Annotated in this window: 52 protein-coding genes and 1 tRNA gene (2 of these 53 only partly in view); 31 read left to right on the top strand and 22 right to left on the bottom strand. The window is 70.4% G+C overall.

The annotated features are described in order from the left end of the window. The 3 genes in view from ACQPWZ_RS07240 to ACQPWZ_RS07230 are tightly spaced (at most 40 nt apart) and all read left to right on the top strand, a layout consistent with a single transcriptional unit that may run on beyond the window. Positions 1–270, top strand: the 3' portion of a protein-coding gene (locus tag ACQPWZ_RS07240) for an SDR family oxidoreductase (RefSeq protein ID WP_356704923.1). The gene continues 495 nt to the left of window position 1, outside the view; 270 of the gene's 765 nt are visible here — the last part of the coding sequence; its start codon lies off the left edge, out of view; its stop codon occupies positions 268–270. Then, positions 267–1919 (top strand): class I adenylate-forming enzyme family protein, encoded by a 1653-nt coding sequence (locus ACQPWZ_RS07235; RefSeq protein WP_433570921.1) that lies wholly within the window; start codon positions 267–269, stop codon positions 1917–1919. The genes ACQPWZ_RS07240 and ACQPWZ_RS07235 overlap by 4 nt, the downstream gene beginning before the upstream one ends. A 40-nt stretch (positions 1920–1959) precedes the next feature. Continuing rightward, on the top strand, positions 1960–2553 hold the full coding sequence (locus ACQPWZ_RS07230) for a TetR/AcrR family transcriptional regulator (RefSeq protein WP_327685059.1): 594 nt from the start codon (positions 1960–1962) through the stop codon (positions 2551–2553). 357 nt (positions 2554–2910) lie between these two features. Here the strand turns inward: ACQPWZ_RS07230 and ACQPWZ_RS07225 are convergent, their stop codons facing one another. From ACQPWZ_RS07225 to ACQPWZ_RS07215, 3 genes are all read right to left on the bottom strand, one after another. Continuing rightward, positions 2911–4125, bottom strand: coding sequence for an acyl-CoA dehydrogenase family protein (locus ACQPWZ_RS07225; RefSeq protein WP_356704926.1), 1215 nt, complete (start codon positions 4123–4125; stop codon positions 2911–2913). An 8-nt stretch (positions 4126–4133) separates the two neighbouring features. Further along, the gene (locus ACQPWZ_RS07220) at positions 4134–5153 is read right to left on the bottom strand and encodes a phosphotransferase family protein (protein WP_433570920.1); all 1020 of its coding nucleotides are present in this window, start codon (positions 5151–5153) and stop codon (positions 4134–4136) included. A 263-nt stretch (positions 5154–5416) separates the two neighbouring features. Continuing rightward, positions 5417–5710, bottom strand: a complete 294-nt coding sequence (locus tag ACQPWZ_RS07215) for a hypothetical protein (RefSeq protein WP_313947273.1) — start codon at positions 5708–5710, stop codon at positions 5417–5419. 140 nt (positions 5711–5850) lie between these two features. Here ACQPWZ_RS07215 and ACQPWZ_RS07210 point away from each other — a divergent pair, with 140 nt between their 5' ends. Beyond that, the gene (locus ACQPWZ_RS07210) at positions 5851–6786 is read left to right on the top strand and encodes an NADP-dependent oxidoreductase (protein ID WP_433570919.1); all 936 of its coding nucleotides are present in this window, start codon (positions 5851–5853) and stop codon (positions 6784–6786) included. A gap of 166 nt (positions 6787–6952) precedes the next feature. Here the strand turns inward: ACQPWZ_RS07210 and ACQPWZ_RS07205 are convergent, their stop codons facing one another. The 3 genes from ACQPWZ_RS07205 to ACQPWZ_RS07195 form a co-directional block, all read right to left on the bottom strand. After that, positions 6953–7270, bottom strand: a complete 318-nt coding sequence (locus tag ACQPWZ_RS07205; protein ID WP_340472250.1) for a DUF202 domain-containing protein — start codon at positions 7268–7270, stop codon at positions 6953–6955. Continuing rightward, positions 7267–7665 carry a YidH family protein gene (locus ACQPWZ_RS07200; protein ID WP_313947276.1) on the bottom strand — a complete coding sequence of 133 codons (399 nt, stop codon included), beginning with the start codon at positions 7663–7665 and terminating at the stop codon, positions 7267–7269. Before ACQPWZ_RS07200 ends, ACQPWZ_RS07205 begins: the two co-directional genes overlap by 4 nt. A gap of 106 nt (positions 7666–7771) precedes the next feature. Further along, positions 7772–8281, bottom strand: coding sequence for an NUDIX hydrolase (locus tag ACQPWZ_RS07195; RefSeq protein WP_433570918.1), 510 nt, complete (start codon positions 8279–8281; stop codon positions 7772–7774). A gap of 113 nt (positions 8282–8394) precedes the next feature. Between ACQPWZ_RS07195 and ACQPWZ_RS07190 the strand changes: the two genes are divergently transcribed. The 3 genes from ACQPWZ_RS07190 to ACQPWZ_RS07180 all read left to right on the top strand — a co-directional run bounded on the left by ACQPWZ_RS07190 (position 8395) and on the right by ACQPWZ_RS07180 (position 11550). After that, positions 8395–10050, top strand: a complete 1656-nt coding sequence (locus ACQPWZ_RS07190; protein ID WP_356704929.1) for an FAD-binding dehydrogenase — start codon at positions 8395–8397, stop codon at positions 10048–10050. Positions 10051–10277: 227 nt separating this feature from the next. Further along, complete coding sequence (locus ACQPWZ_RS07185; RefSeq protein ID WP_340477764.1) at positions 10278–10943, top strand: molybdopterin-dependent oxidoreductase; 666 nt, start codon at positions 10278–10280, stop codon at positions 10941–10943. Then, a complete protein-coding gene (locus tag ACQPWZ_RS07180; protein WP_340472247.1) occupies positions 10885–11550 on the top strand; it encodes a cytochrome b/b6 domain-containing protein in 666 nt (221 codons plus the stop codon). Before ACQPWZ_RS07185 ends, ACQPWZ_RS07180 begins: the two co-directional genes overlap by 59 nt. Positions 11551–11586: 36 nt before the next feature. Here ACQPWZ_RS07180 and ACQPWZ_RS07175 read toward each other — a convergent pair whose 3' ends face one another. Both ACQPWZ_RS07175 and ACQPWZ_RS07170 read right to left on the bottom strand, forming a co-directional pair. After that, the gene (locus ACQPWZ_RS07175; protein WP_433570917.1) at positions 11587–12984 is read right to left on the bottom strand and encodes a gluconate:H+ symporter; all 1398 of its coding nucleotides are present in this window, start codon (positions 12982–12984) and stop codon (positions 11587–11589) included. A gap of 170 nt (positions 12985–13154) precedes the next feature. Then, entirely contained in the window at positions 13155–13664 is a 510-nt protein-coding gene (locus ACQPWZ_RS07170) for a gluconokinase (protein WP_327685067.1), read from the bottom strand. Between the two features lie 131 nt (positions 13665–13795). Between ACQPWZ_RS07170 and ACQPWZ_RS07165 the strand changes: the two genes are divergently transcribed. From ACQPWZ_RS07165 to ACQPWZ_RS07150, 4 genes are all read left to right on the top strand, one after another. Beyond that, complete coding sequence (locus ACQPWZ_RS07165) at positions 13796–14497, top strand: FadR/GntR family transcriptional regulator (RefSeq protein ID WP_433570916.1); 702 nt, start codon at positions 13796–13798, stop codon at positions 14495–14497. A gap of 221 nt (positions 14498–14718) precedes the next feature. Continuing rightward, complete coding sequence (locus ACQPWZ_RS07160; protein WP_433570915.1) at positions 14719–16179, top strand: amino acid permease; 1461 nt, start codon at positions 14719–14721, stop codon at positions 16177–16179. Between the two features lie 124 nt (positions 16180–16303). After that, on the top strand, positions 16304–17389 hold the full coding sequence (locus ACQPWZ_RS07155) for an S-(hydroxymethyl)mycothiol dehydrogenase (RefSeq protein WP_433570914.1): 1086 nt from the start codon (positions 16304–16306) through the stop codon (positions 17387–17389). Continuing rightward, the gene (locus ACQPWZ_RS07150) at positions 17389–18027 is read left to right on the top strand and encodes an MBL fold metallo-hydrolase (protein ID WP_356704932.1); all 639 of its coding nucleotides are present in this window, start codon (positions 17389–17391) and stop codon (positions 18025–18027) included. The genes ACQPWZ_RS07155 and ACQPWZ_RS07150 overlap by 1 nt, the downstream gene beginning before the upstream one ends. Here the strand turns inward: ACQPWZ_RS07150 and ACQPWZ_RS07145 are convergent. Continuing rightward, on the bottom strand, positions 18012–18941 hold the full coding sequence (locus ACQPWZ_RS07145) for a pseudouridine synthase (RefSeq protein WP_433570913.1): 930 nt from the start codon (positions 18939–18941) through the stop codon (positions 18012–18014). The genes ACQPWZ_RS07150 and ACQPWZ_RS07145 overlap by 16 nt on opposite strands. A gap of 94 nt (positions 18942–19035) precedes the next feature. Continuing rightward, positions 19036–19123 (bottom strand) — tRNA-Leu (locus ACQPWZ_RS07140). Between the two features lie 185 nt (positions 19124–19308). Here ACQPWZ_RS07140 and ACQPWZ_RS07135 point away from each other — a divergent pair. The 3 genes from ACQPWZ_RS07135 (at position 19309) to ACQPWZ_RS07125 (ending at position 21888) form a co-directional block, all read left to right on the top strand. Further along, a complete protein-coding gene (locus ACQPWZ_RS07135; RefSeq protein WP_340472240.1) occupies positions 19309–20634 on the top strand; it encodes a M20/M25/M40 family metallo-hydrolase in 1326 nt (441 codons plus the stop codon). A gap of 166 nt (positions 20635–20800) precedes the next feature. Further along, a complete protein-coding gene (gene chpH / locus ACQPWZ_RS07130) occupies positions 20801–21034 on the top strand; it encodes a chaplin ChpH (RefSeq protein ID WP_313947288.1) in 234 nt (77 codons plus the stop codon). Positions 21035–21174: 140 nt separating this feature from the next. Continuing rightward, positions 21175–21888, top strand: a complete 714-nt coding sequence (locus ACQPWZ_RS07125; protein WP_356704936.1) for a chaplin — start codon at positions 21175–21177, stop codon at positions 21886–21888. A gap of 96 nt (positions 21889–21984) precedes the next feature. Here the strand turns inward: ACQPWZ_RS07125 and ACQPWZ_RS07120 are convergent, their stop codons facing one another. Continuing rightward, complete coding sequence (locus tag ACQPWZ_RS07120) at positions 21985–22173, bottom strand: DUF5703 family protein (RefSeq protein ID WP_030354641.1); 189 nt, start codon at positions 22171–22173, stop codon at positions 21985–21987. 47 nt (positions 22174–22220) lie between these two features. On the opposite strand from ACQPWZ_RS07120, the gene ACQPWZ_RS07115 reads away from it, so the two are divergent. Then, a complete protein-coding gene (locus ACQPWZ_RS07115; RefSeq protein ID WP_340472238.1) occupies positions 22221–22880 on the top strand; it encodes a hypothetical protein in 660 nt (219 codons plus the stop codon). A gap of 78 nt (positions 22881–22958) precedes the next feature. On the opposite strand, the gene ACQPWZ_RS07110 is transcribed toward ACQPWZ_RS07115, so the two are convergent. Together ACQPWZ_RS07110 and ACQPWZ_RS07105 are read right to left on the bottom strand one after the other, a co-directional pair. Beyond that, a complete protein-coding gene (locus ACQPWZ_RS07110) occupies positions 22959–25208 on the bottom strand; it encodes a helix-hairpin-helix domain-containing protein (protein ID WP_433570912.1) in 2250 nt (749 codons plus the stop codon). Further along, positions 25205–26188, bottom strand: a complete 984-nt coding sequence (locus tag ACQPWZ_RS07105) for an aldo/keto reductase (protein ID WP_340472236.1) — start codon at positions 26186–26188, stop codon at positions 25205–25207. The genes ACQPWZ_RS07110 and ACQPWZ_RS07105 overlap by 4 nt, the downstream gene beginning before the upstream one ends. Positions 26189–26319: 131 nt before the next feature. Here ACQPWZ_RS07105 and ACQPWZ_RS07100 point away from each other — a divergent pair, with 131 nt between their 5' ends. Both ACQPWZ_RS07100 and ACQPWZ_RS07095 read left to right on the top strand, forming a co-directional pair. Next, positions 26320–27369: an LLM class F420-dependent oxidoreductase gene (locus ACQPWZ_RS07100; protein ID WP_340472235.1), complete on the top strand. Its 1050-nt coding sequence runs from the start codon at positions 26320–26322 to the stop codon at positions 27367–27369. Positions 27370–27620: 251 nt separating this feature from the next. Beyond that, positions 27621–28406: a ferritin-like domain-containing protein gene (locus ACQPWZ_RS07095; RefSeq protein ID WP_340472234.1), complete on the top strand. Its 786-nt coding sequence runs from the start codon at positions 27621–27623 to the stop codon at positions 28404–28406. 59 nt (positions 28407–28465) lie between these two features. Here the strand turns inward: ACQPWZ_RS07095 and corA are convergent, their stop codons facing one another. Then, a complete protein-coding gene (gene corA, locus ACQPWZ_RS07090; protein WP_340477763.1) occupies positions 28466–29494 on the bottom strand; it encodes a magnesium/cobalt transporter CorA in 1029 nt (342 codons plus the stop codon). A gap of 59 nt (positions 29495–29553) precedes the next feature. Between corA and ACQPWZ_RS07085 the strand changes: the two genes are divergently transcribed. The 5 genes from ACQPWZ_RS07085 to ACQPWZ_RS07065 all read left to right on the top strand — a co-directional run bounded on the left by ACQPWZ_RS07085 (position 29554) and on the right by ACQPWZ_RS07065 (position 34194). Further along, entirely contained in the window at positions 29554–30240 is a 687-nt protein-coding gene (locus ACQPWZ_RS07085) for a histidine phosphatase family protein (protein WP_356704940.1), read from the top strand. Between the two features lie 96 nt (positions 30241–30336). Further along, complete coding sequence (locus ACQPWZ_RS07080) at positions 30337–30927, top strand: DUF3090 domain-containing protein (RefSeq protein ID WP_340472232.1); 591 nt, start codon at positions 30337–30339, stop codon at positions 30925–30927. Then, on the top strand, positions 30891–31709 hold the full coding sequence (locus tag ACQPWZ_RS07075; RefSeq protein ID WP_433570911.1) for an SCO1664 family protein: 819 nt from the start codon (positions 30891–30893) through the stop codon (positions 31707–31709). The genes ACQPWZ_RS07080 and ACQPWZ_RS07075 overlap by 37 nt, the downstream gene beginning before the upstream one ends. A gap of 122 nt (positions 31710–31831) precedes the next feature. Next, on the top strand, positions 31832–33061 hold the full coding sequence (mshC, locus tag ACQPWZ_RS07070) for a cysteine--1-D-myo-inosityl 2-amino-2-deoxy-alpha-D-glucopyranoside ligase (RefSeq protein WP_383242039.1): 1230 nt from the start codon (positions 31832–31834) through the stop codon (positions 33059–33061). Positions 33062–33219: 158 nt separating this feature from the next. Continuing rightward, on the top strand, positions 33220–34194 hold the full coding sequence (locus ACQPWZ_RS07065) for a superoxide dismutase (RefSeq protein ID WP_433570910.1): 975 nt from the start codon (positions 33220–33222) through the stop codon (positions 34192–34194). A 130-nt stretch (positions 34195–34324) separates the two neighbouring features. On the opposite strand, the gene ACQPWZ_RS07060 is transcribed toward ACQPWZ_RS07065, so the two are convergent. Further along, on the bottom strand, positions 34325–35350 hold the full coding sequence (locus ACQPWZ_RS07060; RefSeq protein ID WP_340472227.1) for a PAC2 family protein: 1026 nt from the start codon (positions 35348–35350) through the stop codon (positions 34325–34327). Between the two features lie 255 nt (positions 35351–35605). On the opposite strand from ACQPWZ_RS07060, the gene ACQPWZ_RS07055 reads away from it, so the two are divergent. From ACQPWZ_RS07055 to ACQPWZ_RS07030, 6 genes are all read left to right on the top strand, one after another. Beyond that, on the top strand, positions 35606–36925 hold the full coding sequence (locus ACQPWZ_RS07055) for an enolase C-terminal domain-like protein (protein ID WP_340472226.1): 1320 nt from the start codon (positions 35606–35608) through the stop codon (positions 36923–36925). Beyond that, positions 36922–37698 carry an SDR family NAD(P)-dependent oxidoreductase gene (locus ACQPWZ_RS07050; protein ID WP_340472225.1) on the top strand — a complete coding sequence of 259 codons (777 nt, stop codon included), beginning with the start codon at positions 36922–36924 and terminating at the stop codon, positions 37696–37698. Before ACQPWZ_RS07055 ends, ACQPWZ_RS07050 begins: the two co-directional genes overlap by 4 nt. 82 nt (positions 37699–37780) lie before the next feature. Next, the gene (locus ACQPWZ_RS07045) at positions 37781–38818 is read left to right on the top strand and encodes a sugar ABC transporter substrate-binding protein (RefSeq protein WP_340472224.1); all 1038 of its coding nucleotides are present in this window, start codon (positions 37781–37783) and stop codon (positions 38816–38818) included. A 2-nt stretch (positions 38819–38820) separates the two neighbouring features. Further along, positions 38821–40347, top strand: coding sequence for a sugar ABC transporter ATP-binding protein (locus ACQPWZ_RS07040; protein WP_433570909.1), 1527 nt, complete (start codon positions 38821–38823; stop codon positions 40345–40347). Beyond that, on the top strand, positions 40344–41372 hold the full coding sequence (locus ACQPWZ_RS07035; RefSeq protein ID WP_383244929.1) for an ABC transporter permease: 1029 nt from the start codon (positions 40344–40346) through the stop codon (positions 41370–41372). The genes ACQPWZ_RS07040 and ACQPWZ_RS07035 overlap by 4 nt, the downstream gene beginning before the upstream one ends. Positions 41373–41492: 120 nt before the next feature. After that, a complete protein-coding gene (locus ACQPWZ_RS07030) occupies positions 41493–42026 on the top strand; it encodes a putative immunity protein (RefSeq protein ID WP_340472221.1) in 534 nt (177 codons plus the stop codon). A gap of 51 nt (positions 42027–42077) precedes the next feature. Here the strand turns inward: ACQPWZ_RS07030 and ACQPWZ_RS07025 are convergent, their stop codons facing one another. From ACQPWZ_RS07025 to ACQPWZ_RS07005, 5 genes are all read right to left on the bottom strand, one after another. Then, positions 42078–42749 carry a FadR/GntR family transcriptional regulator gene (locus ACQPWZ_RS07025; protein WP_433570908.1) on the bottom strand — a complete coding sequence of 224 codons (672 nt, stop codon included), beginning with the start codon at positions 42747–42749 and terminating at the stop codon, positions 42078–42080. Positions 42750–42843: 94 nt separating this feature from the next. Then, positions 42844–44463, bottom strand: coding sequence for an FAD-dependent oxidoreductase (locus ACQPWZ_RS07020; protein WP_433570907.1), 1620 nt, complete (start codon positions 44461–44463; stop codon positions 42844–42846). 6 nt (positions 44464–44469) lie between these two features. After that, positions 44470–45996, bottom strand: coding sequence for a glycerol kinase GlpK (gene glpK / locus ACQPWZ_RS07015; RefSeq protein WP_340472218.1), 1527 nt, complete (start codon positions 45994–45996; stop codon positions 44470–44472). 30 nt (positions 45997–46026) lie between these two features. Beyond that, complete coding sequence (locus tag ACQPWZ_RS07010) at positions 46027–46815, bottom strand: MIP/aquaporin family protein (protein ID WP_340472217.1); 789 nt, start codon at positions 46813–46815, stop codon at positions 46027–46029. Positions 46816–47047: 232 nt separating this feature from the next. After that, positions 47048–47812 carry an IclR family transcriptional regulator gene (locus ACQPWZ_RS07005; RefSeq protein ID WP_313947310.1) on the bottom strand — a complete coding sequence of 255 codons (765 nt, stop codon included), beginning with the start codon at positions 47810–47812 and terminating at the stop codon, positions 47048–47050. 244 nt (positions 47813–48056) lie between these two features. Between ACQPWZ_RS07005 and metH the strand changes: the two genes are divergently transcribed. From metH to ACQPWZ_RS06990, 3 genes are all read left to right on the top strand, one after another. After that, complete coding sequence (gene metH / locus ACQPWZ_RS07000; RefSeq protein ID WP_356706496.1) at positions 48057–51569, top strand: methionine synthase; 3513 nt, start codon at positions 48057–48059, stop codon at positions 51567–51569. A 160-nt stretch (positions 51570–51729) separates the two neighbouring features. Then, positions 51730–52431, top strand: coding sequence for an HAD family hydrolase (locus ACQPWZ_RS06995; protein WP_356706497.1), 702 nt, complete (start codon positions 51730–51732; stop codon positions 52429–52431). A gap of 527 nt (positions 52432–52958) precedes the next feature. Continuing rightward, positions 52959–54560 (top strand): ABC transporter substrate-binding protein, encoded by a 1602-nt coding sequence (locus ACQPWZ_RS06990; protein WP_433570906.1) that lies wholly within the window; start codon positions 52959–52961, stop codon positions 54558–54560. A gap of 112 nt (positions 54561–54672) precedes the next feature. Here ACQPWZ_RS06990 and ACQPWZ_RS06985 read toward each other — a convergent pair whose 3' ends face one another. Together ACQPWZ_RS06985 and ACQPWZ_RS06980 are read right to left on the bottom strand one after the other, a co-directional pair. Then, complete coding sequence (locus tag ACQPWZ_RS06985; protein ID WP_313947314.1) at positions 54673–55344, bottom strand: response regulator transcription factor; 672 nt, start codon at positions 55342–55344, stop codon at positions 54673–54675. Positions 55345–55354: 10 nt separating this feature from the next. Next, a protein-coding gene (locus ACQPWZ_RS06980) for a RecB family exonuclease (RefSeq protein WP_340472213.1) crosses the window boundary here: on the bottom strand, positions 55355–55585 show its final stretch. It continues 654 nt past the right edge of the window; only the last 231 of its 885 coding nucleotides appear in the window; its start codon lies off the right edge, out of view — the gene reads right to left on this strand; its stop codon occupies positions 55355–55357.

Here is a 55585-nt window from a genome sequence, read left to right as displayed (position 1 = left end):
GGACTGAAGGTGCACGCCATCTGCCCGCAGGGCGTACGGACGGACATGCTCACAGCGGCCGGATCGGCGGGCGAACTGGTGCTGGCCCCCAGCGCCATCGAACCCGAGGACGTCGCCGACGCGCTCTTCGACGGCATCGACAACGACCGCTTCCTGATCCTGCCGCACCCGGAGGTCGCCGAGTTCTACCAGGCCCGCGCCGCGACGCCCGAGCGCTGGCTCGGCGGGATGAACCACATCCAGCGGAAGTGGGAAGAGGCGGGCCGGTGACCTCTCTCTACGCCGCCAAGCCCTGGCTGGGCAGGCTCACCGAGGCCCAGCGCGCGAGCGTCACCCCGCCGGCGACCGTGGTGCACTCCTTCCGCGCCGCCGTCGAGCGGGCCCCCGAACACACCGCCCTCGCCTACTTCGACGGGCGGATCAGCTACCGCGAGACCGACGAGCTCTCGGACTCGGTGGCCGGTCATCTCGCCGCCCGCGGCGTCGGCCGCGGTGACCGTGTGGCGATCATGCTCCAGAACAGTCCGCAGTTCGTGATCGGACTTCTCGGCGCCTGGAAGGCGGGGGCCACCGTCGTCCCGCTCAACCCGATGTACAAGTCGGCCGAGGTCGGTCACGTTCTGAAGGACGCCGAGGTCGGCGCCCTGATCTGTTCGGACCGCGGCTGGGAGTCGTATCTGCGCGAGAGCGCCGCCGCCGCGTCCGTGGACGTCGTGCTCACCGCCTCGGAACTGGATCTCCAGACCCGCGACGACGAGCGCGTGCTCGGCTTCGCGCGGCTGGAGCGGCCGGCGGACACCGACGACCTGCTGGACGTCGCCCGGCAGGGCCTCGCGGCGCCCGAAGGCCGTGAACTCACCGCCGACGACACCGCGTTGATCAGCTACACCTCCGGCACCAGCGGCACCCCCAAGGGCGCCATGAACCTGCACGGGGGCATCACCTACAACGCCGAGCGCCAGCGCACCGGCCACCCCGTGCCCGAGGGCTCCTGCTACTTCGCGCTCGCGCCGCTGTTCCACATCACCGGCATGGTCTGCGAACTGGCCGCCTGCATCGCCAACGCGGGCACGCTCGCCCTCGCCTACCGCTTCGAGGCCGGTGTCGTGCTCGACGCCTTCGCCGAGCACCGTCCCGCGTACACCGTCGGACCCTCCACCGCCTTCATGGCCCTCGGCGCGCACCCCGCCGCGACCCGCGAGCACTTCGCGTCCTTCCAGGTGATCTCCTCCGGGGGCGCGCCGGTGCCGCCCGCGCTGGTGGAGAAGTTCCGCGCCGGCTTCGGCCCCTACATCCGCAACGGCTACGGCCTCACCGAGTGCACCGCGCCCTGTGCCTCGGTGCCGCCGGAGCGGGAGGCCCCCGTCGATCCTGCGTCCGGCACCCTGTCCGTCGGTGTGCCGGGACCGGACACCGTCGTCCGCATCCTCGACGACACGGGCGAGGAGGTGCCCTTCGGTGAGCAGGGCGAGATCGCGGTCAGCGGGCCCCAGGTGGTGCCGGGCTACTGGCGGCTGCCCGAGGCGTCCGCGGAGGCGTTCCCCGACGGCGAACTGCGCACCGGTGACATCGGCTTCATGGACGAGGACGGCTGGCTGTACGTCGTCGACCGCAAGAAGGACATGATCAACGCGTCCGGATTCAAGGTCTGGCCGCGCGAGGTCGAAGACGTGCTGTACACCCACCCGGCGGTGCGGGAGGCCGCGGTCGTCGGCATCCCCGACGAGTACCGGGGAGAAACGGTGAAGGCCTACGTCAGCCTGCGTCCGGGCGTCACCGTGAAGGGGGCGGAGATATCCGCCTACTGCGCCGAGCGGCTCGCCGCGTACAAATATCCACGCGAAGTGGAGATCCTGCCGGAGCTCCCGAAGACGACAAGTGGGAAGATCCTCCGGCGGGAGCTGCGTTTCCCCGGGTAAGTTACTGCTTGGTACTTGATCGAGAGGCGGGTGGCACCACATGGCCAGGACGACGGACGGGGACGACACCCCCGTACCGCAGCGGCTTCTGGCTGCCGCCACCCGTCTCTTCGCCGAGCGGGGCTACGACCGCACCTCGGTGCAGGAGATCGTCGAGGCGGCCGGCGTCACCAAGGGGGCGCTGTACCACTACTTCGGCTCCAAGGAGGACCTCCTCCAGGAGATCTACGCCCGGATGCTGCGCATCCAGCAGGAGCGCCTCGACGCCTACGCGGACGCGGACGAGCCGGTGGAGAAGCGACTGCGGGGCGCGGCGGCGGACGTGGTCGTCACGACCATCGACAACCTCGACGACGCGGACATCTTCTTCCGCTCGATGCACCATCTGAGCCCGGAGAAGCACAAGCAGGTGCGCGCGGAGCGCCGCCGCTACCACGAGCGGTTCCGGGCGCTGGTGGAGGAGGGGCAGCAGAGCGGTGTCTTCTCCTCGGCGACCCCGGCGGACCTGGTCGTGGACTACCACTTCGGCTCGGTCCACCATCTGTCGACGTGGTACCGCCCGGACGGCCCGCTGAGCCCGCACGAACTGGCGGACCATCTCGCGGACCTGCTGCTGCGGGCCCTGCGCCCCTAGGTCGGGTCCGCACAGTCTCGTCTGGTTCGCGACGCCCTGAACTCCCGCGTAGCCCTTCGGGCACGGGAGGTGCCCCCACGCTGCGTTGCCGATACGCCCGGGTAGCTCCGCTACGAGGGCGCACCGGCGCCTTGCGATCGCACGCACCGGACGCCGCGAACCCCGCCCTTCGGGCGGACGACGACACGTTCCGGACACTCCCTGGCCGCGGCGCCCGAGCAGACCACGATCCCGCTGCTCCGGCAGGCAGTCGCCGCCCTGCCGGAGCGTCACAGCCGGGTCATGGCAGGACCGCACCGACCGGCGACGGCACGCGGGTCCCGGGGCCGAAGCCCCGGGAAACCCGCGCCGGTCCGCCTACAGGTACTTCTTCAGCTCACGCCGCGCCAGCGACCGCTGGTGCACCTCGTCCGGACCGTCCGCCAGCTTCAGCGTCCGTGCCCCCGCCCACAGTTCGGCCAGCGGGAAGTCCTGGCTCACCCCGCCCGCGCCGTGCACCTGCACCGCCTTGTCGAGGATGTCCACCACCGCCCGAGGCGTCGCGATCTTGATCGCCTGGATCTCGGTGTGCGCCCCGCGGTTGCCGACCGTGTCCATCAGCCACGCGGTCTTCAGCACGAGCAGCCGCAGCTGCTCGACCGTCACCCGCGCGTCGGCGATCCAGTTCTGCACCACGCCCTGCTGCGCGATCGCCTTGCCGAAGGCCGTACGCGACACCGCACGCCGGCACATCAGCTCGATCGCCCGCTCGGCCATGCCGATCAGCCGCATGCAGTGGTGGATGCGGCCCGGGCCGAGCCGCGCCTGCGCGATCGCGAAGCCGCCGCCCTCCTCGCCGATGAGGTTGGTGGCGGGGACGCGGACGTCGTCGAAGACGACCTCGGCATGGCCACCGTGCGAGTGGTCCTCGTAGCCGTACACCTGCATGGCCCGGCGGATCTCCAGACCCGGGGTGTCACGCGGCACCAGGATCATCGACTGCTGGCGGCGGATGTCGTCGCCGTCCGGGTCGGTCTTGCCCATCACGATGAAGATCTTGCAGTCCGGGTTCATCGCCCCGGAGATGTACCACTTGCGGCCGTTCACGACGTAGTCGTCGCCGTCCCGGTCGATCCGCGTCTGGATGTTCGTGGCGTCCGACGAAGCGACCTCGGGCTCCGTCATCGCGAACGCCGAACGGATCTCACCGGCCAGCAGCGGGTCGAGCCACTGCTTCTTCTGCTGCTCGTTGCCGAACTGCGCGAGCACTTCCATGTTCCCGGTGTCGGGCGCGGCACAGTTCAGCGCCGTCGGGCCCAGGTGCGGGCTGCGGCCGGTGATCTCGGCGAGCGGGGCGTACTGGAGGTTCGTCAGCCCCGCGCCGTGCTCGGCGTCCGGCAGGAACAGATTCCACAGACCCTGCCTGCGGGCCTCGGCCTTCAGCTCCTCGACGATCGCCGGGGTGTCCCACGGCGACGCCAGCCGGTCGCGCTGCTCGTGCGCGACCGCCTCGGCCGGGTACACGTGCTCGTCCATGAAGGCGAGCAGCTGGGCCCGCAACTCCTCGGTGCGCGCGTCGAATGCGAAATCCATGGATGTACTCAGCCTTCCTGGAGGGTGGTGAGGCCGTGCTCGATGAAGACGGGAACGAGATCGCCGATCCGGTCGAAGCCGTCGCCGACGGTCTGCCCGAGGGTGTAGCGGTAGTGGATGCCCTCGAGGATCACGGCGAGCTTGAACCAGGCGAACGCCGTGTACCAGGAGATGGCGGAGGTGTCGCGCCCGGACCGGGTGGCGTACCGCTCGATCAGCTCGGACGTCGACGGGTGGCCGGCCGCGGCCGCGGTGGTGCTGATGGGGGCGTTCGGTACCTCGAGCTCGGCGCTGTACATGGCCAGCAGCCCGAGGTCGGTCAGCGGGTCGCCGAGGGTGGACATCTCCCAGTCCAGCACCGCCTTGATCCTGTCGTCCGCGCCGACGAGGACGTTGTCGAGGCGGTAGTCGCCGTGGATCACGGTGGGGGTGGGGGAGGCCGGCAGAGAGCGGCCGAGTGAGGCGTGCAGCTCGTCGATTCCGGCGAGGTCACGGTTGCGGGAGGCGTCGAGCTGCTTGCCCCAGCGCCGCAGCTGCCGGTCGAGGAAGCCTTCGGGGCGGCCGAAGTCGCCGAGGCCCACCGACTCCGGGTCCACGGCGTGCAGTTCGACGAGAGTGTCGAGCAGTCCGAGCACCGCGTTGCGGGTGCGCTCGGGCCCGATGGGGGCGAGCTGCTCGGCGGTGCGGTAGGGCGTGCCCTCCACGAACTCCATGACGTAGAACGGCGCACCGAGCACCGAGTCGTCCTCGCACAGCAGCACCGGCTCGGGCACCGGCACCGAGGTCGGGTGCAGTGCGCTGATCACCCGGTGCTCGCGCTTCATGTCGTGCGCCGTGGCCAGCACGTGCCCGAGCGGAGGCCTGCGCACCACCCACTGGCCGGTGCCGTCGGTGACGGAGTACGTGAGGTTGGAACGGCCGCCCTGGATCAGCCGTGCGCTGAGCGGTCCGTTCACCAGGCCCGGCCGCTCACGGTCGAGACAACCGCGCAGCTTCTCGGGATCGAGGCCTGGGGGGACTGAGCTCATCGGGGCACCTCCGGGGCACGGAACGGTCGCTGGAACGGGTCGCTCTTATGATGACCGACCAGTCGGTATGTCGTCCAGTGCGAGGGCGGACCGGGGCCGAGATCACACCCCCGGGAGGGCCCGGCGACGGCCACGGCCAGGAGGAATCCCGCGGCTTCCCGGCCTGGACGCGCGAAATCCCCGGGATCCGGCGGGTGTAGCGGCCGGATCCCGGGGATCGCTTCGTGCAGTCGTGGTTCCTGAGCTCGTACGAACGGCAGGCCCTAGTGGTCGTCCCAGTGCCCGTCGTGCGCCGCGTGCCGGTGTCCGTCGTGGACGTAGTCGACATGGTCGCCGTGCTCGACGGCCGGATGTCCGCAGGCGGGACCGTGGTCGTGCGCGTGACCGCTGTGCGCGGTGTGCTCACCCGGCTCGCACTCGTCCCAGTGGCCGGAGTGCTCGCGGTGGAGGTGCCCGTCATGTGCGTAGTCGACGTGATCGCCGTGCGGGACCTCGGTGTGGCCGCAGGCCGGGCCGTGCATGTGCTCGTGCGCGGAGTGTTCCGTGTGGACGGTCATGACCCATACCTTTTGGTGGTTTTCATGGCGTTCTGTCATACCCAGGCTAGTCGCCGAAGCCCTGCCCGGGCGGGGTGGACGCGCGGCGCCACGCCGGGCCCACGCTTGCGCCGGTGCCGGGGAGCGCCGAGGGTCGGACCATGAAGGCGATCAGTTACAGCAACTTCGGTGGCCCCGATGTCCTGGAGTACACGGAGCGCCCCGAGCCGAAGGTCGGACCGGACTCGGTCCTCGTCAAGGTGCGCGCCGCCGCCGTCAACCCCGTCGACCGGCACGCCCGCGAGGGGAACCTCGACAGCCTCCTCGACACCGTCTTCCCGGTGGTACCCGGCTGGGACGTCTCGGGGGTGGTGGTCCAACCCGGCTTCGCCGTCACCGAGTTCGCCGTCGGCGACGAGGTCATGGGGTACGTACGCGAGGACTTCCTCTCCCGCGGCACCTTCGCCGAGTACGTCGCCGCTCCCGTCCGCACCCTGGCCCGCAAGCCGCTGCGGCTGAGCTTCGAGGAGGCCGCCGGGCTGCCGCTCGCCGGTCTCACCGCCTACCAGGTGCTCCACAAGGCGCTGAAGATCGGCAGCTCGGACACCGTCCTGATCCATGCGGCGGCGGGCGGGGTGGGCTCCGTCGCGGTACAGCTCGCGAAGCACGCGGGCGCGCGCGTCATCGGTACGGCGAGCGAGCGCAACCACGACCACCTCAGGGAACTCGGCGCGGAACCGGTGACGTACGGCGAGGGTCTGGCCGACCGGGTGCGGGCGCTCGCACCCGACGGCGTCGAGGCCGTGTTCGACACCATCGGCGGCGACGCGCTCAAGGCCTCGGTCCAGGTCCTCGCGCCCGAAGGACGCCTCGCCTCCATCGCGGACGGCGAGGTGCTCGCACTCGGCGGCCGCTACTGCTGGGTGCGGCCGGACGCGGCGGACCTCGCGGCCCTCGGAGAACTCGCCCAACAGGGGGTGGTGAGCGTCCATGTGGACCGGACCTTCCCCCTGGAGCAGGCGGCGCAGGCGCACATCCTCAGCGCGGAGGGCCACACCCGCGGCAAGATCGTCGTGACCGTCGACTGGGACGCCTGACGATCGAAGCACCATCGCGGGGGCAGGGCAGGGCAGGGCAGGGCAGGGCAAGCGGCGCAGGGCTCATCGCGCGGCCCCGGTTCGGAGCACCGCGCGCGGGCAGCCCCGGGCTCATCGCGCGGTCCGCCCACACCACAGCAGGCCGCGCCTCGTCGCGAGACCCCGCTCAGATCACCACCGCGACGGCGAACGCGGCCAGGGCGACCGTGCACGCCACGGCGCCCAGCGCCCCCCGCGCCGACAGCACCGCAGGCCGGTGCGCGGCCCCCAGCACGCGCAGCCGGAGATGGGCCAGCCGCAGAAACACCAGCCACACCAGCACACTGAGCGCCACCGCGATCAGCCCTGCCGGGCCCGGGTCACCACCGGCCGCCTGCCGTGCCGCGAGGACCGCCGCCACCGTGAACGACAGGGTGGTCCGGCGCCACGCCAGCCGGGTCCGCTCGGGCTGCAACCCCGGATCGCGCTCCGGCACGGCGGTCAACTGCCGCCCTCCCAGCCGAGGAGCACCACGACGATCATGGCGACGGCGACGACCGCGATCACCAGGCTCAGCAGCGCCGGGAAGCGGGACACGGGCAGGTCCTCACCCCGCCGCATCGCTCGCTCGCAGCGGACCCAGTGGTTGACGGCCCGCAGCGCGCACAGCACCCCGGCGACCAGCAGCCCGATCGCCATGCCCGCCCGTACGCCCCACCGCAGATCGGGCAGGAACTGATCGACCGCGAATCCGCCGCCGATGAGCGCAAGAGCCGTACGGAGCCAGGCGAGGAAGGTCCGCTCGTTGGCGAGCGAGAACCGGTAGTCGGGGGTCTCGCCCTCCTCACGCGCCCGCTGAGGCGCAAACCACAGCCGCACACTCCGCACGAAATCGTCCACGTCCGGCACCTTACCCACGGGTTCGCACCCCCGCGGTCCCGCCTGCCTGCGGCCGGGCCGCGTCGGGCCGCCCCGCCGGCGGGCGCAGTCACCGCGACGAGTGCCGTCACGCCCCGCGGTGCGCCCGCAGCCGTCCGTACGCCGCCAGGCCGTCCGGCACCCACGGCCACTCGTCCAGTCGCCGCTCCAGCTCCGCCTCCGGCAGGAAGGCGTGCCACGCGACCTCCTCCTGCTGGGGATTCACCGGCAGTTCGCAGCGCACCTCGTACACGGCCGACCACCAGGTGCGGGGGCCGTCCTCGTACAGGAAGCGGAAGAGCGGTGTCGGGCGGGGGAGGCCGAAGATGCCCAGTTCCTCTTCCGCCTCGCGCAGCGCCGCGTCGTCGTACTCCTCGCCGGCCCCGACCACACCGCCCACGAACATGTCGTACAGCGAGGGGAAGACCAGCTTCGTCGGCGTCCTGCGGTGCACGAAGACTCGGTCCTGTGCGTCTCGCGCCTGGATGAACACACAGCGGTGGCGCAGGCCTCGCGCATAGGCGTCGCCGCGCCGGGCCTGCCCCACGACCCGGTCCGAGGCGTCGACGATGTCCAGGATCTCGTCAGCGGAACTCATCCGGCCATCCAACCACCGAGGCCGGGACGCCTCAGCTGTTGACTAGTTACTGGCCCGTACCGAAGATCGGACCACCGAACTCGCCCCGTACCGGCCGGACAAGGATGGAACCCATGGCGTACGACGCTGATGTGATCGTGATCGGGGCGGGGCTCGCCGGTCTGGTGGCCACCGCCGAACTCGTCGACGCCGGGCGCAAGGTGATCCTCCTCGACCAGGAGCCGGAGCAGTCCATCGGCGGTCAGGCGCACTGGTCCTTCGGCGGGCTGTTCTTCGTCGACTCGCCCGAGCAGCGCCGGATGCGGATCAGGGACAGCCGGGAACTGGCCTTCCAGGACTGGCTCGGCACCGCCGGCTTCGACCGCGACGACGACCGGTGGCCGCGCCAGTGGGCCGAGGCGTACGTCGACTTCGCGGCCGGCGAGAAGCGGTCCTGGCTGCACGCGCAGGGCATGCGCTTCTTCCCGGTGGTCGGCTGGGCGGAGCGCGGCGGCTACGACGCCACGGGGCACGGCAACTCCGTGCCCCGCTTCCACATCACCTGGGGGACCGGCCCGGGCGTCGTCGCCCCCTTCGAACGGCGGGTCAGGGAAGGCGTCGCCCGCGGTCTCGTGCAGCTGAGATTCCGCCACCGCGTCACCGGCCTGACCGGCAGTGACGGCACTCTCGACACCGTCAGCGGCGAGGTGCTGGAGCCGTCCGGCGCCGAGCGCGGCACGGCGAGCAGCCGCGAGGTCGCCGGAGCCTTCGAGTTCCGCGCGCAGGCGGTGATCGTCACCTCGGGCGGCATCGGCGGCAATCACGACCTCGTCCGCGCCCAGTGGCCGGACCGTCTCGGCACCCCGCCCGAGAAGATGCTCTCCGGCGTGCCCGCGCACGTCGACGGGCTGATGCTCGGCATCGCCGAGCGCGCGGGTGCGAGCCACATCAACCGTGACCGTATGTGGCACTACACCGAAGGCATCGAGAACTGGAACCCCATCTGGGCCAGGCACGGCATCCGCATCCTGCCCGGTCCGTCGTCCCTGTGGCTCGACGCGCGCGGCAAGCGGCTGCCCGTCCCGCTCTTCCCCGGCTTCGACACCCTCGGCACGCTCGAACACATCATGCACTCGGGCTACGGCTACACCTGGTTCGTGCTCGACCAGAAGATCATCGGCAAGGAGTTCGCGCTCTCGGGGTCCGAGCAGAACCCCGATCTGACCGGGAAGTCGGTCCGAGACGTGATCGGCCGTGCCCGCGCCGACGTCCCGGGCCCGGTGAAGGCGTTCATGGACAACGGCGTCGACTTCGTCGTCGAGAAGGACCTCAGCTCCCTCGTCCGCGGCATGAACGCCCTCACCAAGGAGCCGCTGATCGACGAGGCCGAGCTGCGCCGGGAGATCACCGCCAGGGACCGCGAGATCAGAAACCCCTTCACCAAGGACCTCCAGGTCACGGCCATCCGCGGCGCCCGCAAGTACCTCGGCGACAAGCTCATCCGTACGGCGGCCCCGCACCGCATCCTCGACCCGAAGGCCGGCCCGCTGATCGCGGTGCGGCTGAACATCCTCACCCGCAAGTCGCTCGGCGGCCTGGAGACGGATCTGTCCTCGCGGGTCCTGGCCCCCGGCGGCGAACCGCTGGCCGGGCTGTACGCGGCGGGCGAGGCGGCCGGCTTCGGCGGCGGCGGGGTGCACGGTTACCGGTCCCTGGAGGGCACCTTCCTCGGTGGCTGCATCTTCTCCGGCCGCGCCGCCGGCCGGGCCGCGGCGAAGGCGGTCGGCTGAACCACCGCGCCGGGCGCCGCGCACGGCCGCGCGGCGCCGCGCACGACCTCGGTACTGCCTTCTCTGCGGCCCGGCCTGCGCCCTCCGCCGAGAGCCCGCGTATGACGAAACCCTGACGGATCTCGGTTTTCCTGGCTTCCGCGCTCCCCAAGTGCTCGAATCGAAGGGTGAGAGACAAACACTCCGACACCGAGGGCAGCCCCGTCGGGCGACGCCTGGTGCTCGGCATGCTCGGGCTCGGTGCCGTCGGGGTCGCCACCGCGCCGTATCTCCAGCGCGGCCTCGAATCCTTCTTGGGCGCGGCCTCCGACAACGACCCCACCGGGCTCACGGGCCTGCTCCCCAACGGCGGGGGCTTCCGCTACTACTCGGTCGCCTCCTCCGTACCGCACAAGGACGAGCGGAACTACCGGCTGACGGTCGACGGGCTGGTTGACCGTCCGGGGACGTACACCCTCGACGCACTGCGCGGTCTGCCGCAGACCCGTGTGGTGCGTGACGTCCAGTGCGTCACCGGGTGGCGGGTCCCCGACACCGCCTTCTCCGGCGTCAGGCTCTCGCTGCTGCTGGACGCGGCGGGCGTACGGCCGGAGGGCAAGGCGATCCGTTTCACCTGCTTCGACGGCACGTACAGCGAGAGCCTCACGCTTCCGCAGGCCCGCCGGGACGATGTCCTGGTCGCCCTGCGGATGCAGGACAAGCCGGTCAGCCACTCCCACGGCGGCCCGGTCCGGCTGTATGTGGCGCCGATGTACTTCTACAAGTCGGCGAAATGGCTTTCCGGGATCTCGGTCACCTCCGACGTCCGGCCCGGCTACTGGGAGGAGCGGGGCTATGACGTCGACGCCTGGGTCGGCCGGTCCAACGGCCGCACCGACACACCCACCGTCTGAACGGCCCGCGATCGTACGGCGGTTCAGCCGCGCCGAGCGCTGGGTCCACCGCACCACCGCCGTGCTGACCCTGCTGTGTGTGGCGACGGCAGCCTGCCTCTACGTCCCGCAGCTGGCCGAACTCGTCGGCCGCCGCCATCTGGTGGTGACCGTCCACGAATGGTCGGGCATCCTCATCCCGGTGCCGCTTCTGCTGGGCCTCGCGTCGAAGGCGCTCCGCAAGGACCTCGGCCGGCTCAACCGCTTCGGGCCGCACGACCGGACCTGGCTGCGGGCGGTGCGCCGCCGCGACGCGCGTCCGGAGTCGCGGCCGGCGGCCAAGTTCAACGCCGGGCAGAAGATCTACGCCGCCTGGATCGCGGGTGCGGTGCTGATCATGGCCGGGACCGGCCTGATGATGTGGTTCACGCACCTCACCCCGCTGATGTGGCGTACGAGCGCCACCTTTGTGCATGACTGGCTGGCACTCGCCATCGGGTTCGTGCTGATCGGGCACATCGGGATGGCGTTCGCCGACCCGGAGGCACGCCGTGGCATGCGCACCGGGTCGGTCGAACGCCCCTGGGCCCGCCGGGAACACCCGCTGTGGGATCCGGACGACGACTGACCGCCGGTTCCTCGGGCGTCCCGCCGCAGATTCCCGCTAGAGAATCAGTGACAGCAGCAGGACGAAGCCGATGCCGACCACCGAGATGATGGTCTCCATCACCGACCAGGTCTTGATGGTCTGTCCCACGGTCATGCCGAAGTACTCCTTCACCAGCCAGAATCCGGCATCGTTGACATGGCTGAAGAAGAGCGAGCCCGCGCCGATCGCCAGCACCAGCAGGGCCGATTCGGTCGTCGACATGTCGGCGGCGAGCGGGGCCACCAGGCCGGCGGCGGAGATCGTCGCGACCGTGGCCGAGCCGGTGGCCAGCCGGATCGCCACCGCGATCAGCCAGGCGAGCAGGAGGGTCGGGATCGCCCAGTCCTTGGAGTAGTCCAGGATCATCTGGCCCACACCGACATCGATCAGCGTCTGCTTGAAACCGCCACCGGCGCCGACGATCAGCAGGATGCCCGCGATGGGGGCGAGCGACTTCTCGACCGTCGTCGAGATCCGCTCCTTGGTGAAGCCGGCCGCGCGGCCCAGCGTGAAGATGCCGACGATCACCGCGGCGAGCAGGGCGATCAGCGGCGAGCCGATGACGTCGGTGACCCGCTGGACAGCGTTGTCGGGGTCGTCGACGACGATCTCCACCAACGCCTTGACGAGCATCAGGACCACGGGCAGCAGCACGGTGGCCACGGTCGCGGCGAAGCCGGGGCGCCGCTCCAGGTCCTCGGAGGGACGGGTCGGGATCATCTTCTCGGGCGCCGGGATGTCGACCCAACGGGCCGCGTACCGCGAGAAGACGGGACCCGCGATGATCACCGTCGGGATGGCGACGAGCACGCCGAGCGCGAGGGTGACGCCCAGGTTGGCGCCGATCGCGTCGATGGCCACCAGGGGGCCGGGGTGCGGCGGGATCAGTCCGTGCATCACCGACAGACCGGCGAGCGCGGGAATGCCGATCCGCATCAGGGAGTAGTTGCCGCGCTTGGCGACGAGCAGAACGACCGGGATCAGCAGCACGATGCCGACCTCGAAGAACAGCGGCAGTCCGATCACCGAGGCGATCAGCACCATGGCCCAGGGCATCGCGCGCCCCTTGGCCTTGGCGAGGATCGTGTCGACGATCTGGTCCGCACCGCCCGAGTCGGCGAGCAGCTTGCCGAGGATCGCGCCGAGCGCGATGAGCACGCCGACCCCGGCGACCGTGGTGCCGAGGCCCGCGGTGAACGACAGGATCGTCTTTTCCAGCGGTGCGCCGGCGAACGATCCGAGCGCCAGCGATCCGATGGTCAGGGCCAGGAACGCGTGCAGTTTGTACTTGGTGATGAGCAGGACGATGACGGCGATGCCCGCGAGAACGGCTATGCCGAGCTGGGCATTGCCTGCCGATGTGATCGGTTCGATGGCGTCCGCTGCCAGCATCTCGACACTGAGACTGGTCACGGTGGGTCCTTACTGAAGGGAACGTCGGGGGACGGGGGTGGAGGGGACGGAAGGGACGGCGCTCACCCGTCGAGCAGGCGCCGGCTCATCGAGCGGGTGCTCACTCGCCGTGCCACGCACAGGCGTTGAACTCACGCGCCGTGCTTACGCGTCGTGCTTACGCGTCGTGCTCACGCGTCGAGCCGGCGCAGCGCGGCGACGGCCCGTTCGGTGATCTCCTCGGGGCTGCCGGACACATCGACGGAGACGCCCGCCTCGTCGTCCTCCAGCGGCTGGAGCGTGGCGAACTGCGAATCGAGCAGCTTCGTGGGCATGAAGTGCCCCTTGCGCTCGGTCATCCGCCGTTCGATCAACTCGCGGTCACCGGTGAGATGGAGGAAGACGGCGTCCGGGGCGACCGCGCGCAGACGGTCGCGGTAGGCGCGCTTGAGGGCGGAGCTGGACACGACTCCGCCCTTGCCCGCCCTGCTGAGCGCCCACTGACCGATCGCGTCGAGCCAGGGCCACCGGTCGGCGTCGTCCAGCGGTGTGCCGGCCGACATCTTGGCGATGTTGGCCGGGGGATGGAAGTCGTCGCCCTCGGCGTACGGAACGCCCAGAGCTTCGGCGACCAGCGGACCGATGGTGGTCTTCCCGGTCCCGGTCACTCCCATGACCACCACGACGTGGGGGGTGCTCATTGCCTGCCTCGCTGTCTTCGTCGACATCGGTCCGTGGCGCTACTGAAACCCATTAGGTACGACGTATTCAAGTGTGTGAGACATAAACGTCATACTTTTTCTTCCCGACCCCTGCCCCGTACGCTGAACCCATGACCACAGCGGGCCGGGGCCTCCACACACATGTTCTGGACGCCCTCGGCCTCGCGATCACAGCAGGCGAATACCCGCAGGGCAGCGTTTTGCGCACCGACGAGGTCGCTCAGCGCTTCGACGTCTCCCGTACGGTTGTCCGCGAAGTCGTCCGCGTCCTCGAATCCATGCACCTGGTGGAGTCCCGGCGCCGGGTCGGTGTGACCGTCCGACCCACCGAGGAGTGGAACGTCTATGACCCGCAGGTCATTCGCTGGCGGCTGGCCGGCGCCGACCGGCCGCGCCAGCTGCGCTCGCTGACCGTGCTCCGCTCCGCCGTCGAGCCGGTCGCCGCGGGCCTCGCCGCCCGCCATGCCACGCCCGCGCAGTGCGCCGCGCTCACCGAGTGCGCGCTCGGCATGGTCGCCACCTCCCGGGGCCATCAGCTCGAGGGCTATCTGCGGCACGACATCGCCTTCCACCGGATCGTTCTCGAAGCGTCGGGCAACGAGATGTTCGCGCGCCTCGGTGATGTCGTCGCCGAGGTGCTCGCGGGGCGTACGCACCACCACGTGATGTTCGACGACCCCGATCCGGCGGCCGTGACCCTGCATGTGCAGGTTGCCGAGGCCGTTCGCGAAGGCGACGCGGCGCGCGCCGAGGAGATCACCCGGGAGATCGCGATGGGCGCCCTGGCCGAGCTGGACGTGCTCGCCCCCTGAGGCCCCTCGGTAACACCGGGCCCTACGTCGAGTGACGATGACCTTGGTTTACCTTGCCGCAACCTCAGAAACACCTCAGATGTATCGCTTCGTGAGATAGACCACTGCCAAAATCCCAGGGTTGCCCTGATGATGTGCCGTCGGGCCCACGCCCAGGTGACGACCCCCACCGGCTACGGCCGGGACCGCACACCTCCCCCTCACGAAGGCGAATCCCCTCCATGAGTGACCGCATCACCGCGGCCGAGAAGCCCGCCGCCGGGGTACCGGCGACGAGCACCCCCCACGTGGACGCCGGCGACGCCGGTTACAGCAAGGACCTGAAGTCCCGCCACATCAACATGATCGCCATCGGCGGAGCGATAGGCACCGGTCTGTTCCTCGGAGCGGGCGGCAGAATGGCCGGAGCGGGCCCCTCGCTCGCCATCGCCTACGCGGTCTGCGGCGTGTTCGCCTTCTTCGTCGTCCGCGCGCTCGGTGAGCTCGTCCTCTACCGTCCCTCGTCCGGAGCCTTCGTCTCCTACGCCCGTGAGTTCATGGGCGAGAAGGGCGCCTTCGCGGCCGGCTGGCTGTACTTCCTCAACTGGTCCACCACCGCCATCGCCGACATCACCGCGGCCGCGACCTACGCCCACTTCTGGGCCATGTTCAGCGACGTCCCGCAGTGGGTGCTCGCACTGATCGCCCTGGCCGTCGTCCTCACGGCCAACCTCATCTCGGTGAAGTACTTCGGCGAGATGGAGTTCTGGTTCGCGATCATCAAGGTCGCCGCGCTCGTCGCCTTCATGCTCGTGGGCATCTACCTCGTGGTCACCCAGCACCCCATCGAGGGCCACACCCCCGGCTTCTCCACCATCTCCGGCGGCGGCGGCATCTTCCCCGTGGGCATGCTGCCGATGCTGCTGGTGATCCAGGGTGTCGTCTTCGCCTACGCCTCGGTCGAGCTCTGCGGCGTCGCCGCCGGCGAGACCGAGAACCCCGAGAAGATCATGCCCAAGGCGATCAACTCGATCATGTGGCGTGTGGGCCTGTTCTACGTCGGCTCCGTCGTGCTCCTCGCGCTGCTCCTGCCGTACACCGCGTACTCCGGCGACGAGAGCCCCTTCGTCACCGTCATGGACAAGCTCGGTGTGCCGGGCGCGGCCGGCGTGATGAACCTCGTCGTTCTCACCGCCGCCCTCTCCAGCCTCAACTCCGGGCTGTACTCCACCGGCCGCATCCTGCGCTCCATGGCGCTCTCGGGCTCCGCGCCCCGCTTCACCGGCCGGATGAACAAGGGTCAGGTCCCCTACGGCGGCATCCTGCTGACCGCCGGCTTCGGCGTGCTCGGCGTCGGCCTCAACTACCTCATGCCCGGGCAGGCCTTCGAGATCGTCCTGAACTTCGCCTCGATCGGCATCCTCGGCACCTGGGGCATGATCATGCTCTGCTCGCTGCTGTTCTGGCACCGCTCGCAGGACGGACGCGTCACCCGGCCGTCGTACCGGCTGCCCTGGGCCCCGTACACCCAGATCGTCACCCTGCTCTTCCTCGCCGGGGTGGCCGTCCTGATGTGGTGGGGCGGCGGCGTCGGCCGGACGACCGTGATGTTCCTGCCGCTGATCGCCGCGGCACTGGTCGGCGGCTGGTACGTGGTCCGCGGGCGGGTCAGCGCCCTCGCGGCCGAGCGCCAGGACGCCTGAGCCGAACACGCACACGAGGGGCCCTGCGGAAGATTTCCGCGGGGCCCCTCCTGCTCGTCGCCGAGCGCCGCCGTGACGGTCCATAGTGGGGGTCGACCGACGTGCGAAGAAGGGCAGGTTCTCGATGTCGCAGCAGGTGCAAGGTGTGATCGCACCCGGAAAGAACGAACCGGTGCGGGTGGAGACGATCGTCGTCCCGGACCCCGGTCCGGGCGAGGCCGTGGTGCAGGTGCAGGCGTGCGGGGTCTGCCACACCGATCTGCACTACAAGCAGGGCGGGATCAACGACGACTTCCCCTTCCTCCTCGGCCACGAGGCCGCGGGTGTCGTGGAAGCGGTCGGCCCGGACGTCACCGAGGTGTCGCCCGGCGACTTCGTCATCCTCAACTGGCGGGCCGTCTGCGGCCGCTGCCGCGCCTGTCGGCGGGGCCGTCCCTGGTACTGCTTCGACACCCACAACGCCCGCCAGAAGATGACCCTGACGGACGGCACCGAACTCTCCCCGGCCCTGGGCATCGGCGCGTTCGCCGAGAAGACCCTCGTCGCGGCAGGGCAGTGCACAAAGGTCGACCCGGCGGTCTCCGCGTCCGTCGCGGGACTCCTCGGCTGCGGAGTGATGGCCGGCATCGGCGCCGCCGTCAACACCGGCAACGTCGGCCGCGGTGACACCGTCGCCGTCATCGGCTGCGGCGGTGTGGGCGACGCGGCGGTCGTCGGCGCACGGCTCGCGGGCGCGGCCAGGATCATCGCCGTCGACATCGACGACCGCAAGCTCGAGACGGCGAAGAAGATGGGCGCGACCCACACGGTCAACTCCAGCTCCGCCGACGCCGTCGAGGCGATCCGCGAACTCACCGGCGGCTTCGGGGCCGATGTCGTCATCGAGGCGGTCGGCCGCCCGGAGACCTACCGACAGGCCTTCTATGCCCGCGATCTGGCCGGCACGGTCGTCCTCGTCGGCGTCCCCACCCCGGACATGAAGCTGGAACTGCCGCTCCTCGACGTCTTCGGCCGCGGCGGCGCCCTCAAGTCCTCCTGGTACGGCGACTGTCTGCCGTCCCGCGACTTCCCGATGCTGATCGATCTGCACCAGCAGGGCCGCATCGACCTCGGGGCGTTCGTCACCGAGACCATCGGGCTCGGTGACGTCGAGAAGGCCTTCGCCCGGATGCACGAGGGCGACGTGCTGCGTTCGGTGGTGCGGCTCTGATGACTTCTCCGAATGTCAGGATCGATCACCTCGTCACCTCCGGCACCTTCTCCCTCGACGGCGGCACCTGGGACGTCGACAACAACGTGTGGATCGTGGGCGACGAGTCCGAGGCCATCGTCATCGACGCCGCGCATGACGCCGCGGCGATCGAGGCGGCCCTCGGCGGCCGCACGCTCGTCGCCGTCGTCTGCACGCACGCCCACAACGACCACATCGACGCGGCCCCCGCGCTCGCCGCGGCCACGGGCGCGCCGATCCTGCTGCATCCCGACGACCTCCCGCTGTGGAAGCAGACGCATCCCGACCGCGCCCCCGACGGCGAACTGGCCGACGGCCTGACGCTCACCGTCGCGGGAGTGGAACTGACCGTGCTGCACACCCCGGGCCACGCCCCCGGCGCGGTCTGTCTGTACGCCCCCGAGCTGTCCACGGTCTTCACCGGGGACACCCTCTTCCAGGGCGGCCCCGGCGCCACCGGCCGGTCGTTCTCGCACTTCCCGACCATCGTCGAGTCGATCCGGCAGCGGCTGCTCACCCTGCCGCCGGACACGGTGGTCCGCACCGGCCACGGCGATCCGACGACCGTCGGCGAGGAGTCGCCGCATCTTCAGGAGTGGATTCAGCGGGGCCACTGAGCCAGCCGCAGCCCGCTCTCGAAGCGGAGCGGTTCACCGGTCACGGGGTCGGTGAACTCCAGCACCCGGGCGAGGAGCTGAAGGGGCTTGGCCCAGTCGTCCGGCCCCGGCTCCCGGACCACCGGGAAGAGCGGATCGTTCAGCAGCGGCAGCCCGAGCCGGTTCATATGGACCCGGAGCTGATGGGTGCGGCCGGTGGCCGGCAGCAGCCGGTACCGGCCGAGCCCTGCGCGGTGCTCCAGCAGCTCGATCCGGCTCTCGCTGTTCGGCTCGCCCGCCACCTCGCGGGCGGCCATCACCCCGTGGTCCTTCACGATCCGGCTGCGCACGGTGACCGGCAGCGTGACGGCCGGATCGTGGGCCGCCACCCCCTCGTACTCCTTGCGCACCCGCCGGTCACGGAACATCGTCTGATACGCGCCACGGTCCCCGGGCCGCACGACGAACAGCGCGAGGCCCGCGGTCAGCCGGTCCAGCCGATGGGCCGGCTGGAGCTGCGGCAGCCCGAGATCGCGCCGCAGCCGGGCGAGCGCGGTCTCGGTGACATGCCGGCCGCGCGGTGTGGTGGCGAGGAAGTGCGGCTTGTCGGCGACGACCAGGCGCTCGTCGCGGTGCACGATCCGCACCTCGAACGGGACGCGCTCCTCGGGCGCGAAGTCCCGGTGGAACCAGAGATACCGCCCCGGGGCGTACGGCTCCTCCGCGGCGACCGGCCCGTCCGTGCCGACGATGCGGCCCTCCCGGAACAGCGCGTCGACCTTCTCGGTCCCGACGGCGCCCGCGTACCGCGCCACGACGTGATCGCGGACCGTCTTCCAGGAGCCGTCCGGGTCGGCGGGCAGCCGCAGGCGCACCGGGTCGATCCCGTCCCGCTGGGGCAGCGGCGACGGCGGGGCCTTGTGTCTGCGTCTCACCCGGTGACTGTAAGCGCAGCCCGGCGTAGCGGGCCCGGGTGCCCGGGGGGAGCGCAAACAAAAAGATCCCCGCGGAGAGCCGCGGGGATCCTGCTGGTGTCCGAGGGGGGACTTGAACCCCCACGCCCGATAAAGGGCACTAGCACCTCAAGCTAGCGCGTCTGCCATTCCGCCACCCGGACAAGGTGTCTGCCGTCCGGCGCTGGGCCGTTCCGACGTGGAAAACCATAGCAAACATTCAGCTGTGCCCGATCACCCGCCCGGCCGTGTGAAAGCCGTGCGACGGCGGACGGCCGCCCTTGGGGTCCGGGGCCGCGCGCGGGAGGATGAGGGGGAACCACCAGCAGCGACAGTGGGAGGAATCAGCGTGAGCGAGTCGAATGCGGCCCGTACCGTCTCGGGCGAGGACGAGGTCGTCGACCTCTGCCGTGAGCTGATCCGGATCGACACCAGCAACTACGGGGACCACTCGGGCCCGGGGGAGCGGGCCGCGGCGGAGTACGTCGCGGAGAAGCTGGCCGAGGTCGGTCTCGAACCGCAGATCTTCGAGTCCCACCAGGGACGCGCCTCCACGGTGGCCCGGATCGAGGGGGAGGACCCGTCGAGGCCCGCGCTGCTCATCCACGGCCATCTCGACGTCGTCCCGGCCAATGCCGACGACTGGACCCACCACCCGTTCTCCGGTGAGATCGCGGACGGGTGCGTCTGGGGCCGCGGCGCGGTCGACATGAAGGACATGGACGCGATGACGCTCGCCGTCGTACGGGACAGGATGCGCAGCGGCCGCAAGCCCCCGCGCGACATCGTGCTGGCGTTCCTCGCCGACGAGGAGGCGGGCGGCACCTGGGGCGCGCGGCACCTCGTCGACAAGCACCCCGGGCTCTTCGACGGCGTCACGGAGGCCATCGGCGAGGTCGGCGGCTTCTCCTTCACCGTCAACGAGAACCTGCGGCTCTACCTCGTCGAGACGGCGCAGAAGGGCATGCACTGGATGCGCCTGACCGTGGACGGCACCGCCGGACACGGCTCGATGACCAACAAGGACAACGCCATCACCGAGCTGTGCGAGGCCGTCGGCCGGCTCGGCCGCCACACCTGGCCGGTACGGATGACCAAGACCGTCCGGGGCTTCCTCGACGAGCTCTCCGACGCGCTCGGCACCCCGCTGGACCCGGAGGACATGGACGCGACGCTCGCCAAGCTCGGCGGCATCGCCAAGATGATCGGCGCGACCCTGCGCAACTCCGCGGCACCCACCATGCTCGGCGCCGGCTACAAGGTGAACGTCATCCCCGGGCAGGCGACCGCCCATGTCGACGGACGCTTCCTGCCGGGTTACGAGGACGAGTTCCTGGCCGATCTCGACCGGCTGCTCGGCCCCCGCGTCCGGCGCGAGGACGTGCACGGGGACAAGGCGCTGGAGACGAGCTTCGACGGCGACCTCGTGGACGCGATGCAGGTCGCGCTGAAGGCGGAGGACCCGATCGCGCGCGCCGTCCCGTACATGCTCTCCGGCGGCACGGACGCCAAGTCCTTCGACGACCTCGGCATCCGCTGCTTCGGGTTCGCCCCGCTCAAGCTGCCGCCGGAGCTGGACTTCGCGGGCATGTTCCACGGGGTGGACGAGCGCGTCCCGGTGGACGGTCTGCAGTTCGGTGTGCGTGTGCTTGACCGTTTCATCGACCGGTGCTGAACCGGATCGGGTGAGGTCCGCTGAAACGAAACTCCAATAATCGTCAGTGCGTACGCACGCGACTGGAAAGAGTGAAAGGAGCATCGGGCTCGTAGCCCCGCCGGTTTCTCCTCGTTACAGGTGGTGCGGTCCGCGGCTGGGATCGCATTGCCAACAAGGAGGAATAATGATCAAGAAGGTCGTCGCTGCTGCGGCTGCCACTGGTGGTCTGGTGCTCGCTGGTGCGGGTATGGCCATGGCCGACTCGGGCGCGCAGGGTGCCGCTGTGCACTCTCCCGGCGTGCTGTCCGGCAACGTCATCCAGGTGCCTGTCCACGTGCCGGTGAACGTGTGCGGCAACACGGTCTCCGTGATCGGGCTCCTGAACCCTGCCTTTGGCAACACCTGCGTCAACGCTTGATGTTGTGACCCGACCCCTCGGGGTCGAGGTTCGAACCTGGGCGGTCCCGGAGTGCGCGCCATGCGCTCCGGGACCGCCCGGGTATTTCCGCCCCCGGGCACAGGGCTCGGGGGATTCCTGAAGAAGGCAGGATTCAACCTATGCGCCAGGTCACGCGCAAAGGCCTGATCACCATGGCGGCGGCGGGCGGAGTGCTCGCCCTCGGCGGCGGTTACGCGAACGCGGACGCAGGGGCCCACGGAGGCGCGTCGAATTCTCCGGGCGTCGGGTCCGGAAACGCGGTCCAGGTACCGGTCGACGTTCCCGTGAACGCCTGCGGCAATTCCGTCAATGCCGTCGGTCTGCTGAACCCGGTGTTCGGCAACAAATGCGCCAACAAGTCCGGGCCGGCCAAGTCCGAGCACGGCAAGGGATCGGGTCATGGCAAGGGCGGTGCCCACGCCACCGGCGGAGCCGACAACTCTCCCGGCGTCGCCTCCGGCAACCACATCTCCGCCCCGGTGCACATTCCCGTGAACGCCTGCGGGAACACCGTCACCATCGGCGGTCTGCTGAACCCGGCCCTGGGCAACGACTGCGCCAATGACAGCGAGGTCAGCACTCCGGGGAAGCCCGGGCCCGAGACGCCGGGCACCGTCGACCCGCCCGGTCAGCCCCGCACCCTGCCGCCGGCCGAGCCCGACGCGCCGGCGCCCACCGTGCGGAACGGTCCCGACGCGCAGACCCTCACCCCGGCAGGTGCGGAAGAGCTTGCGCAGACCGGCACCGACGCCATGGACCTGCTGATCCCGGCGGGCGCGGGCATGCTGCTGGCGGGAGTGGTGCTCTACCGCCGCGCCCGCTCCGCCGCATAGGCGCAGCACGCAGGAACAGCAGGAACGAACGACAGGAACGGCAGGAACGACAGAAAACGGAGCGGGTCTCGTCACGACGAGGCCCGCTCCGCGCTGTCACCAGGTGGCGCGCACCTGACGGATGATGCGCCGGCGCAGCCGCACCCTGCGACTGCCGTCCCGGTGCAGACTCAGTCGGTCCAACTCCCAGTGTCCGTACTCGGCATGGTCGGTGAGCAGACGGGCCGCCTCCTTGCGGGAGACCCCGCGCGGCACGTACACGTCGACAAATTCGTATTCCGGCATCGCATCTATTGTGCGGGCAGAGCCCCGGTACGGATAGCGTCTGCACTATGTCTGATGCTGCGCAGCCCACCGCTGACGAGGTACGAGCCGCCGCCGAGGCGGTCAAGGCCGCACTGGACCGTCACCTCGCGGCGGTCGAGAACCGCACGGGCGAGGACGATCCTGCCGTCTACACCGCGTTCAACGAGCTGGCCGCCGCAGCCGAGGCGTACGACGAGCGCCTCTACGACCGCTACGACGAGGTCACCCCCTTCGAGATCCCGGCCGCGGACGAGTCCCTGCCGCCGTACGCCGGTCCCGAGGAGCCGAACGCCCTCAGTGTGCTGATCCGCCGCGACTACGCGGTGGTGGAGCCGCAGCGGCTGCTCTCCCAGGCACAGCGCATCGCCGACGTCGACACCGACGAGGACCGCCCGGCGAACGTGCCGGTCGTCGGCACCAGCGTGCACGCGGCCCTCGGAGTGCTCTTCGGGGAGTACGAGCCGGACGAAATCGCCTCCCGGCACAAGGAGTTCGGCCTGGAGGAGGGCGACTCCACGCTGTGGGTGTCCGCGTCCGACGAGGTCCCCGAGCCCGGCGAATGGCTCACCGCCCCCTTCGAGCAGGCGCTTCCCGAGCGGATCGTGTGCCGGTTCGACGTCAGCTCGGTCTTCGACGAGGACGATCTGGGCGAAGAGCTGGAGGACCTCGACGAGGTGGAGCGCTGAGGCCACCGGCCCGGGCGCGTACGAGGCCCCCTGTCGCGGACGAGAAGGTCCTGCGGCAGGGGGCCTCGGCACGAGCGCTCAGGGAGTGGGGGCGAGCAGCCCTTCCAGCAGGGGCCGCAGCCGCGTCGTCCGCTCCTGTGTCGGGATCTCCGCCACCGCGCGCGGCAGCGCCTGGTCCACGCCGTGCACCACGGACAGATGGCGCTCGCCGCGGCTGAAGGCGGTGTAGACCCACGGCCTGCTCAGGCCCTGGGCGGCATCCCCGGGCAGCACCACGACGGCCGCGGGCCAGCGCATCCCGGTCGCCTGGTGCGCGGTCATCGCCCAGCCGTGGCGCACCGCTGACTCGACCTGCTCCTTCGGTACGACCACCGCCGCGCCCGCACAGTCGAGATGGAGCCCCTCGGTGTCCGCCGAGACCACCGTGCCCGGGCGGGTACGGCCGGGGGAGGGGACGTACGCGACGCGGTCACCGGGGTCGAAGCCGCCGAACCGTCCCGGGCCCGGGTTCAGCCGCTGCTTCAGCGCCGCGTTGAGCGCCCGGGTGCCCGCCGCGCCGCCGTGGCCCACCGTGATCACCTGGGTGTCGGCGGGTGGCACCCCGATGGCGCGCGGCACCGAGTCGGCGACGAGCTGCACGGTGCGGTGGACGGCCTCGCCGGCGTCGCGCACCGGCACGATGACCACCTCCTTGCCGGGCGCCTCCACCTGGCTCAGCTCGCCGATGCCGATGCCCGAGACCAGCTCCCCGATGGGGCCCGGGTCCGGGGTCCGCGAGGCGATCTGCGGGCAGACGCGGGCGGCGAGCAGATCACCGAACACCCGCCCGGCGCCCGCCGAAGCGAGCAGTCCGGGGTCCCCGCTGAGGACCAGCCGCCCGCCGTCCGGCATCGACTCGACCAGCATCGCCGCGGTCTCGACGTCCAGCTGCGGAGCGTCCAGAACGACCAGCAGGTCCAGGGCGAACGCGCCGTCCCGGTCGCGGCCCGGGCCCTCTGTCCCCGCGAGCAGCCCGGAGACGGTGACCGCTCCGCCGAGCCGTCGGCCGCCGTCCTCGCTGTGGACCGCGACCACGGCCCGCAGCCCGAGCGCCGTCGCCGCCTCGGCGAGCCCGGCCGGCTCGGCCCTGGACGCCTCGCCGCCGGTGTGGGTCACCAGACCGCCGGCCGCCACCGCCCGCACCAGATCCGTCGGCTCGGCCGCCTCCCACCGGGCGTCGGCGCCGGTCTTGGCCAGCCGGGCCAGGCTGTCCGCGAGACTTTCCTCCGCCAGTGCGTACCGGTCGAGGCCGAGCAGCACCGGCACGGTCTGCTCCGCGGCCTCATCGCCCGGCGCGGCCTCGGCCTCCGCCTCGCCGTCGGCCGTGCCCTCCTGCGGCAGGCCGTCCTGGAACACCAGGACCGCGCCCTCGGCGATGACCTGCTGGAGGGCCTCGTCGGGGTCGGGCACGGAACGCTCGGCCAGTGCGCTGCGCACCGCCGAGGACTCCAGCGCGGTGTGCCCCAGCAGCGCGGCCCGCTCCAGCTGCCAGGTGACGAGGGCGGCCGTCCGCCGCTCGTCGCCCGGGCCGCACTCGTCGCCGAGCAGCGCCCGCGCGAACCCGTCGGCCTGCTCGGGCCGTACGCCGGGGACCGACAGCAGCTGCCAGGGGTTCTCCCGCAGCATCCCGGCGGCCTGCTCCCCGAGCGAGTCCGCCACCTGTGCCGTGAGCGTCTCGGGCGCACCGCCCTCGACGAGCACGGACCTGACCGCCTCCACCGTCTCCGGTGCGGCGGCCCGGCGGCCGGTCTGCGGCCCCGGGACCTGCGGCCGGACCGGCTCGGTCGGGCCGGGGGCCGGGCGCCGGGGAGCCGTGGCGGCGGCGGAAGCCTCGCCGGAACGAGGGGAGTCGAAGAACGCGCCGCTCGGCTTCTCGCCGCTCTCCACGGCACGGACCGCCGCCAGCAGATCCGCCGTCTGACCGCTCAGCTTGGTGCCACTCTCGATGGGCCCTTCCTTCTCGGCCTTCCGCTGCTCGATGCGGGCCCGCAACTCCCGCTGTGCGGCGAGCTCGGCCTCGGCCTCGGACAGCTTGGCGGCCTCCTCGCCGTCGGTGGTGCCGGGGGCGCCGGTCTCGGCGGTACCCGATGCGGGCTGCCCGTCCTCGGACGCGCTCTCGGCCTCCGCCCCACCGTCCGCGGGCTCGCCGTCGGCAGTGGCGCCGTCCGCGGTCTCGCCGTCCGCAGCGGTGTCGTCCGCGGCCGTCTGGGCGGTGCGGTCCTCGGCCGGGGGCCCGGCCTGCTCCTCAGCGGCTGTGGGGGGCTGCGGCCCCTCGGAAGGCGCGGTCACAGCGTGCTCCAGTCCTGGTCGGGATAGCGGTGCACGGGCGCCGACACATCGTCGAGCGCCTGGCAGATCTCGTCAGGAAGCGTAAGCGTCTCCACTGACAATGCGGCCGTGAGCTGCTGCGCGTTGCGCGCGCCGATGATCGGGGCGACCACTCCCGGCCGGTCCCTCACCCACGCGAGCGCCACCTGGAGCGCCGTCACCGCCAGACCGTCGGCCGCCGTCACGACCGCGTCCACGATGCTGTCGGCCGCCTCGTCGAGATACGGCTCGACGAACGGCGCCAACTGCTCCGATGCGCCACGGGAGTCCGCGGGGGTCGCATGCCGGTACTTCCCGGTCAGCACGCCCCGGCCGAGCGGTGACGACGGCAGCAGCCCCACACCCAGGTCGAGCGCCGCCGGCAGAACCTCCCGTTCGACCCCTCGCTGCAGCAGTGAGTACTCCATCTGCGTGCTCGCCAGACGAGTCCTCATGCCCGGCGCCGACAGTTGCCAGGTCGCCGCCTTCGCCAGCTGCCAGCCGCAGAAGTTCGACACACCCGCGTACCGCGCCCGCCCGCTGCTCACCGCGATGTCCAGGGCCTGAAGCGTCTCGTCGAGCGGTGTTTGGGGGTCGAAGGCGTGTATCTGCCACAGGTCGACGTAGTCCGTGCCGAGCCGCTGGAGCGAGTCGTCCAGCGCCGCGAGCAGATGTCCGCGCGAGCCGTCGAAGCGGCGGTCCGGGTCGGGAACGCTCCCCGCCTTCGTCGCGATCACGAGATCGCGCCGGGGCACGAGCCGCTCGACCAACTGCCCCAGCAGATATTCGGCATCCCCGCCGCCGTACACATCGGCGGTGTCGACCAGCGTCCCGCCCGCCTCCCAGAACGCCTTCAACTGGTCGGCGGCGTCGTGCTCGTCGGTGTCCCGGCCCCAGGTGAGGGTGCCCAGCCCTATACGGGACACACGCAGGCCGGTCCGGCCGAGATGCCTCTGTTCCATGGGCGCTGAGATTACTGGCCATGGGCCCACCCTGAGAGAGCCTGTGGACAACCTCCCCCTGACGGATCGCGGGGACCCGCGCTAGAGTCCCCCGGAACAGGGACGTTACTGATCAGTAAGAGGGAGCGGTTATGCGGCTCGGCATCAACCTCGGCTACTGGGGCGCGGGGATGGACGGCGACAACCTCGCCGTCGCCAAGGAGGCCGACAGGCTCGGCTACGACGTCTGCTGGGCCGCCGAGGCGTACGGCTCTGACGCGCCCACGGTCCTCACCTGGGTCGCCGCCCAGACCGAGCGCATCGACGTCGGCTCCGCGATCATGCAGATCCCGGCCCGCCAGCCCGCCATGACGGCCATGACCGCCGCCACCCTCGACTCCCTCTCCGACGGCCGCTTCCGTCTCGGCCTCGGCGTCTCCGGCCCTCAGGTCTCCGAGGGCTGGTACGGCGTGAAGTTCGACAAGCCGCTGGCCCGCACCCGTGAGTACGTCGAGATCGTCCGCCGGGCCATGTCCCGCGAGCGTCTGTCCTTCGAGGGCGAGCACTGGACCCTGCCGCTGCCCGACGGACCGGGCAAGCCGATCAAGCTCACGGTCCACCCCAAGCGCGAGCACATCCCGCTCTACATCGCCGCGATCGGCCCCAAGAACCTGGAGCAGACCGGTGAGATCGCGGACGGCGCGCTGCTGATCTTCCCCTCCGCGGACCACCTCGAGGAGACGGCGATCCGCCATCTGCGCGCGGGCCGTGAGAAGGCCGGCAAGACCATGGAGGGCTTCGACGTCTGCCCGACCCTCCCGCTGGCGGTCGGCGACGACGTCAACGGCCTCGCCGACATGTTCCGTCCCTACACCGCGCTGTACGTCGGTGGCATGGGCAGCCGCAAGCAGAACTTCTACAACCAGCTCGCGCAGCGCATGGGCTACGAGAAGGAAGCCGCGGAGATCCAGGACAAGTACCTGTCCGGCGACAAGCAGGGCGCGGCCGCGGCCGTGCCGCACCAGCTGATCGACTCCACCACGCTGCTCGGGTCGGTGGAGCGGATCGCCGAGCGGATGCAGGCGTACAACGAGGCCGGCGTCACCACGCTGACCCTCGCACCGGCCGGCTTCACGCTCGACGAGCGGATCACCGCGCTCCGGGCGGGCACCGAGGCCCTGGAGCGCGCGGGCCTAGCCTAGGGCGTAGTCGCTTTGCAGGACCCAGGACCCAGAGGGCCCGGGAGAGAAGTTCTGCGGCCGTGGTGGGGGCTCGGGGGTCTTCCCCGCCACGGCCGTCGTACACACAACGCCGAACAGGCCGCCGTGGTTACTCCCTCTTCTTGCGGGCCCGCGTGTCCTCCGTTCGGCGCAGTTGCGCGACCTAGCTGTTGCCTCGCCTCCCGTACCGCATTTGACTCGTTCTTTGCGGACACCTTCAGGAGGTGGCAGTGATGCTCTCGGCTCGGAGCCTTTTCCAGGAAATCATCGACAACGACGACTCCTTCCAGCTCTTCTGCTCCATCGCCGCCAGCGGCGAGGCCCAGGGAGGCTGGGAGAACGCCCGTATCGCCGCCCTCGTACCCGACAGCATGCGTGCCCTCGCGCCGAAGATCGCCCGGCACGGCGCCGACGAGGACAAGCACGGCAGGATCTTCCGGGCCCTGCTGAAGAAGCGCGGGCTCGAAGCCGTCCCCGTCCCGCCCGAGACCGACTACACGATGCTGCTCGAACAGCGGGGCATCGGCCTCACCCACGAGAAGCTGCGCCGCGACGAGCCCCTTGACGAGGAGGACATCGTCGTCTACCTCTCGCACAGCCGGGTCACCGAGCAACGCGCGGCCGATCAGATGGAGATGCTGGTCAAGTACTTCGGGGACCATCCGGAGCTCGGCAAGGCGATCCGGATGATCTGCGATGACGAGGACAACCACCTGGCGTACTGTCACGAGGAACTGCTCCGCCTCGCCGCCGAGGGCCACGGCCGCACCATCCACGGCGTCCTGCGCCAGAGCGCCCTCGCCGAGATCGCGGTGTACCGCGACGTCAGCCTCGCCGTGATGGGGCACATGGGGCGGCTGCTGCACTGGCCCCGGGCCAAGTCCGCCGCGCTCGCCGCGGGCATCCACGGCATGTACGCCTACGAGCGGTTCGGCGGCTGGCACACCATGGTCAGCCTGCGGATGCCGACGCGACGGGGCGCTCTCGACGGACCGCCCACCGTCGCGCCCGCCTACTGACAGCCCTCCGCCCGCCGGGAGCACACACTCCGGGGACACACCTCGCCTGTCGAGCGCCGCTACAGCCAGCCGCGGCGCTTGAACAGCCGGAACAGCCCGACCACCGCGCCCGCCATCAGGGCGATGACGGCCGGATACCCCCAGGTCCAGCCCAGCTCCGGCATGTGCTCGAAGTTCATGCCGTAGATGCCCGCGACCATGGTGGGCACCGCCGCCATCGCCGCCCAGGCCGAGATCTTCCGCATGTCGTCGTTCTGGCGCACGCTGGTCTGCGCGAGATGGGCCGCCAGCACGTCCGACAGCAGCCGGTCGAGCCCCTCCACCTGCTCGTTGGCGCGCGTCAGATGGTCGCTGACGTCGCGGAAGAAGGGCTGCGAGCGTTTCTCCACGAAGGGCACCCCCGCGCTCGCCAGCCGGGCCATGGGCGCCGCCAGCGGCGCGGCCGCCCGCCGGAACTCCAGCACCTGACGCTTGAAGGTGTAGATCCGGGCCGCGGTCGGGGGAGAGATGGCCGATCCGGAGGACCCGGCCTCCTTGCCGGCCGGTTTGCCGGTCGGCGCGAAGACCTCGGTCTCCATCTCCTCCAGGTCCACCTGGAGCTCGGCGGCCACCTCGATGTAGTGGTCGACGACGGCGTCGCTGATGGCGTACAGCACCGCGGTGGGGCCGTGCTTCAGCACGTCGGGATCGGCCTCCAGCCGCTCCCGCACGTCGTGCAGCGGGGCGCCCTCGCCGTGCCGGACCGTCACCACGAACGAGTCGCCGATGAAGATCATGAGCTCGCTGGTGCCGACGGAGTCGCTCTCCGGCTCGTAGACCACCGGCTTGAGGACCATGAACAGCGAGTCGTCGTACACCTCGAGCTTGGGCCGCTGATGGGCCTTCAGCGCGTCCTCCACCGCCAGCGGATGCAGCCCGAACTCGCTGCTGACGAGGTCGAACTCCTCCTCCGTGGGCTCGTGCACGCCGATCCAGACAAAGGCGTCCCCGATGATCCGGGCCTCGTCCAGTGCGTCGGAGAAGTCCTTGGGGCCCTCGGTGCGGCGCCCTTCCCGGTAGATGGCGCAGTCCACGATCACGGCGCGTATTCTTCCGTGCGAGCCGCCCCGGCGCACCCTCTGGCCGCAGTCCGCCTAGGCTGGCGCTCATGGTCACGCTGATCCTCGTACGCCACGGCCGCTCCACCGCCAACACCGCTGGGGTGCTCGCCGGCTGGACCCCCGGCGTCCATCTCGACGAACGCGGCTCCGCGCAGGCGGCCGCGCTGCCCGCCCGTATCGCCGACGTACCGCTCGCCGCGGCCGTCAGCAGCCCCCTGGAACGCTGTGAGCAGACGCTCCGGCCGCTGCTGGACGCACGCCCCGGCCTCGAGCTCCGGACCGACGAGCGGATCGGCGAGTGCCACTACGGCGACTGGTCGGGCCGCAAGCTCAAGGAGCTCGCCGACGAGCCGCTCATGGAGGTCGTGCAACAGCACCCCTCGGCGGCGGTCTTTCCGGGCGGTGAGTCGATGCGGGCCATGCAGGCACGGGCCGTCGACGCGGTGCGCGACTGGAACGCGCGTGTCGCCGAGGCGCACGGCGAGGACGCCACCTATGTGATGTGCTCTCACGGAGACATCATCAAGGCGCTGGTCGCGGACGCGCTCGGCATGCATCTCGATCTTTTCCAGCGGATCCATGTGGAACCGTGTTCCGTGACAGCGATCCGTTACACCCGTACCAGGCCGTTTCTTCTGCGTCTCGGTGACACAGGCGATTTCGGCTCGCTGGCACCGCGCGGGAACGCCGGAGACGGGAGCGCGGTTGTAGGAGGCGGCGCGGGCGCCCCGTGATCGCCCGGAGCAGTAGGGTGGACGGGCCGAAAACCCGTGTGCCCGCGCACCGTCCGCCCACCCCGATCGTTTCCGAGTTCTCGAGGGAGACAGAACGTGTCCCGTCAGGTGTTCCTCTACGACCCGCCGGACCGGTTCGTGGCCGGTACGGTCGGGCTGCCTGGACGCCGTACGTTCTTCCTGCAGGCCTCGGCCGCAGGGCGCACCACGAGCGTGGCACTGGAGAAGACCCAGGTCGCCGCGCTCGCCGAGCGGATCGATGAGCTGCTCGACGAGGTCGTACGCCGTACCGGGGGCAATGCCCCGGTGCCGGCCATGGCCCCCGCGGACGTCTCGGACACCGCGCCGCTGGACGCCCCCGTCGAGGAGGAGTTCCGGGTCGGCACGATGGCGCTCGCCTGGGACGGCGAGGAACAGCGCATGATCGTCGAGGCCCAGGCGCTGGTCGAACTCGACGCGGACTCCGAGGAGGACCTCGCGGAGGCCGAGGAGCGGCTGCTCCAGGACGAGGAGAACGGTCCGCCGATGCTGCGCGTCCGGCTGTCCGGGGCGCAGGCCAGGGCCTTCGCCAAGCGCGCGCTGGACGTGGTGAACGCCGGCCGGCCGCCGTGCCCGCTGTGCAGTCTGCCGCTCGACCCGGAGGGACACGTATGTCCGCGCCAGAACGGATACCGCCGCGGAGCGTGACCGCACTCGACCTGCTCACCAAGGGTGAGCTGACCGTGCGCGGCCGGGTCCGTGAGGCGTCCAACGCGGTGCTGTTCTGCTCCGTCTCCTACGAGGGAGAAACGGCGTCCTGCGTCTACAAGCCGGTCGCCGGTGAGCGGCCCCTGTGGGATTTCCCCGACGGCACGCTGGCGCAGCGCGAGGTGGCCGCCTACGAGATCTCCCAGGCGCTGGGATGGACCCTCGTACCGCCCACGGTCCTGCGGGACGGCCCGTACGGGCAGGGCATGGTCCAGCTCTGGATCGAGGCGGACCCCGCCGCCGCCCTGCTCGCGCTCGTCGAGGAGGAGGAGCCGGGGGACGGCTGGAAGGCGGTCGGCTTCGCCGACGTCGGCGAGGGGCGCACCGCGCTGCTGGTCCACGCGGACGACGAGCGGCTGCGACGCCTGGCCGTGCTGGACGCGGTGATCAACAACGGGGACCGCAAGGGCGGGCATCTGCTGCCGACGGCCGACGGCGTGCTGTACGCGATCGACCACGGCGTCACGTTCAACGTGGACGACAAGCTGCGCACCCTGCTGTGGGGTTGGGCGGGCGAGCCCTTGGCGCCCGAGGCCCTGGAGGCCCTCACCGCCCTGGCACCCGCCCTGGCCGACGGGGGGCCGCTGGTCACCCGGCTGGCGGAACTGCTGACGGCGGCGGAGGTCGATTCCGTACGGGCGAGGGTGGCGGCTCTGATCGCGTCGGGCAGACATCCGGTGCCGTCGGGGGAGTGGCCTGCCATCCCGTGGCCGCCGGTCTGAGGCCGCCCACCAAGGCCGGCCGTCCGCGGCCGTGGTCCGCCGGGTCCTGAAGGACCGCGGGAACCGGTCGACCTGCGTGATCCGGTTCGTATGTGGAACTCCCGTCCGGTTAGGCTCATGACATGCATGCCTGGCCCGCTTCTGAGGTCCCCGCCCTGCCCGGCAAGGGCCGCGACCTCCGGATCCACGACTCCACGACCAGCGGTTTGGTGACTCTCACCCCCGGTCCCGTCGCCCGTATCTACGTCTGCGGCATCACGCCGTACGACGCGACCCACATCGGTCACGCGGCGACCTACAACGCGTTCGACCTCGTTCAGCGCGTGTGGCTCGACACCAAGCGGCAGGTTCACTACGTCCAGAACGTCACTGACGTGGACGACCCTCTCCTGGAGCGCGCCGTCCGCGACGGGCAGGACTGGACCGAGCTCGCCGAGCGCGAGACCGCGCTGTTCCGCGAGGACATGACCGCCCTGCGGATGCTTCCGCCGCGCCACTACGTCGGAGCCGTCGAGGCGATACCGGGCATCGTCCCGCTCGTCGAGCGTCTGCGCGACGCGGGCGCCGCCTACGAGCTCGAGGGCGACACCTACTTCTCGGTCGAGGCCGACCCGCACTTCGGCGAGGTGTCGCACCTCGACGCCGAAGCCATGCGGCTGCTCTCCGCGGAGCGCGGCGGCGACCCGGACCGCCCCGGTAAGAAGAACCCTCTCGACCCGATGCTGTGGATGGCCGCCCGTGAGGGCGAGCCGAGTTGGGACGGCGGCAGCCTCGGCCGCGGCCGGCCCGGCTGGCACATCGAGTGCGTCGCGATCGCCCTGGACCACCTCGGCATGGGCTTCGACGTGCAGGGCGGCGGTTCCGATCTCGCCTTCCCGCACCATGAGATGGGCGCCTCCCACGCCCAGGCGCTCACCGGCGAACACCCCTACGCCCAGGCCTATGTGCACGCGGGCATGGTGGCGCTCGACGGCGAGAAGATGTCGAAGTCCAAGGGCAACCTGGTCTTCGTCTCCAAGCTGCGCCGCGACGGTGTCGACCCGGCCGCCATACGGCTGGCCCTGCTCGCCCACCACTACCGCGCCGACTGGGAGTGGACCGACCAGGTCCTGCGGGACGCCGTGGAGCGGCTGGACCGCTGGCGGGCCGCCGTGTCCCGGCCCGACGGGCCGTCCGCGGACACGCTCGTCGAGGAGATCCGCGAGGCACTCGCCGACGACCTCGACGCCCCCGCCGCGCTGAGGGCCGTCGACCGCTGGGCCGAGCGTCAGCGCTCCGAGGGCGGTACGGACGAGGGCGCGCCCGGGCTCGTCTCCCGCACGGTCGACGCCCTGCTGGGCGTCGCGCTGTAGTACGGCGTTTCCGCCGCATCCGGCACTTCCGCCCCACGGGCGCGTTCAGGTCCCCGACCTGAACGCGCCCGTCCGCATTTCCGCCGCGCTCCTGCGTCGTGGGGCGGCTCTGTGCTGAGGTGGAGACCTCTGCAGAACACTTGTCGGAAGGACGCACGATGACCCGCTCCTTCGCACGAAGAAGAGTTCTCCGAACCGCAGCCGCGCTGGGTGGCGCGGCTCTCCTCAGCCCCCTCGCCGGCCCGGCCCGCGCCGCCGAACACGCCGGCCGGCCGTGGCCCGAGACCTTCCCCCTGCCGAACGGCTTCCGGCCCGAGGGCATCACGATCGGGGCCGGTCCGTATGCCTGGATCGGCTCCATCGCGACCGGTTCCGTCTACCGCGCCGACCTCGCCACCGGACGCGGACGGATCGTCAGCCAGGGCCTCGGCGCCGCGCATCCGGTGATCGGGCTCAAGATCGACCGACGGGAACGGCTGCTGTTCCTGTGCGGCGGTGTGAGCCGGGAGATCCGGATCGCCGACGCCCGCAGAGGGACGCTGCTCCGGACCTTCGGTGTCGGATCGGAGGGCACCATGGTCAACGATGTGGTGCTCACGCCGGGGGCGGCCTACTTCACCGATTCCTTCAAGCCGAATCTCTACCGGCTGCCGCTCGGCCCGCGCGACGAGCCGGGCGACGCGATCACCACGGTGCCGCTCGGCGGTGACTGGGTGCAGGGCACCGCGCTCACGGCCAACGGCATCTCCCGCACCCCGGACGGCCGGGCGCTGCTGATGGTCAATCAGGCGGTGGGCGGCGGCTCCCTGATGCGTGTCGACCCCCGCACGGGCGTGGCGCGCCGCGTGGACGTCGGCGGGATCCCGCTGCCCAACGCCGACGGGCTGTTGCTGCTCGGCCGCCTGCTCCACGTCGTACAGAACCGGCTGAACACGATCGCGGTCCTGAAGCTGAACGAGTCGGGGACCGGCGGCCGGGTGATCGCCAGGATCACCGACCCGGACTTCAAGGTCCCCACGACGGCTGCCGGGTGGCGCGACAGGATCTATCTGCCCAACGCCCGCTTCGACGTGGCCCAGCCGACCCCGGACACCACGTACGACGTGGTCGCGGTGGACCGGGTCGGACGTTGAGCGCGGAACGCTGAGCACGGAACGCTGAGCACGGAGCAGTGAACACGTCCGGGGCGGCGCTCGGTGAGCGCCGCCCCGGACCTCTGCCCTGGGTCGCCCAGGCCCGCGGGCCTGGGCGACGGCCCGCCGGTCAGTCCTCCGAGGACTCCGGCTCGTCGCCATCCGCGTCGGACTCGCCGGACGCCTCGCTCTCCGGCTCCGCGCGCGGGGGCTTCGGTGGCCGCGTACGCCCGCCCGGGTCGCGCAGGTAGGAACCGCTGTCTCCGCCCTCGGTCGCATGACCCGGACCGGCCCCGGGGCCGAGACCGCCCGGACCGCCGTCCCGTCGCCGCAGATACCGTTCGAATTCGCGGGCGATCGCCTCGCCGGACGCCTCGGGAAGCTCCGCGGTGTCGCGCGCCTCCTCCAGCGTCTGGACGTACTCCGCCACTTCGCTGTCCTCGGCGGCCAGTTGGTCCACACCGAGCTGCCAGGCCCGGGCGTCCTCGGCCAGTTCACCGAGCGGGATACGCAGACCGATCAGGTCCTCGAGCCGGTTGAGCAGGGCCAGCGTCGCCTTGGGGTTGGGCGGCTGCGACACGTAGTGCGGCACCGCGGCCCACAGGCTCACCGCCGGTACACCCGCGTGCGTGCACGCCTCCTGGAGGATGCCGACGATGCCGGTCGGTCCCTCGTACCTGGTCTCCTCCAGGTCCATGGTTCTGGCCAGGTCCGGGTCCGAGGTGATGCCGCTGACCGGCACCGGCCGGGTGTGCGGGGTGTCGCCGAGCAGCGCGCCCAGGATCACCACCATCTCGACGCCCAGCTCATGGGCGAAGCCCAGGATCTCGTTGCAGAACGAGCGCCAGCGCATGGACGGCTCGATGCCGCGGACCAGAACCAGGTCGCGCGGCTTGTCGCCGCCGATACGGACCACGGAGAGCCGGGTGGTGGGCCAGGTGATCTTCCGTACTCCGCCGTCCAGCCACACCGTGGGCCGGTTGACCTGGAAGTCGTAGTAGTCCTCGGCGTCGAGCGCCGCGAACACCTCGCCCTTCCATTCCCGGTCCAGATGTGCGACCGCGGTGGAGGCAGCGTCGCCGGCGTCGTTCCAGCCCTCGAACGCGGCCACCATGACCGGGTCGATCAGCTCGGGAACCGCCTCGAGCTCGATCACCCAGTGCCTCCTTCCGAAGTTCCCTTTCGTACGCCCCAACCTTACGGCTTACGAGGTCCCGGGCCGCAGCCCCCCGGCACGGGCGGGTGAACTTCGGCGCCCCGGGGCAACGGTTTGCCCGAAAGGGCGTCCGGCCCTCGATTCATCCGAGCTGTGTCCGAGAAATTTCGTCACGGGCCTGGACGGTGGCGCGTCGGCGACGCTATACATCGGATGACCAAGAGAGGTCCGATGTTCTTCCCCGGGGGTGCGTGCATGAGTCAGACCGTCACGGAGTTCGAGGTTCACGACATCCGCTTTCCCACCTCGGAACAGCTCGACGGCTCCGACGCCATGAACCCGGACCCCGACTACTCCGCTGCCTACCTGGTGATGCGCTCCGAGGACGGGTCGGAAGGGCACGGATTCTGCTTCACCATCGGCCGCGGCAACGATGTCACCGCCGCCGCCATCGAAGCCCTGCGCCCGTACGTGATCGGCCGGCCCGCGCCCCGTACCGCCTCCGACCTGGCGGATCTGCACATCGAACTGACCCACGACTCCCAACTGCGCTGGCTCGGCCCCGAGAAGGGCGTGATGCACATGGCGGCGGGAGCGGTCGTCAACGCCGCCTGGGACCTGGCGGCCAGGACCGCGGGCCTGCCGGTGTGGGAGTTCCTCGCCTCGATGACACCCGAGGAGCTCGTCTCCCTCGTCGACTTCCGCTATCTCACGGACGTCCTCACCCCCGACGAGGCGCTGGCCATCCTGCGCGCTGCCGAACCCGGCCGTGCCGAACGGACCGCGCGGCTGCGCCGCCAGGGCTACCCCGCGTACACCACCTCGCCCGGCTGGCTCGGCTACTCCGACGAGAAGCTCGTCCGCCTCGCCAAGGAAGCCGTCGCCGACGGCTTCGGCCAGATCAAGCTGAAGGTCGGCGGGGACCTGGAGGACGACATCCGGCGGCTGAAGCTCGCACGCGCCGCCGTCGGTCCCTCCGTCCGCATCGCCGTGGACGCCAACCAGCGCTGGGACGTCGCGGACGCGGTGCGCTGGATGACGGCGCTCGCGCCCTACGAGCCGCACTGGATCGAGGAACCCACCAGCCCCGACGACATCCTCGGCCACGCCGCCGTACGCGCCGGGCAGCCGGTCAAGGTCGCCACCGGCGAACACGTCGCCAACCGTGTGGTGTTCAAGCAACTGCTCCAGGCAGGGGCCGTCGACTTCGTCCAGATCGACGCGGCACGCGTCGCCGGAGTGAACGAGAACCTGGCGATCCTGCTGCTCGCGGCCAAGTACGGCGTCCCGGTCTGCCCGCACGCCGGCGGGGTGGGTCTGTGCGAACTCGTCCAGCACCTCGCGATGTTCGACTACGTCGCCGTCTCCGGCAGCTGGGAGGACCGCGTCATCGAGTACGTCGACCACCTCCACGAGCACTTCGCCGACCCCGCCCAGATCGACGCCGGACGCTATGTCGCACCGCGGGCCCCCGGGTTCTCCGCCCGCATGCTCCCTCAGTCCATGGCCGCCCACCGCTATCCGGAGGGGCCCGTCTGGCAGGCCCGCCGCACCATCGAGGAGGTCAACTCATGACGGTCGTCAGGGACTTCGAGGGGCTCTGCGCCCTGGTGACCGGCGGGGCGTCGGGCATCGGTGCGGCCGTGACAAGGCAACTGCTCACCCGGGGCGCGCGGGTGGCCGTGCTCGACCGTGACCTCGCGGGCACCCCCGACGGCGCTCTCGGCGTCACGGCGGACGTCACCGACGACGCGGCGGTGGGCGCCGCCGTCGACCGGGCGGCCGCCGAGTTCGGAGCCCTGCACACCGTCGTCTCCAACGCGGGCATCGGCGCCGTCGGTACGGTCGCCGACAACCCCGACGACGAGTGGCGGCGCGTCCTCGACATCAACGTGCTCGGCATGGTGCGCGTCGCCCGGCACGCCCTCCCGCATCTGCGCGCGGCAGCAGCAGCCCGCCCCGGCTGCGTCTCCCTCACCCACACCTGCTCCATCGCCGCCACCGCGGGCCTTCCCCAGCGGGCCCTCTACAGCGCCAGCAAGGGCGCGGTGCTCTCGCTCACCCTGGCCATGGCGGCCGACCACGTCCGCGAGGGCATCCGTGTCAACTGCGTGAACCCCGGCACGGCCGACACCCCCTGGATCGGCCGGCTGCTCGACCAGGCGGACGACCCGGCGGCGGAACGCGCCGCCCTGGAAGCCCGACAGCCCACCGGCCGGCTGGTCGCCGCCGACGAGGTGGCGGCCGCCATCGCCTATCTCGCGAGCCCCGCCGCGGCCGCCGTCACCGGCACGGCCCTGGCCGTCGACGGCGGGATGCAGGGCCTGCGCCTGCGCCCCGCGACCTGAGCACACAGCAGACCCGGAAACACCCCAGCACGCCCAGCACGCCCAGCACCACCTGAGCCGACACCACCGAAGGACGGGACCAATGAGAGTGCGTACGACAAGTGCCGCGGCCTGCGCGGTGCTGCTCGCCGTGACGGCCCTCGCGGGCTGCAACCGGGACTCCGGCAGCGGAGCCGCGGACGGCAAGGTGGGCATCGATCTGCCGCGCAGCGACAGCGACTTCTGGAACTCCTACCAGCAGTACGTCGAGAAGGGCGTGAAGGCCGGCGAGGTCGACGCGCTGTCCCTGACCAACTCGCAGAACGACATCGGCAAACTCGTCGCCAATGTCCAGACGTTCACCGACCAGGGCGCCAAGGCCGTCGTGATGGCGCCTCAGGACACCGGGGCGATAGCCGAGTCGCTGAGGACCCTGGAGGAGAAGAAGATCCCGGTCGTCAGCGTGGACACCCGGCCCGACAAGGGCAACGTCTACATGGTGGTGCGGGCCGACAACCGGGCGTACGGCGAGAAGGCCTGCCAGTACCTCGGTGAGCAGCTGAAGGGCAAGGGCAAGGTCGTCGAGTTCCAGGGCGACCTGTCCTCGATCAACGGGCGCGACCGCTCCGAGGCCTTCAAGTCCTGCATGGACACGAAGTTCCCCGGCATCAAGGTCTTCGAGCTCGCCACCGACTGGAAGGGCGACGTCGCCTCCGCCAAGCTCCAGTCCACCCTCGCCGCGCACCCCGACATCAACGGCATCTACATGCAGGCCGGCGGTGTCTTCCTGCAGCCCACGCTCGCGCTCCTGGAGCAGAAGAAGCTGCTGAAGCCGCCCGGCACGCCGGGCCACATCACGATCATCTCCAACGACGGCATCCCGGAAGAGCTGGACGCCATCAAGGCCGGGAAGATCGACGCGACCGTCTCCCAGCCCGCCGACCTGTACGCCAAGTACGCGCTCTTCTACGCCAAGGCCGCGCTGGACGGCAAGACCTTCAAGGAGGGTCCCACCGACCACGGCTCCACCATCATCAAGATCCCGGGCGGCTTCGAGGACCAGCTCCCCGCGCCACTGGTCACCAAGGACAACGTGGACGACCCCAAGCTGTGGGCCAACCAGCTGGAGAAGAAGAGCTAGTCATGCCACACGCCGCACACTCCGCACACGCACCCGCCGCAGTGCACGCGGAAGGGATCGTCAAGCGCTTCGGGCCCACCGTCGCGCTCGACGGCGTACGGCTCACCGTCGCGCCCGGCGAGTCCCACGCACTCGTCGGGCGCAACGGCGCGGGCAAGTCCACCCTCGTCAGCGTCCTCACCGGCCTGCACAAGCCCGACGCGGGATCCGTCACCTTCGACGGGGAGCCCGCACCCGCCTTCGGGGACACGGCGGCCTGGCAGTCCAAGGTCGCCTGCGTCTACCAGAAGTCGATGGTCGTGCCCGACCTGACCGTCGCCGAGAACCTCTTCCTCAACCGGTTCGACGCCGGCAGCCGCTTCATCAGCTGGCGGCAGCTGCGGCGGCGCGCCGAGGAACTGCTCGCCGGGTACGGCGTGAGCGTCGACCCGATGGCCCGGGCCAAGGATCTCGCCGTCGAGCAGCGGCAGTTCGTGGAAATCGCGAGAGCCCTCTCCTTCGGTGCCCGGCTGATCATCCTCGACGAGCCGACCGCGCAGCTGGACGCCCGCGGCATCCAGCGGCTGTTCGCCAAGCTGCGGGAGCTCCAGAGCCAGGGAGTGGCGTTCCTGTTCATCTCCCATCATCTGCAGGAGGTGTACGAACTGTGCACCACCGTCACCGTCTACCGCGACGCCCGCCATGTCGTCACCGCGCCGGTCGCCGAACTCGCCAAGGACGACCTCGTCGCCGCGATGACCGGCGACTCGATCAGCGGCACCTCGCAGTGGCATGCGCCCGTCGGGCCCGTGCGCACCGAGGAACCCGTGCTGCGTACCGAAGGGCTCACCCTGGAGGGCGAGTTCGAGCCGCTGGACCTCGAGGTGCGACCGGGTGAGGTGCTCGGTCTGGCGGGCGCCGCGGCCAGCGGCAACACCGCACTCGGCGAGATCCTCGTCGGTATGCGCAAGGCCAGTGGCGGGCGCATCACCGTACGCGGCCGTGAGGTGAAGCCCGGCAGCGTGCCGCACGCGCTCGACGCCGGGATCGGCTACATCCCCGAGGACCGTCATCGCCAGGGACTCGTCGTGGACCGCAGCGTCGCGGAGAACGCCACACTCACCGTCACCGACCAGCTCGGCCCGTGGGGCACCGTACTGCCCTCTCGTACAAGGGAATTCGCCCAGTCCATGATCGCCTCACTCGACATCAAGACACAGGGGCCGGAGCAGCCCGTCTCCGGGCTCTCCGGCGGCAACCAGCAGAAGGTGGTGGTGGCGAGGGCGCTGGCCCGCCGGCCCAGTGCGCTGGTCGCCCTGCGGCCCACCGCGGGCGTGGACGTGAAGTCCAAGGACGCGCTGCTCGGCGTGGTGCGCCGGGTGGCCGACGAAGGCAGCGCGGCCGTCATCATCTCGGACGAGCTGGACGATCTGCGGGTCTGCGACCGGGTGCTCGCCCTCTTTCACGGGCGGGTGGTCGCGACGTTCGGCAGCGGGTGGACGGACCGCGAACTGGTGGCCGCCATGGAAGGTGTGGGGGAGCAGGAATGACCGGGACGATGCGGCCGCTCACGGCCGAGGGGACGAAGAGCGACAGCCCGGCGAGCCGGCTGCGGCTGATCCGGTGGAGCGACTTCTCGCTCGTGCCGGTGATCCTGGTGCTGATGGTGATCGGGTTCATCGTCTCGCCGGTCTTCCTCACCTCCAACAACCTCATCAGCGTCGTCCAGCAGTCCTCCGAATTGAGCCTGCTGGTGCTCGGCCAGGCACTGATCCTCATCTGCGGCCGGATGGACCTCTCCCTGGAGTCCACGATCGGCATCGCTCCGGTCGTCGCCATGTGGCTGGTGCTGCCGAGCGAGGGCGGACGCTTCCTGGGGCTGGAACTGCTGCCCGTCTGGACGGCCATCCCCCTCTGTCTGCTGGTGGGCATGGCGATCGGCACGGTCAACGGCTTCCTGATGCTGAAGCTGCGGGTCAACGGCTTCATCGCCACCCTGGGCATGCTCACGATGCTCCGCGGCCTCCACATCGGTATCACCGAGGGCAAGTCGATCACCGACGTGCCGGAGTCCTTCCGCTACCTCGGCAAGACCGACTGGCTGGGCGCGCCCGCCGCGGTGTGGATCTGTCTGGCGCTGTTCGCGATCGGCGGTGCGGCACTGGCCTATCTGCGCCACGGACGCGCGCTGTACGCGATCGGCGGCAACCCGGAGGCGGCCCGGGCGGCGGGCATCCGGGTCGACCGGATCACCTGGATCGTGCTGGCGATCGGCGGTCTGCTGGCGGCCTTCGCGGGCATCCTCTACACCGGCCACTACGGCTCGGTCGCGGCCACCCAGGGCAACGGCTGGATCTTCCAGGTGTTCGCCGCGGCCGTGATCGGCGGGATCAGCCTCAAGGGCGGCCGCGGCACGCTCTTCGGGGCGCTCACCGGCGTACTGACGCTTCAACTCGTCGTCAATGTCATGACGCTGGGCGGGGTGCCCGCGCTGTGGAACCAGTTCCTGAACGGCGCGATCATCATCGTCGCGCTGGTGATCTCCCGTTTCGCGAGCGGTGAGAAGCAGGACTGAGGGCTGTCGTGGGGCGTGTCCGCCCGGGGCCGCGAGCAGGTACGGTTCGCCTGCCTCCGGCACCGGACGGATCTGATCGAAAGGGCGTCGGGCGGCGGTGACCTGCGGCAGGATGGAGCCGTGCCGAGCGAGTCGCAAGAGATCGAGCTGAGCGAACACGAACTGCGGGAGATCGCGGGCTACGCCGCCGACTGTGCGCGCAGGACGCTGTCGATCTTCGAGCAGAGCCTTCCCGCGGACACGCGCCCTCGGGAGGCCATCGACGCGGCACACGCCTTCGCCGCCGGCGGCCGGCGCACGGCCGCCCTGCGGCAGAGCGCGTGGGCGGCGTACAAGGCCGCGCAGGAAGCCGCTTCGCCGCCCGCGGCCGACGCGGCACGGGCGGCGAGCCACGCGGCGGCCGCCGCGTACCTGCATCCCAAGGCGAGCGCACATCAGGTGAAGCACGTCCTCGGTGCGGCAGCGCATGCGGCGCGAGCGGAGGAACTGGCCTCCGCGGAGGACCGGCGGGTGACCGCGGGGACCCTGGAATGGGCGCGCCATCACGCACCGGCGGCGGTCCCCGCCGTGCTCGGCCGGCTGCCTGCCGCGCCTCCCGGGGGAGGGCGCGTGGGGGAGTTCATCCGCGATCTCGACGCCGCTCTCCGCGCCTGAGGGAGCACGCGTACCAGGGGCCGTACCGGAATCCCTGAGTGAGACTCCTTGCTAGAGCGTCGACCGGAGCCACTGCTCCACGCTCGCGATGTGCACCGTCGCCCACGAGCGGGCGGCCTCGGCATCGCGGTCGCGGAGCGCGGAGAGGATCGCCCGGTGCTCGTGCAGGGTGCGGCTGACCGCGTCCTCCTGCGTCAGTCCGCGCCACACCCTGGCGCGCGTCGTCGGCCCGGACAGGCCGTCCAGCAGCGAGCAGAGCACGGAATTGCCCGAGGACTGCACGATGCCCCGGTGGAACTCCAGGTCGGTGGCGACCAGTTCCTCGACGGAGGGCTCGGGCCCCAGCTCGTCCAGCTGTGCGCTCAGCCGGTCCAGCTCGCTCTCACCGATGCGGCTCGCGGCCATCGCGGTGGCAGCGGGTTCCAGGATCCGGCGTACGGCGAGGAACTCCAGCACCGTGTCGTCGCGGTGGAAGTCCACCACGAAGCTCAGCGCCTCCAGCAGCAACTGCGGGTCCAGGCTGGTCACATAAGTGCCGTCGCCCTGGCGCACGTCCAGGATGCGGATCAGCGACAGCGCGCGCACGGCCTCACGCAGCGAATTGCGGGACAGGCCGAGTTCGGCGGCGAGTTCGCTCTCCTTGGGCAGGCGGTCGCCGGGGCGCAGAGCACCCGAGACGATCATTCCCTTGATCTTTTCGATCGCCTCGTCGGTGACTGCCACGACGGCCCCCTCGTCCCTTATTCATCGGATGTCTGAGCGTACAACGTGGGCGGCCCCCCGAGAGCCGCCCACGTCGGGGAAAACCGACCTGAGGTCAGGCCTTCCTGCCCAGTACGTCCTCGACCCTGGCGCGGATCTCGTCCGTCGCGAGGCCGCGGATCGTCAGCGTCGTACGGCGGCGCAGGACGTCGTCGGCGGTCTCGGCCCACTCCTGGTCGCGTGCGTAGGCGACCTGTGCCCAGATCTCGGGAGCGTCGGGGTGGATCCGCTCGGCGAGCGCCGGGTCGTCCTCGGCGAGCCGCGCGATGTCGAACGACAGCGAGCCGTAGTGCGTCGCGAGATGACGCGCGGTGTCCTCGGCGATCCGCGAGCCCGGGGTGTCGCCGCCGACGAGCAGCCGGTGGGCCACCGCGTTCGGGTTGGCGATGCCCGGCAGCGGCAGCTTCTTCGGCAGCCGCGAGATCGGCACCAGACCCTCGTCGTACTCGCCCAGCGGATGCCCGGGCAGGGCCGCCAGCTTGTTCATCACGGTGCGGCCGATGTGGCGGAAGGTCGTCCACTTGCCGCCGGCGACCGACAGCATGCCGCCGCTTCCCTCGGTGACCACCGTCTCGCGCTTGGCCTTCGAGGTGTCGCCGGGGCCGCCGGGGAGGACCCGCAGACCGGCGAAGGAGTAGGTGATCAGATCGCGGGACAGCTGCTGGTCGCGGATGGAGTACGCGGCCTCGTCCAGGATCTGGGCGGTGTCCTTCTCGTTGATCGCGACGTCCGCCGGGTCGCCCTCGTACTCCTCGTCGGTGGTGCCGAGCAGCAGCATGTCCTCCCAGGGGAGCGCGAAGGTGATGCGGTACTTGTCGATCGGGGTCGCCAGGGCCGCCTTCCACGGCGAGGTGCGCTTCAGCACCAGGTGCGCGCCCTTGGAGAGCCGGATGGAGGGAGCCGCGTTCGGGTCCTCCATCCTGCGCAGGTGGTCCACCCACGGTCCGGTCGCGTTGAGCACCAGGCGCGCGCTGACGCCGAACTCGGTGCCGTCGGTACGGTCCTTGAGCTCCGCGCCGGTGACCCGGCCCTTGGTGAAGCGCAGTCCGGTGACCTCGGCGTGGTTGAGCACGGTGGCACCCGACTGGACGGCCGCGCGGACCGTCATCAGTGCCATGCGCGAGTCGTTCATCTGGTCGTCGCCGTACACGGCCACGGCCTTGAGGTTCTCGGTGCGCAGCTCGGGCACGTCACGCTGCGCCCTGGCCGGGCCTATGACATGGCCGACGCCGTCACCGAAGGCGGAGAGCGCGGAGTACGCGAACACTCCCGCTCCCAGCTTCGCCGCGCCGTGCGGTCCGCCCTTGTAGACCGGCAGATAGAAGGTGAGCGGGTTGGCCAGGTGGGGGGCCACCTGGCGGGAGACCGCACGGCGCTCGAAGTGGTTCTCCGCCACCAGCTTCACCGCGCCGGTCTGCAGGTAGCGCAGACCGCCGTGGAGGAGCTTGGAGGAGGCGGAGGAGGTGGCGCCGGCGAAGTCGCCGGCGTCCACCAGAGCCACCCGCAGCCCGGATTGCGCGGCATGCCAGGCGGTGGAGATGCCCAGGATGCCGCCGCCGATCACCAGGAGGTCGTACGTCGCCTTGGAAAGCTGCTCCCGAGTCTCGGCACGGCCCGGCAGGGAACCGGCGGCCGGACGCGTCCCCGTGGCGGGGACGCTCTGCAGGGTGGTCATGATTTTTTACTCCTCGTCCTCGAGCCAGCCCATGGTCCGCTCGACGGCCTTGAGCCAGCTCTTGTACTCACGGTCCCGCTGGGTGGCGTCCATGCGGGGGGTCCACTCGGCGGCCCGGCGCCAGTTGGCGCGCAGAGCGTCGGTGTCGGGCCAGAAGCCGACGGCCAGGCCGGCGGCGTAGGCCGCGCCGAGGCAGGTCGTCTCGGCGACCATGGGGCGCACGACCGGTGCGTCCAGGAAGTCCGAGAGGGTCTGCATCAGCAGGTTGTTGGAGGTCATGCCGCCGTCGACCTTGAGTGCGGTCAGCTCGACGCCGGAGTCCTTGGTCATGGCGTCGCTGATCTCACGGGTCTGCCAGGCGGTGGCCTCGAGCACGGCGCGCGCGATGTGCGCCTTGGTGACATAGCGGGTGAGGCCGGCGATCACACCGCGGGCGTCGGGACGCCAGTACGGGGCGAACAGTCCGGAGAAGGCCGGCACGAAGTACGCGCCGCCGTTGTCCTCGACCGACAGGGCCAGCGTCTCGATCTCGGCCGCGGAGTTGATGAGGCCCATCTGGTCGCGCATCCACTGCACGAGCGAGCCGGTGACGGCGATGGAACCTTCGAGGGCGTAGACGGCCTTCTGTTCACCGATGCGGTAACCGACCGTCGTCAGCAGCCCGTTGTAGGAGTTGACGGGCGTCTCGCCGGTGTTCATCAGCATGAAGGTGCCGGTGCCGTACGTCGACTTGGCCTCGCCCTCGGCGAAACACGTCTGGCCGAACAGGGCCGCCTGCTGGTCGCCGAGCGCGGAGGCGACGGGTACGCCGGCCAGGGCGCCGCCCTTGGCACTGCCGTAGACCTCGGCGGAGGACCGGATCTCCGGCAGCACCGCGGCCGGGATCTCCATGGAGCTGAGGATCTTGTCGTCCCACTCCATGGTGTGCAGGTTCATCAGCATGGTGCGCGAGGCGTTGGTGACGTCCGTGACGTGCACACCGCCGTCCGTGCCGCCGGTGAGGTTCCAGATGACCCAGGAGTCCATGGTGCCGAAGAGGATGTCGCCGCGCTCTGCGCGCTCACGCAGGCCCTCGACGTTGTCCAGCAGCCAGCGGACCTTGGGGCCGGCGAAGTAGGAGGCCAGCGGCAGGCCCGTCTCACGGCGGAAGCGGTCCTGTCCCACGTTGCGGCCGAGCTCCTTGCAGAGCGCGTCGGTGCGGGTGTCCTGCCACACGAGGGCGTTGTGGACCGGCTCACCGGTGTTCTTGTCCCACAGCAGCGTGGTCTCACGCTGGTTGGTGATGCCGATCGCCTTGACGTCGGCCGCGGTGATGCCGGCCTTCGCGACGGCCGCGTCCACCACTTCCTGCACGTTGGTCCAGATCTCGGCGGCGTCGTGCTCCACCCAGCCCGGCTTCGGGAAGATCTGCTCGTGCTCCTTCTGGTCGACGGAGACGATGCGGCCGTCCTTGTCGAAGACGATGCAGCGGCTGGAAGTGGTGCCCTGGTCGATGGCCGCGATGAACGGGCCGGTGGTGTGTGCGTCGGTCACGGAGTGCTCCTGCGAGGTCGAAGGGACGGCTTAGGCGAACGCGAGCTGGTAGATACCCGCTGCGAGGGCACCACCCGCCAGCGGGCCGACGACGGGGATCCAGGCGTAGCCCCAGTCCGAGCCGCCCTTGTTGGGCAGCGGCAGCAGGGCGTGCACGATGCGCGGGCCCAGGTCACGGGCCGGGTTGATGGCGTAGCCGGTCGGGCCGCCGAGCGAGAGGCCGATGCCGACGACGACGAAGGCGGTGATCAGCGCGCCGATCACGCCGAGACCCTTGCCGCTGTCGTTGAGGCCCTGCGTCAGGACGGCGAGCACCAGCACGGTGGTGCCGATGATCTCGGTCGCCAGGTTCTGCCACACCACACGGACCTCGGGTCCGGTGGAGAAGACTCCGAGCACCGGGCCGGCCTTGGGCGCGGCCTTCTGGTCGACGAGGCCCTCTTCCTCGGGCTGGGCCGCGAGGATCTCCGGGTCGGTGAGGTGGGCGTGGAACTGTCCGTAGTAGGCGATCCAGACCAGCGCGGCACCGACCATGGCGCCGACCATCTGTCCGGCGAAGTAGACCGGGACGTTGCTCCAGTCCCCGTCCTTGATCGCGATACCGACCGTGACCGCCGGGTTGAGGTGGGCGCCGGAGAGCGTGCCCGTCATGTAGACCGCGGTCATGACCGCGAATCCCCACCCGAAGGTGATCGCCAGCCAGCCGGCGTTCTGCGCCTTCGAGCGCTTGAGTACGACAGCGGCGACCACGCCGCCACCGAGCAGGATGAGTACGGCGGTACCTATGAGCTCGCCGATGAAGATGTCGGAGCTGGACACCCGCGACTCCTTTGTCCTTCGTCCAGGGAAATGCGGACCTCGGGTCCCTCCGCGGTCCGCGCCCTCAGGTGAGAGCGTTTGTCGGCCCTGGCGCTGCCACACTCTAACGCGTATTGCCGTTAGGTGTTCGACAATGCCGACCGATGAACGGCAGTTTTGCCCTCCGGTTAACAGCGCGTCAAGGGGTGAGTGGCCGAAAACCGTATCGTTACCCTTGGTGCACTCAAATCGGTCAGAAACGCCCGGCGCCGAGGTCGCGTGACACCGAACGGGCGCAGTCCCGCACCGCCGCGATCAGCTCGGACCGCACCTCGTCGTCCTTGCACAGCCGCTCCACGGCGCCCGTGATGGCGATGGCCCCCACCGGCATGCGGCGGCGGTCGTGGATGGGGGCGGCGACCGAGGCGACGCCCTCCCAGGTCTCCTCCAGGTCGGCCGCCCAGCCGCGCGCCCGGGTGTGGTCCAGCACCGACTCGAATCCGGCCAGGTCGGTGACGGTCCGCGGGGTGAAGGCCTTGCGGTCCACCTCCAGAGCCTCCGAGTGCGCCACGGGGTCGTACGCCGACAGCACCTTGCCGAGCGCCGTCGAGTGCAGCGGCTGCATGGCCCCCACCTCCAGGACCTGGCGGCTGTCGTCCGGCCGGAAGACGTGGTGGACGATCAGCACACCGTGCTGGTGCACCACGCCGAGGTGGACGCTCTCGCCGCTGGACCGGGCCAGGTCGTCCGTCCACACGAGGGCCCGGGCCCGCAACTCGTGGACATCGAGATAGCTGTTCCCGAGCCGCAGCAGCTCGGCCCCCAGCTGGTAGCGGCCGGACGCCGGGTCCTGCTCGACGAAACCCTCGGCCTGGAGAGTCCGGAGGATGCCGTGCGCGGTGCCCTTGGCCAGTTCCAGCGAGGAGGCGATGTCCGACAGGCCCAGCCGGCGTTCCCCGCCGGCGAGCAGTCGCAGCATCGCCGCCGCACGCTCGAGCGACTGGATATTTTTCGCCATCGCCTCGTGCCCTTCTTCACAGCGGTTCGACAATGCTGAACACTATCGGTCGATGCCGACCTTGGTGACCGCCGAGTGAGTATCTCGTGGCCGACGGGATGCGGAAAGCCCCCGCGGCCCGACGACTCCGTCCGCGTCGTGGGACGCTCCCGCCCCGACGGGGCCCGCCCGGCTACTCTGAACTCCGTGCGCCCTCCACCGGGGGCGCAAAGCCGACAGCCGTCGCATCCCAGGGAGCTCATCCATGGCCTCGTCGCCGACCCCTTCCGCTGACAGCCGGACCCGAATCGAAGCCCTCCGCGAGGCCCTGGCCACGCGCGTCGTCGTCGCGGACGGCGCGATGGGCACGATGCTCCAGGCCCAGGACCCGACGCTCGAGGACTTCCAGGACCTCGAAGGCTGCAACGAGATCCTCAATGTGACGCGCCCGGACATCGTGCGAAGCGTCCATTCGGCCTACTTCGAGGTGGGCGTCGACTGCGTCGAGACGAACACCTTCGGCGCGAACCTCGCCGCGCTGGGCGAGTACGACATCCCCGAGCGGGTCCACGAGCTCTCCGAGTCCGGCGCCCGCATCGCACGCGAGGTCGCCGACGAGTTCACCGCCGCCACCGGACAGCAGCGCTGGGTGCTCGGCTCCATGGGCCCCGGCACCAAGCTGCCGACCCTGGGCCACGCCCCCTACACGAAGCTGCGCGACGCCTACCAGCAGAACGCCGAAGGCATGATCGCCGGAGGCGCGGACGCCCTCCTGGTGGAGACGACCCAGGACCTCCTCCAGACGAAGGCCTCCGTCATCGGCGCCCGCCGGGCCCTGGAGGCCACGGGCGCGAACCTTCCCCTCATCTGCTCCGTCACGGTCGAGACGACCGGCACCATGCTCCTCGGCTCGGAGATCGGTGCCGCGCTCACCGCGCTGGAGCCGCTCGGCATCGACATGATCGGCCTGAACTGCGCCACCGGGCCGGCCGAGATGAGCGAGCACCTGCGCTATCTCGCGCGCCACTCCCGTATCCCGCTCTCCTGCATGCCGAACGCCGGCCTGCCGGTCCTGGGCAAGGATGGCGCCCACTACCCGCTGTCGGCCGGTGAGCTCGCCGACGCACAGGAGACGTTCGTGCGCGAGTACGGCCTCTCCCTCGTCGGCGGCTGCTGCGGTACGACGCCGGAGCACCTGCGCCAGGTCGTCGAGCGCGTCCGCGACCTCACGCCGACCGTCCGCAGCCCGCGCCCGGAGCCGGGCGCCGCCTCCCTCTACCAGACGGTGCCGTTCCGTCAGGACACCGCGTACATGGCGATCGGCGAGCGCACGAACGCCAACGGATCGAAGAAGTTCCGCGATGCGATGCTGGACGCCCGCTGGGACGACTGCGTCGAGATGGCCCGGGACCAGATCCGCGAGGGCGCGCACATGCTGGACCTGTGCGTCGACTACGTCGGCCGCGACGGCGTCGCCGACATGGAGGAACTGGCGGGGCGCTTCGCCACCGCCTCCACCCTGCCGATCGTGCTCGACTCCACCGAAGTGCCGGTCATCCGGGCCGGACTGGAGAAGCTCGGCGGCCGCGCGGTCATCAACTCCGTCAACTACGAGGACGGTGACGGACCGGAGTCCCGCTTCGCGAAGGTCACCGCGCTGGCGCAGGAGCACGGCGCCGCCCTCATCGCCCTCACCATCGACGAGGAGGGCCAGGCCCGCACCGTCGAGCACAAGGTCGCCATCGCCGAGCGGCTCATCGAGGACCTCACGGGGAACTGGGGCATCCACGAGTCGGACATCCTCATCGACACCCTGACGTTCACCATCTGCACCGGTCAGGAGGAGTCCCGCAAGGACGGCATCGCCACCATCGAGGCCATCCGTGAACTCAAGCGCCGGCGCCCGGACGTGCAGACCACGCTGGGCCTGTCCAACATCTCCTTCGGCCTCAACCCGGCCGCCCGGATCCTGCTGAACTCCGTGTTCCTCGACGAGTGCGTCAAGGCGGGCCTGGACTCGGCGATCGTGCACGCGTCGAAGATCCTGCCCATCGCGCGCTTCGACGACGAACAGGTGCAGACCGCCCTCGACCTGATCCACGACCGCCGCGCCGAGGGCTACGACCCGCTGCAGAAGCTGATGGCCCTCTTCGAGGGCGTCAACACCAAGTCGATGAAGGCGGGCAAGACCGAGGAACTGCTCGCGCTGCCGCTGGACGAGCGGCTCAAGCGGCGCATCATCGACGGCGAGAAGAACGGCCTCGACGCGGACCTCGAGGAGGCGCTCCAGGACCGGCCCGCGCTGGACATCGTGAACGACACGCTGCTGGAGGGCATGAAGGTCGTCGGTGAACTCTTCGGCTCCGGACAGATGCAGCTGCCGTTCGTGCTCCAGTCCGCCGAGGTCATGAAGAACGCCGTCGCCTTCCTCGAACCCCACATGGAGAAGACGGACGACGACGGCAAGGGCACCATCGTGCTGGCCACCGTCCGCGGCGACGTCCACGACATCGGCAAGAACCTCGTCGACATCATCCTGTCGAACAACGGCTACAACGTCGTCAACCTCGGTATCAAGCAGCCGGTCTCGGCGATCCTGGAGGCGGCGGAGGAACACCGGGCCGACGTCATCGGCATGTCCGGCCTGCTGGTGAAGTCCACGGTGATCATGAAGGAGAACCTGGAGGAGCTCAACCAGCGCAAGATGGCCGCCGACTACCCGGTCATCCTCGGTGGCGCCGCCCTGACGCGGGCCTACGTCGAACAGGACCTCCACGAGATCTACGAGGGCGAAGTCCGCTACGCCCGCGACGCCTTCGAGGGCCTGCGGCTGATGGACGCCCTCATCGCGGTCAAGCGCGGAGTCCCGGGCGCCACGCTCCCCGACCTCAAGCAGCGCCGTGTGCGGGCCACCACGAACGCCGTCGTCGACGACCGCCCCGAGGAAGGGGCCGTACGCTCCGACGTCGCCGTCGACAACCCGGTCCCCGAACCGCCGTTCTGGGGCACGCGGGTGATCAAGGGCATCCAGCTGAAGGAGTACGCGTCCTGGCTGGACGAGGGCGCACTCTTCAAGGGCCAGTGGGGTCTCAAGGAGGCGCGCGCCGGTGACGGCCCCTCGTACCAGGAGCTGGTCGAGAGCGAGGGCCGGCCGCGGCTGCGGGGCTGGCTGGACCAGCTGCACACCCGCAACCTGCTGGAGGCGGCCGTCGTCTACGGCTACTTCCCCTGCGTCTCCAAGGGCGACGACCTGATCCTGCTGAACGAGGACGGCTCGGAACGCACCCGCTTCTCCTTCCCCCGCCAGCGCCGGGGCCGCCGCCTGTGTCTCGCGGACTTCTTCCGCCCGGAGGAGTCCGGCGAGCGGGACGTCGTCGGACTCCAGGTCGTCACCGTCGGATCGCGGATCGGTGAGGCGACGGCGGAGCTCTTCGAGTCGGACTCCTACCGCGACTACCTGGAGCTGCACGGACTGTCCGTCCAGCTCGCGGAGGCGCTGGCGGAGTACTGGCACGCCCGGGTCCGCACCGAGCTCGGTTTCGGCGGCGAGGACCCGGCGGAGGTGGAGGACATGTTCGCGCTGAAGTACCGCGGCGCGCGGTTCTCGCTCGGCTACGGAGCGTGCCCGGACCTCGAGGACCGGGCCAAGATCGCTCAGCTGCTCGAGCCCGAGCGGATCGGCGTCGAGCTCTCCGAGGAGTTCCAGCTGCACCCGGAGCAGTCCACGGACGCGATCGTCATCCACCACCCGGAGGCGAAGTACTTCAACGCGCGATAGAAATCGCGCAGCACTTCACCGCGCGTTGGACGTCCCTTCCGCGCATGTTCGCCGGACGAGTCGTACACTTATCGGTCCAGTGCAGGCCGGTCGTCTCTCCCCGCGGGAAAAGCCGCAGGGAAAGGTGGCCGGCCTTCTCGTCCCTCACGGAGGTGTGCCGATGACCAGCACGGTCCCCGCGTCCTTGACCCGTACGGCGGAAGGGTCTGCCCTTCAGGCCGTTCTCCTCGACATGGACGGCACCCTCGTGGACACCGAAGGCTTCTGGTGGGACGCGGAGGTGGAGGTCTTCGCGGATCTCGGTCACGAGCTCGACGAGGCATGGCGGGACGTGGTGGTCGGTGGCCCCATGACGCGCAGCGCCGGCTACCTCATCGAGGCGACGGGCGCCGACATCACCATGCCCGAGCTGACCGTGCTCCTGAACGACCGCTTCGAGGCCCGCATCGGCCGCGGTGTGCCGCTCATGCCGGGCGCGCAGCGGCTGCTCGCCGAACTGGCCGCACAAGGGGTGCCCACCGCGCTGGTCTCCGCCTCGCACCGGCGGATCATCGACCGCGTGCTGGCTTCCCTCGGGCCGAAGAACTTCGCGCTCTCCGTCGCCGGTGACGAGGTCCCGCGGACCAAGCCGCACCCCGATCCGTACCTCCTGGCCGCACGCGGCCTCGGTGCGGAGCCCGCGAGATGCGCCGTCATCGAGGACACCGCGACCGGTGTGGCCTCCGCGGAGGCGGCCGGCTGCCGGGTGGTCGCCGTACCGTCCGTGGCCCCCATCGCGCCCGCCGTGGGCAGGGTCGTCGTCCGCTCCCTGGAAGAAGTGGACCTTGGTTTTCTCCGCACACTCATCACCACAATGAACTGATGCGTGTACTGTCCGTATTCCTTGAAGCGTCTCGGAGTTTCCCCTGAATGCAACGGAAACTCCGAGTGGTGGAGGGCGGGGTTTTCGGTGATCGTTCCGGGCCTTTTCCGGGGCGATCCGATGGATTTCGTTGCGTGACGTTCGTCACTGTGAGTGCCCTGGATGGGGCGCTTCCGGACCCCCCGGTGGCCCCGCGGCAGCGGTCCGGCTGTGCCCTTGTGTCCGTATTGGTGGAGCGGTGTACGAAACATTCCGTGGTGTGACCATCCACTGACAGGCATAACCGATCACTCAGTGAATACGGCCCAACTCGGGCCCGGTCAAGCTTTCGTGGCGTTGCCGACTAATCTCTTCGCGAGTACTTCGCCGCAACCCCGATGCGCCCCGGCGGTCGCACAACCGCCGCGAACACAGGACCGATCGTCCTGTTTCCCGGACCGTTCGAAACCGCCCCGACCGGGCGGCCGCGGCGGAGTCTCCCGTACACACCGCTGTATCCCAGTGCCGGATGAGGGAGAACGTCCAGGATGAACCGCAAGACTTTGGTGCTGCCGGCCTTGGCCGGCATGCTCGCGCCCGTGCTCGTCGCCTGCGGCAGCACGGAGGGCGGCTCCGGTGGCGGTGACGCCATCGTCGTCGGCACCACGGACCAGTTCATCGCCACCGAGGACGCTCCTGCCCCGCTCGACCCGGCCTACGCCTACGACACCGGCGCCTGGAACGTCCTGCGCCAGACCGTCCAGACGCTGATGCACGCCCCGCGCGGCGGCGGCGAGCCCGTGCCGGACGCCGCCCGGTCGTGTTCCTTCACCGACAACGCGAGTGAGAGCTACCGCTGCAAGCTGCGCGACGGCCTCAAGTTCGCCGACGGCGCCGACGTCACGGCCGAGGACGTGAAGTTCTCCATCCAGCGCGTGCTCGACATCGACACCGACAACGGCACCGCGGCCCTGCTGAACAACATCGACACCATCGAGACCAACGGTGACGACGAGGTCGTCTTCCACCTCGCGACGCCGGACGCGACCTTCCCCTTCAAGCTCTCGACGCCGGCCGCGGCGATCATCAGCAAGAAGAACTACGAGGCCAAGAAGCTCCGCGAGGGCTTCCAGGTCGATGGTTCCGGGCCGTACACGATGAAGACCGAGACCGAGGGTGACAAGATCACCAAGGTCGTCTTCAGCAAGAACGACTCGTACAAGGGCGACATCAAGCTCCACAACGACAAGGTCGAGCTGCGGCTGTTCCCGGACGCCGAGGCGATGGGCAAGGCCCTCGAAGCCGGTGACATCGACGTCATGACCCGGGAGATGGCGCCGGACCAGATCAAGGAGATGACGGACAGCCCGAAGGAGGGCATCGAGCTCACCGAGATGCCCGGGCTCTCCATCCGCTACCTCGCCTTCAACACCAACGACCCGTCGGTGAAGGACAAGGCGGTCCGCCAGGCCATGGCCGCCGTCGTCGACCGCGGCCAGATCGCCGGCCAGGTCTACGGCGCCACCGCCGAGCCGCTCTACTCGCTCATCCCGAAGAGCATCGGCGCGCACACCAACTCGTTCTACAACAAGTACGGCGAGCCGAGCCGTGCGAACGCCTCCGAGATCCTGGACGAGGCCGGCATCAAGACTCCGGTGAAGCTCAAGCTCCACTACACGACCGACCACTACGGTGACGGCACCGCCAAGGAGTTCGAGGTCCTGCGTGACCAGCTGAACGGCAGCAAGCTGTTCTCGGTCACCATCGAGGGCACCGAGTGGAGCAAGTTCCGCCCCGCCCAGAAGCGCGGTGACTACCCCGTCTACGGCCTCGGCTGGTTCCCCGACTTCCCGGACCCGGACAACTACATCGCGCCGTTCCTCGACAAGGGCAACTTCCTCAACAGCCCGTACGTGAGCACCGTGGCCCGTGGGCTCATCCCGCAGTCGCGCCGCGAGGCCGACCGCACCGCGGCCTCGACCGCCTTCAACAAGATCCAGGACATCGTCGCCGACGACGTGCCCGTGCTGCCGCTGTGGCAGGGCAAGCAGTACGTCGCCGCCCGCACCGGCGTGACCGGTGTGGAGAGCCTGCTCAACGCCAGCTCCGACATGCAGCTGTGGGAGCTCGGCCGGGGCAGCGGCTCCTGACCCCCGCGGTATCCGGTGGAAACGAAAGGCGGCGGGCATCTGCCCGCCGCCTTTCGCATGTCCTGCCCCGCCCCGGTCGAGTACGCGCCCGACCGCAGCGGTGTGAGGGCCCCTACTGCGCGCCGGGACGCACGAGGCCGCTCTCGTACGCATAGACCGCGGCCTGCACCCGGTCGCGCAGGCTCAGCTTGGTGAGCACATGGCCCACATGCGTCTTGACGGTGGTCTCGCTCACGAACAGGTCCGCCGCGATCTCCGCGTTGGACAGGCCCCGCGCGACCAGCTTGAGGACCTCCACCTCGCGCTCGGTCAGCGTGTGCAGGGTGTCAGGCACCGCCTCCTCACCGGAGGGGAGATGGTCCGCGTACTTGTCGAGGAGCCTGCGGGTGATGCTCGGGGCCAGCATCGCCTCGCCCGCCGCCACCACCCGGATCGCCTGCACCAGCTCATTGGCGGGCGCGTCCTTCAGCAGGAAGCCGCTGGCGCCGGCCCGCAGCGCCTCCACCACGTACTCGTCGAGATCGAAGGTGGTCAGGACGAGCACCTTCGCCGGGCCGTCCCGCCCCGGACCGGTGATCTGCCGGGTCGCCTCGACCCCGTCCATCCGGGGCATCCGGATGTCCATCAGAACGACGTCGGGCTGCAGCGCCCGCACCTGGTCGAGCGCCTGAAGACCGTCCCCGGCCTCGCCGACGACCGCGATGTCCTGCTCGGCCTCCAGGATCATCCGGAAACCGGTACGCAGCAGCGGCTGGTCATCGACCAGCAGGACGCGGATAGCCACGGGAACTCCTCTACATTCGGTCCGGGCCCATTCTGCCCTGACCATCCTCCGGCGAGTCGGCCGGGGAAATGCTCAGCGGATATACCGGGGGAGTGCCGCCGAATTCCGGACACACCGCCTGGTGGTCGCACCAGCCGCACAGCTTCGTCGGCCGCGGCCGCCAGTCGCCCGTCTCCGTCGCGAGCCTGATCGCCTCCCACAGCGCCAGCAGCTTGCGCTCGATGCGCTCCAGATCCGCCGG

Origin of the sequence: Streptomyces sp. CA-251247, from assembly GCF_050952975.1 — a bacterium.
In the GTDB taxonomy this organism is placed as follows: domain Bacteria; phylum Actinomycetota; class Actinomycetes; order Streptomycetales; family Streptomycetaceae; genus Streptomyces; species Streptomyces achmelvichensis.
The sequence above is the reverse complement of the archived record's forward strand: the minus strand, read 5'-3'. Positions and strand labels throughout refer to the sequence as shown.

Excerpts from the sequence above, each read along its gene's own strand:
- ACQPWZ_RS07230 (WP_327685059.1), top strand. The coding sequence starts at position 1,960 with ATGGCCAGGACGACGGACGGGGACGACACCCCCGTACCGCAGCGGCTT.
- ACQPWZ_RS07225 (WP_356704926.1), bottom strand. The coding sequence starts at position 4,125 with ATGGATTTCGCATTCGACGCGCGCACCGAGGAGTTGCGGGCCCAGCTG.
- ACQPWZ_RS07220 (WP_433570920.1), bottom strand. The coding sequence starts at position 5,153 with ATGAGCTCAGTCCCCCCAGGCCTCGATCCCGAGAAGCTGCGCGGTTGT.
- ACQPWZ_RS07215 (WP_313947273.1), bottom strand. The coding sequence starts at position 5,710 with ATGACCGTCCACACGGAACACTCCGCGCACGAGCACATGCACGGCCCG.
- ACQPWZ_RS07210 (WP_433570919.1), top strand. The coding sequence starts at position 5,851 with ATGAAGGCGATCAGTTACAGCAACTTCGGTGGCCCCGATGTCCTGGAG.
- ACQPWZ_RS07195 (WP_433570918.1), bottom strand. The coding sequence starts at position 8,281 with ATGAGTTCCGCTGACGAGATCCTGGACATCGTCGACGCCTCGGACCGG.
- ACQPWZ_RS07190 (WP_356704929.1), top strand. The coding sequence starts at position 8,395 with ATGGCGTACGACGCTGATGTGATCGTGATCGGGGCGGGGCTCGCCGGT.
- ACQPWZ_RS07185 (WP_340477764.1), top strand. The coding sequence starts at position 10,278 with ATGCTCGGGCTCGGTGCCGTCGGGGTCGCCACCGCGCCGTATCTCCAG.
- ACQPWZ_RS07180 (WP_340472247.1), top strand. The coding sequence starts at position 10,885 with ATGACGTCGACGCCTGGGTCGGCCGGTCCAACGGCCGCACCGACACAC.
- ACQPWZ_RS07170 (WP_327685067.1), bottom strand. The coding sequence starts at position 13,664 with ATGAGCACCCCCCACGTCGTGGTGGTCATGGGAGTGACCGGGACCGGG.
- ACQPWZ_RS07165 (WP_433570916.1), top strand. The coding sequence starts at position 13,796 with ATGACCACAGCGGGCCGGGGCCTCCACACACATGTTCTGGACGCCCTC.
- ACQPWZ_RS07160 (WP_433570915.1), top strand. The coding sequence starts at position 14,719 with ATGAGTGACCGCATCACCGCGGCCGAGAAGCCCGCCGCCGGGGTACCG.
- ACQPWZ_RS07155 (WP_433570914.1), top strand. The coding sequence starts at position 16,304 with ATGTCGCAGCAGGTGCAAGGTGTGATCGCACCCGGAAAGAACGAACCG.
- ACQPWZ_RS07150 (WP_356704932.1), top strand. The coding sequence starts at position 17,389 with ATGACTTCTCCGAATGTCAGGATCGATCACCTCGTCACCTCCGGCACC.
- chpH (WP_313947288.1), top strand. The coding sequence starts at position 20,801 with ATGATCAAGAAGGTCGTCGCTGCTGCGGCTGCCACTGGTGGTCTGGTG.
- ACQPWZ_RS07125 (WP_356704936.1), top strand. The coding sequence starts at position 21,175 with ATGCGCCAGGTCACGCGCAAAGGCCTGATCACCATGGCGGCGGCGGGC.
- ACQPWZ_RS07120 (WP_030354641.1), bottom strand. The coding sequence starts at position 22,173 with ATGCCGGAATACGAATTTGTCGACGTGTACGTGCCGCGCGGGGTCTCC.
- ACQPWZ_RS07115 (WP_340472238.1), top strand. The coding sequence starts at position 22,221 with ATGTCTGATGCTGCGCAGCCCACCGCTGACGAGGTACGAGCCGCCGCC.
- ACQPWZ_RS07105 (WP_340472236.1), bottom strand. The coding sequence starts at position 26,188 with ATGGAACAGAGGCATCTCGGCCGGACCGGCCTGCGTGTGTCCCGTATA.
- ACQPWZ_RS07100 (WP_340472235.1), top strand. The coding sequence starts at position 26,320 with ATGCGGCTCGGCATCAACCTCGGCTACTGGGGCGCGGGGATGGACGGC.
- ACQPWZ_RS07095 (WP_340472234.1), top strand. The coding sequence starts at position 27,621 with ATGCTCTCGGCTCGGAGCCTTTTCCAGGAAATCATCGACAACGACGAC.
- ACQPWZ_RS07085 (WP_356704940.1), top strand. The coding sequence starts at position 29,554 with ATGGTCACGCTGATCCTCGTACGCCACGGCCGCTCCACCGCCAACACC.
- ACQPWZ_RS07075 (WP_433570911.1), top strand. The coding sequence starts at position 30,891 with ATGTCCGCGCCAGAACGGATACCGCCGCGGAGCGTGACCGCACTCGAC.
- mshC (WP_383242039.1), top strand. The coding sequence starts at position 31,832 with ATGCATGCCTGGCCCGCTTCTGAGGTCCCCGCCCTGCCCGGCAAGGGC.
- ACQPWZ_RS07065 (WP_433570910.1), top strand. The coding sequence starts at position 33,220 with ATGACCCGCTCCTTCGCACGAAGAAGAGTTCTCCGAACCGCAGCCGCG.
- ACQPWZ_RS07055 (WP_340472226.1), top strand. The coding sequence starts at position 35,606 with ATGAGTCAGACCGTCACGGAGTTCGAGGTTCACGACATCCGCTTTCCC.
- ACQPWZ_RS07050 (WP_340472225.1), top strand. The coding sequence starts at position 36,922 with ATGACGGTCGTCAGGGACTTCGAGGGGCTCTGCGCCCTGGTGACCGGC.
- ACQPWZ_RS07045 (WP_340472224.1), top strand. The coding sequence starts at position 37,781 with ATGAGAGTGCGTACGACAAGTGCCGCGGCCTGCGCGGTGCTGCTCGCC.
- ACQPWZ_RS07040 (WP_433570909.1), top strand. The coding sequence starts at position 38,821 with ATGCCACACGCCGCACACTCCGCACACGCACCCGCCGCAGTGCACGCG.
- ACQPWZ_RS07035 (WP_383244929.1), top strand. The coding sequence starts at position 40,344 with ATGACCGGGACGATGCGGCCGCTCACGGCCGAGGGGACGAAGAGCGAC.
- ACQPWZ_RS07020 (WP_433570907.1), bottom strand. The coding sequence starts at position 44,463 with ATGACCACCCTGCAGAGCGTCCCCGCCACGGGGACGCGTCCGGCCGCC.
- ACQPWZ_RS07005 (WP_313947310.1), bottom strand. The coding sequence starts at position 47,812 with ATGGCGAAAAATATCCAGTCGCTCGAGCGTGCGGCGGCGATGCTGCGA.
- metH (WP_356706496.1), top strand. The coding sequence starts at position 48,057 with ATGGCCTCGTCGCCGACCCCTTCCGCTGACAGCCGGACCCGAATCGAA.
- ACQPWZ_RS06995 (WP_356706497.1), top strand. The coding sequence starts at position 51,730 with ATGACCAGCACGGTCCCCGCGTCCTTGACCCGTACGGCGGAAGGGTCT.
- ACQPWZ_RS06990 (WP_433570906.1), top strand. The coding sequence starts at position 52,959 with ATGAACCGCAAGACTTTGGTGCTGCCGGCCTTGGCCGGCATGCTCGCG.